At 40.5% G+C, this 55979-nt stretch carries 67 protein-coding genes (2 of these 67 running past the window's edge); 38 read left to right on the top strand and 29 right to left on the bottom strand.

Features of this window, described 5'->3' with window-relative positions; all coding sequences use genetic code 11:
- From ACVW2L_RS07070 to ACVW2L_RS07045, 6 genes are all read left to right on the top strand, one after another.
- Positions 1-197: the 3' portion of a hypothetical protein gene (locus ACVW2L_RS07070; protein ID WP_457127263.1), read on the top strand. The gene continues 10 nt to the left of window position 1, outside the view; 197 of the gene's 207 nt are visible here — the last part of the coding sequence; its start codon lies off the left edge, out of view; it ends in the stop codon at positions 195-197.
- Between the two features lie 285 nt (positions 198-482).
- Entirely contained in the window at positions 483-1010 is a 528-nt protein-coding gene (locus tag ACVW2L_RS07065) for a DUF4142 domain-containing protein (RefSeq protein WP_457127262.1), read from the top strand.
- A gap of 26 nt (positions 1011-1036) precedes the next feature.
- Positions 1037-1273 (top strand): hypothetical protein, encoded by a 237-nt coding sequence (locus ACVW2L_RS07060; protein WP_457127261.1) that lies wholly within the window; start codon positions 1037-1039, stop codon positions 1271-1273.
- Between the two features lie 97 nt (positions 1274-1370).
- Positions 1371-1640 carry a hypothetical protein gene (locus ACVW2L_RS07055; RefSeq protein ID WP_457127260.1) on the top strand — a complete coding sequence of 90 codons (270 nt, stop codon included), beginning with the start codon at positions 1371-1373 and terminating at the stop codon, positions 1638-1640.
- Positions 1640-1873 carry a hypothetical protein gene (locus ACVW2L_RS07050; RefSeq protein WP_457127259.1) on the top strand — a complete coding sequence of 78 codons (234 nt, stop codon included), beginning with the start codon at positions 1640-1642 and terminating at the stop codon, positions 1871-1873. The genes ACVW2L_RS07055 and ACVW2L_RS07050 overlap by 1 nt, the downstream gene beginning before the upstream one ends.
- Positions 1874-1938: 65 nt before the next feature.
- Entirely contained in the window at positions 1939-2067 is a 129-nt protein-coding gene (locus tag ACVW2L_RS07045) for a hypothetical protein (RefSeq protein ID WP_457127258.1), read from the top strand.
- Between the two features lie 73 nt (positions 2068-2140).
- Here the strand turns inward: ACVW2L_RS07045 and ACVW2L_RS07040 are convergent, their stop codons facing one another.
- A complete protein-coding gene (locus tag ACVW2L_RS07040; protein ID WP_457127257.1) occupies positions 2141-2515 on the bottom strand; it encodes an SPW repeat domain-containing protein in 375 nt (124 codons plus the stop codon).
- Between the two features lie 296 nt (positions 2516-2811).
- Between ACVW2L_RS07040 and ACVW2L_RS07035 the strand changes: the two genes are divergently transcribed.
- Positions 2812-3138: a hypothetical protein gene (locus ACVW2L_RS07035; RefSeq protein WP_457127256.1), complete on the top strand. Its 327-nt coding sequence runs from the start codon at positions 2812-2814 to the stop codon at positions 3136-3138.
- Between the two features lie 238 nt (positions 3139-3376).
- Here ACVW2L_RS07035 and ACVW2L_RS07030 read toward each other — a convergent pair whose 3' ends face one another.
- Complete coding sequence (locus ACVW2L_RS07030; protein WP_457127255.1) at positions 3377-3688, bottom strand: hypothetical protein; 312 nt, start codon at positions 3686-3688, stop codon at positions 3377-3379.
- A 729-nt stretch (positions 3689-4417) separates the two neighbouring features.
- On the opposite strand from ACVW2L_RS07030, the gene ACVW2L_RS07025 reads away from it, so the two are divergent.
- Positions 4418-5716 (top strand): glycoside hydrolase family 28 protein, encoded by a 1299-nt coding sequence (locus ACVW2L_RS07025; RefSeq protein WP_457127254.1) that lies wholly within the window; start codon positions 4418-4420, stop codon positions 5714-5716.
- Between the two features lie 330 nt (positions 5717-6046).
- On the opposite strand, the gene ACVW2L_RS07020 is transcribed toward ACVW2L_RS07025, so the two are convergent.
- Positions 6047-6295 (bottom strand): hypothetical protein, encoded by a 249-nt coding sequence (locus ACVW2L_RS07020; RefSeq protein ID WP_457127253.1) that lies wholly within the window; start codon positions 6293-6295, stop codon positions 6047-6049.
- Positions 6296-6383: 88 nt separating this feature from the next.
- Here ACVW2L_RS07020 and ACVW2L_RS07015 point away from each other — a divergent pair, with 88 nt between their 5' ends.
- The 4 genes from ACVW2L_RS07015 (at position 6384) to ACVW2L_RS07000 (ending at position 9108) form a co-directional block, all read left to right on the top strand.
- Positions 6384-6866, top strand: a complete 483-nt coding sequence (locus tag ACVW2L_RS07015; protein ID WP_457127252.1) for a GAF domain-containing protein — start codon at positions 6384-6386, stop codon at positions 6864-6866.
- Positions 6859-7512 (top strand): alpha/beta fold hydrolase, encoded by a 654-nt coding sequence (locus ACVW2L_RS07010; protein WP_457127251.1) that lies wholly within the window; start codon positions 6859-6861, stop codon positions 7510-7512. Before ACVW2L_RS07015 ends, ACVW2L_RS07010 begins: the two co-directional genes overlap by 8 nt.
- A complete protein-coding gene (locus ACVW2L_RS07005) occupies positions 7509-8111 on the top strand; it encodes a DNA-3-methyladenine glycosylase (RefSeq protein ID WP_457127250.1) in 603 nt (200 codons plus the stop codon). Before ACVW2L_RS07010 ends, ACVW2L_RS07005 begins: the two co-directional genes overlap by 4 nt.
- Before the next feature lie 94 nt (positions 8112-8205).
- Positions 8206-9108, top strand: coding sequence for a histone deacetylase family protein (locus tag ACVW2L_RS07000; RefSeq protein WP_457130183.1), 903 nt, complete (start codon positions 8206-8208; stop codon positions 9106-9108).
- Here the strand turns inward: ACVW2L_RS07000 and ACVW2L_RS06995 are convergent.
- From ACVW2L_RS06995 to ACVW2L_RS06980, 4 genes are read right to left on the bottom strand one after another with little or no spacing between them, the layout of a single operon-like run.
- A complete protein-coding gene (locus ACVW2L_RS06995) occupies positions 9105-10490 on the bottom strand; it encodes an MATE family efflux transporter (RefSeq protein WP_457127249.1) in 1386 nt (461 codons plus the stop codon). The genes ACVW2L_RS07000 and ACVW2L_RS06995 overlap by 4 nt on opposite strands.
- Before the next feature lie 33 nt (positions 10491-10523).
- The gene (locus ACVW2L_RS06990; protein ID WP_457127248.1) at positions 10524-11147 is read right to left on the bottom strand and encodes an AlbA family DNA-binding domain-containing protein; all 624 of its coding nucleotides are present in this window, start codon (positions 11145-11147) and stop codon (positions 10524-10526) included.
- Positions 11148-11151: 4 nt separating this feature from the next.
- Complete coding sequence (locus ACVW2L_RS06985) at positions 11152-11616, bottom strand: GNAT family N-acetyltransferase (RefSeq protein ID WP_457127247.1); 465 nt, start codon at positions 11614-11616, stop codon at positions 11152-11154.
- Entirely contained in the window at positions 11594-12088 is a 495-nt protein-coding gene (locus tag ACVW2L_RS06980; RefSeq protein ID WP_457127246.1) for a DUF4442 domain-containing protein, read from the bottom strand. Before ACVW2L_RS06980 ends, ACVW2L_RS06985 begins: the two co-directional genes overlap by 23 nt.
- Positions 12089-12209: 121 nt before the next feature.
- Here ACVW2L_RS06980 and ACVW2L_RS06975 point away from each other — a divergent pair, with 121 nt between their 5' ends.
- On the top strand, positions 12210-12452 hold the full coding sequence (locus ACVW2L_RS06975; protein ID WP_457127245.1) for a hypothetical protein: 243 nt from the start codon (positions 12210-12212) through the stop codon (positions 12450-12452).
- A 96-nt stretch (positions 12453-12548) separates the two neighbouring features.
- Here ACVW2L_RS06975 and ACVW2L_RS06970 read toward each other — a convergent pair whose 3' ends face one another.
- The 8 genes from ACVW2L_RS06970 to ACVW2L_RS06935 all read right to left on the bottom strand — a co-directional run bounded on the left by ACVW2L_RS06970 (position 12549) and on the right by ACVW2L_RS06935 (position 21390).
- Positions 12549-13814: a tetratricopeptide repeat protein gene (locus tag ACVW2L_RS06970; protein ID WP_457127244.1), complete on the bottom strand. Its 1266-nt coding sequence runs from the start codon at positions 13812-13814 to the stop codon at positions 12549-12551.
- Between the two features lie 8 nt (positions 13815-13822).
- Positions 13823-14929, bottom strand: a complete 1107-nt coding sequence (locus tag ACVW2L_RS06965; protein ID WP_457127243.1) for a tetratricopeptide repeat protein — start codon at positions 14927-14929, stop codon at positions 13823-13825.
- Positions 14930-14933: 4 nt separating this feature from the next.
- Positions 14934-17504 (bottom strand): DNA gyrase subunit A, encoded by a 2571-nt coding sequence (gene gyrA, locus ACVW2L_RS06960; RefSeq protein ID WP_457127242.1) that lies wholly within the window; start codon positions 17502-17504, stop codon positions 14934-14936.
- Positions 17505-17645: 141 nt separating this feature from the next.
- A complete protein-coding gene (locus tag ACVW2L_RS06955; protein ID WP_457127241.1) occupies positions 17646-18041 on the bottom strand; it encodes a hypothetical protein in 396 nt (131 codons plus the stop codon).
- A 1-nt stretch (position 18042) separates the two neighbouring features.
- Positions 18043-18954 carry an oxygen-dependent coproporphyrinogen oxidase gene (gene hemF / locus ACVW2L_RS06950; protein ID WP_457127240.1) on the bottom strand — a complete coding sequence of 304 codons (912 nt, stop codon included), beginning with the start codon at positions 18952-18954 and terminating at the stop codon, positions 18043-18045.
- Between the two features lie 110 nt (positions 18955-19064).
- Positions 19065-20306, bottom strand: coding sequence for an MFS transporter (locus tag ACVW2L_RS06945; RefSeq protein WP_457127239.1), 1242 nt, complete (start codon positions 20304-20306; stop codon positions 19065-19067).
- Between the two features lie 111 nt (positions 20307-20417).
- On the bottom strand, positions 20418-20615 hold the full coding sequence (locus ACVW2L_RS06940) for a cold-shock protein (protein WP_457127238.1): 198 nt from the start codon (positions 20613-20615) through the stop codon (positions 20418-20420).
- Positions 20616-20754: 139 nt separating this feature from the next.
- Positions 20755-21390 (bottom strand): peroxiredoxin, encoded by a 636-nt coding sequence (locus tag ACVW2L_RS06935; RefSeq protein WP_457127237.1) that lies wholly within the window; start codon positions 21388-21390, stop codon positions 20755-20757.
- Positions 21391-21605: 215 nt separating this feature from the next.
- Here ACVW2L_RS06935 and ACVW2L_RS06930 point away from each other — a divergent pair, with 215 nt between their 5' ends.
- The 13 genes from ACVW2L_RS06930 (at position 21606) to ACVW2L_RS06870 (ending at position 32951) form a co-directional block, all read left to right on the top strand.
- Entirely contained in the window at positions 21606-21953 is a 348-nt protein-coding gene (locus ACVW2L_RS06930) for a hypothetical protein (protein ID WP_457127236.1), read from the top strand.
- A gap of 29 nt (positions 21954-21982) precedes the next feature.
- Positions 21983-22351: a hypothetical protein gene (locus tag ACVW2L_RS06925; RefSeq protein ID WP_457127235.1), complete on the top strand. Its 369-nt coding sequence runs from the start codon at positions 21983-21985 to the stop codon at positions 22349-22351.
- A 30-nt stretch (positions 22352-22381) separates the two neighbouring features.
- Positions 22382-22759, top strand: coding sequence for a hypothetical protein (locus tag ACVW2L_RS06920; protein WP_457127234.1), 378 nt, complete (start codon positions 22382-22384; stop codon positions 22757-22759).
- Between the two features lie 31 nt (positions 22760-22790).
- On the top strand, positions 22791-23144 hold the full coding sequence (locus ACVW2L_RS06915; RefSeq protein WP_457127233.1) for a hypothetical protein: 354 nt from the start codon (positions 22791-22793) through the stop codon (positions 23142-23144).
- Positions 23145-23215: 71 nt separating this feature from the next.
- The gene (locus tag ACVW2L_RS06910) at positions 23216-24328 is read left to right on the top strand and encodes an aminotransferase class I/II-fold pyridoxal phosphate-dependent enzyme (protein WP_457127232.1); all 1113 of its coding nucleotides are present in this window, start codon (positions 23216-23218) and stop codon (positions 24326-24328) included.
- Positions 24328-24936: a dethiobiotin synthase gene (gene bioD, locus ACVW2L_RS06905; RefSeq protein WP_457127231.1), complete on the top strand. Its 609-nt coding sequence runs from the start codon at positions 24328-24330 to the stop codon at positions 24934-24936. The genes ACVW2L_RS06910 and bioD overlap by 1 nt, the downstream gene beginning before the upstream one ends.
- A 14-nt stretch (positions 24937-24950) precedes the next feature.
- A complete protein-coding gene (locus tag ACVW2L_RS06900; protein WP_457127230.1) occupies positions 24951-25841 on the top strand; it encodes a 3-hydroxyacyl-CoA dehydrogenase family protein in 891 nt (296 codons plus the stop codon).
- 155 nt (positions 25842-25996) lie between these two features.
- Positions 25997-26704: a TolC family protein gene (locus ACVW2L_RS06895; protein ID WP_457127229.1), complete on the top strand. Its 708-nt coding sequence runs from the start codon at positions 25997-25999 to the stop codon at positions 26702-26704.
- Positions 26705-28861: a GumC family protein gene (locus tag ACVW2L_RS06890; RefSeq protein WP_457127228.1), complete on the top strand. Its 2157-nt coding sequence runs from the start codon at positions 26705-26707 to the stop codon at positions 28859-28861.
- A gap of 16 nt (positions 28862-28877) precedes the next feature.
- Positions 28878-30068, top strand: a complete 1191-nt coding sequence (locus ACVW2L_RS06885; protein ID WP_457127227.1) for a glycosyltransferase — start codon at positions 28878-28880, stop codon at positions 30066-30068.
- Entirely contained in the window at positions 30058-30207 is a 150-nt protein-coding gene (locus ACVW2L_RS06880) for a hypothetical protein (RefSeq protein ID WP_457127226.1), read from the top strand. The genes ACVW2L_RS06885 and ACVW2L_RS06880 overlap by 11 nt, the downstream gene beginning before the upstream one ends.
- Positions 30207-31739 carry an O-antigen ligase family protein gene (locus ACVW2L_RS06875; RefSeq protein ID WP_457127225.1) on the top strand — a complete coding sequence of 511 codons (1533 nt, stop codon included), beginning with the start codon at positions 30207-30209 and terminating at the stop codon, positions 31737-31739. The genes ACVW2L_RS06880 and ACVW2L_RS06875 overlap by 1 nt, the downstream gene beginning before the upstream one ends.
- A gap of 6 nt (positions 31740-31745) precedes the next feature.
- Positions 31746-32951 carry a glycosyltransferase gene (locus ACVW2L_RS06870; RefSeq protein WP_457127224.1) on the top strand — a complete coding sequence of 402 codons (1206 nt, stop codon included), beginning with the start codon at positions 31746-31748 and terminating at the stop codon, positions 32949-32951.
- A gap of 24 nt (positions 32952-32975) precedes the next feature.
- Here ACVW2L_RS06870 and ACVW2L_RS06865 read toward each other — a convergent pair whose 3' ends face one another.
- From ACVW2L_RS06865 to ACVW2L_RS06850, 4 genes are read right to left on the bottom strand one after another with little or no spacing between them, the layout of a single operon-like run.
- Positions 32976-34658, bottom strand: coding sequence for a GMC oxidoreductase (locus ACVW2L_RS06865; RefSeq protein ID WP_457127223.1), 1683 nt, complete (start codon positions 34656-34658; stop codon positions 32976-32978).
- 7 nt (positions 34659-34665) lie between these two features.
- Positions 34666-35241, bottom strand: coding sequence for a gluconate 2-dehydrogenase subunit 3 family protein (locus ACVW2L_RS06860; RefSeq protein ID WP_457127222.1), 576 nt, complete (start codon positions 35239-35241; stop codon positions 34666-34668).
- Entirely contained in the window at positions 35238-36017 is a 780-nt protein-coding gene (locus ACVW2L_RS06855) for a glycosyltransferase (protein ID WP_457127221.1), read from the bottom strand. The genes ACVW2L_RS06860 and ACVW2L_RS06855 overlap by 4 nt, the downstream gene beginning before the upstream one ends.
- A gap of 2 nt (positions 36018-36019) precedes the next feature.
- A complete protein-coding gene (locus ACVW2L_RS06850; RefSeq protein WP_457127220.1) occupies positions 36020-36823 on the bottom strand; it encodes a glycosyltransferase in 804 nt (267 codons plus the stop codon).
- Positions 36824-36901: 78 nt separating this feature from the next.
- On the opposite strand from ACVW2L_RS06850, the gene ACVW2L_RS06845 reads away from it, so the two are divergent.
- The 5 genes from ACVW2L_RS06845 (at position 36902) to ACVW2L_RS06825 (ending at position 42276) form a co-directional block, all read left to right on the top strand.
- Positions 36902-38245, top strand: coding sequence for a lipopolysaccharide biosynthesis protein (locus ACVW2L_RS06845; RefSeq protein ID WP_457127219.1), 1344 nt, complete (start codon positions 36902-36904; stop codon positions 38243-38245).
- Between the two features lie 59 nt (positions 38246-38304).
- Positions 38305-39372, top strand: coding sequence for a WG repeat-containing protein (locus tag ACVW2L_RS06840; protein WP_457127218.1), 1068 nt, complete (start codon positions 38305-38307; stop codon positions 39370-39372).
- 100 nt (positions 39373-39472) lie between these two features.
- Positions 39473-40639: an esterase gene (locus tag ACVW2L_RS06835; protein ID WP_457127217.1), complete on the top strand. Its 1167-nt coding sequence runs from the start codon at positions 39473-39475 to the stop codon at positions 40637-40639.
- 98 nt (positions 40640-40737) lie between these two features.
- The gene (locus ACVW2L_RS06830) at positions 40738-41301 is read left to right on the top strand and encodes a hypothetical protein (RefSeq protein WP_457127216.1); all 564 of its coding nucleotides are present in this window, start codon (positions 40738-40740) and stop codon (positions 41299-41301) included.
- Between the two features lie 129 nt (positions 41302-41430).
- A complete protein-coding gene (locus ACVW2L_RS06825) occupies positions 41431-42276 on the top strand; it encodes a beta-1,6-N-acetylglucosaminyltransferase (RefSeq protein ID WP_457127215.1) in 846 nt (281 codons plus the stop codon).
- Between the two features lie 19 nt (positions 42277-42295).
- Here ACVW2L_RS06825 and ACVW2L_RS06820 read toward each other — a convergent pair whose 3' ends face one another.
- Genes ACVW2L_RS06820 through ACVW2L_RS06805 form a run of 4 tightly spaced genes read right to left on the bottom strand, consistent with a single transcriptional unit; the run spans position 42296 to position 44856 of the window.
- Complete coding sequence (locus ACVW2L_RS06820; RefSeq protein ID WP_457127214.1) at positions 42296-42835, bottom strand: ATP-binding protein; 540 nt, start codon at positions 42833-42835, stop codon at positions 42296-42298.
- Between the two features lie 5 nt (positions 42836-42840).
- Entirely contained in the window at positions 42841-43173 is a 333-nt protein-coding gene (locus ACVW2L_RS06815) for an STAS domain-containing protein (RefSeq protein ID WP_457127213.1), read from the bottom strand.
- Positions 43174-43175: 2 nt separating this feature from the next.
- Positions 43176-44312, bottom strand: coding sequence for a response regulator (locus ACVW2L_RS06810; RefSeq protein ID WP_457127212.1), 1137 nt, complete (start codon positions 44310-44312; stop codon positions 43176-43178).
- Complete coding sequence (locus ACVW2L_RS06805) at positions 44305-44856, bottom strand: hypothetical protein (RefSeq protein WP_457127211.1); 552 nt, start codon at positions 44854-44856, stop codon at positions 44305-44307. Before ACVW2L_RS06805 ends, ACVW2L_RS06810 begins: the two co-directional genes overlap by 8 nt.
- A gap of 66 nt (positions 44857-44922) precedes the next feature.
- Between ACVW2L_RS06805 and ACVW2L_RS06800 the strand changes: the two genes are divergently transcribed.
- The 4 genes from ACVW2L_RS06800 to ACVW2L_RS06785 all read left to right on the top strand — a co-directional run bounded on the left by ACVW2L_RS06800 (position 44923) and on the right by ACVW2L_RS06785 (position 47955).
- On the top strand, positions 44923-45840 hold the full coding sequence (locus ACVW2L_RS06800) for a glycosyltransferase family 2 protein (protein ID WP_457127210.1): 918 nt from the start codon (positions 44923-44925) through the stop codon (positions 45838-45840).
- A complete protein-coding gene (locus tag ACVW2L_RS06795) occupies positions 45837-47000 on the top strand; it encodes a glycosyltransferase family 2 protein (protein WP_457127209.1) in 1164 nt (387 codons plus the stop codon). Before ACVW2L_RS06800 ends, ACVW2L_RS06795 begins: the two co-directional genes overlap by 4 nt.
- Before the next feature lies 1 nt (position 47001).
- Positions 47002-47622, top strand: coding sequence for an acyltransferase (locus tag ACVW2L_RS06790; protein WP_457127208.1), 621 nt, complete (start codon positions 47002-47004; stop codon positions 47620-47622).
- A 69-nt stretch (positions 47623-47691) separates the two neighbouring features.
- On the top strand, positions 47692-47955 hold the full coding sequence (locus ACVW2L_RS06785) for a hypothetical protein (RefSeq protein WP_457127207.1): 264 nt from the start codon (positions 47692-47694) through the stop codon (positions 47953-47955).
- 17 nt (positions 47956-47972) lie between these two features.
- Here ACVW2L_RS06785 and ACVW2L_RS06780 read toward each other — a convergent pair whose 3' ends face one another.
- The 6 genes from ACVW2L_RS06780 to proS are packed head-to-tail and all read right to left on the bottom strand — an operon-like array spanning position 47973 to position 52707.
- Positions 47973-48326, bottom strand: coding sequence for a DUF5655 domain-containing protein (locus ACVW2L_RS06780; protein ID WP_457127206.1), 354 nt, complete (start codon positions 48324-48326; stop codon positions 47973-47975).
- A gap of 5 nt (positions 48327-48331) precedes the next feature.
- Positions 48332-49129 carry a TIGR02757 family protein gene (locus tag ACVW2L_RS06775; RefSeq protein ID WP_457127205.1) on the bottom strand — a complete coding sequence of 266 codons (798 nt, stop codon included), beginning with the start codon at positions 49127-49129 and terminating at the stop codon, positions 48332-48334.
- Positions 49126-49524 carry a hypothetical protein gene (locus ACVW2L_RS06770; RefSeq protein ID WP_457127204.1) on the bottom strand — a complete coding sequence of 133 codons (399 nt, stop codon included), beginning with the start codon at positions 49522-49524 and terminating at the stop codon, positions 49126-49128. The genes ACVW2L_RS06775 and ACVW2L_RS06770 overlap by 4 nt, the downstream gene beginning before the upstream one ends.
- Positions 49525-49553: 29 nt before the next feature.
- A complete protein-coding gene (locus ACVW2L_RS06765; protein WP_457127203.1) occupies positions 49554-50705 on the bottom strand; it encodes a cystathionine gamma-synthase in 1152 nt (383 codons plus the stop codon).
- A gap of 28 nt (positions 50706-50733) precedes the next feature.
- A complete protein-coding gene (locus ACVW2L_RS06760; RefSeq protein ID WP_457127202.1) occupies positions 50734-51192 on the bottom strand; it encodes a hypothetical protein in 459 nt (152 codons plus the stop codon).
- Positions 51193-51234: 42 nt separating this feature from the next.
- Positions 51235-52707, bottom strand: coding sequence for a proline--tRNA ligase (proS, locus tag ACVW2L_RS06755; protein WP_457127201.1), 1473 nt, complete (start codon positions 52705-52707; stop codon positions 51235-51237).
- Positions 52708-52846: 139 nt separating this feature from the next.
- Here proS and ACVW2L_RS06750 point away from each other — a divergent pair, with 139 nt between their 5' ends.
- The 3 genes from ACVW2L_RS06750 to ACVW2L_RS06740 all read left to right on the top strand — a co-directional run.
- Positions 52847-53707 carry a hypothetical protein gene (locus ACVW2L_RS06750; protein WP_457127200.1) on the top strand — a complete coding sequence of 287 codons (861 nt, stop codon included), beginning with the start codon at positions 52847-52849 and terminating at the stop codon, positions 53705-53707.
- 20 nt (positions 53708-53727) lie between these two features.
- Entirely contained in the window at positions 53728-55236 is a 1509-nt protein-coding gene (locus ACVW2L_RS06745) for an OmpP1/FadL family transporter (RefSeq protein WP_457127199.1), read from the top strand.
- 200 nt (positions 55237-55436) lie between these two features.
- Positions 55437-55979, top strand: the 5' portion of a protein-coding gene (locus ACVW2L_RS06740) for a VIT1/CCC1 transporter family protein (protein WP_457127198.1). The gene runs 159 nt beyond the window's last position; only the first 543 of its 702 coding nucleotides appear in the window; its start codon is at positions 55437-55439; its stop codon lies beyond the right edge, outside the window.

The raw sequence follows: 55979 nt of genomic DNA, 5'->3' as shown, positions 1-55979 counted from the left end.
AAAGCGTAGAACAATTGCCGGACGATGATGCTGTTGAATCAACCCAAGATGATAGTAACCAAGCGGCACCAAGCCATAATGAAGTAGAAAAAGGGAGTGGCTATGGCCCGCCTAATGAAGGCTCGGGCGAAACTGTAAACCAAAAAGACGTATCACCAGATGGAAAGCCCATACAGGAAAACGAGGAGAATACTTAACGGTTAATAACCTTATCCATACACATAAATTATCATCCTGTCACATATAATGGACCGGTTTTTTTTTGCTGCATCAAAGCCAAGCACACTAAAAATACCTGAAATACCAGTATATAATACCTGATTAAAACTGTGTATAATACGGATGTAATTTTATAAACATTTAACAATCAAAAGGTTATGTCACAGTCAGTTTGATAATATAAAAATCCTGGTAGATGCTTCATCAAACCCTATCTAACCTATTCTGTTTTAATTACAAGTTAATAAAATTAATCTATTTTTATGAAAACGGAAACAAAAATTCTAATCGGTCTGGCATTTTTAGTATTTGTCAGCTTAGTCACGTCTTGTAAAAAAGACAACAATTATCAAATGGCTAATCAAACATTTGTAACACAGGCGTCAAGCAGCAACATGTTTGAAATTGAAGCCGGTAACCTGGCGGTGCAGAAAGGCGTAAATGCCGATGTTAAAGCATACGGCAACCACATGGTAACAGACCACGGTACCGCTGCGACAGAGATGGCTTCAATGGCCAACCAAAAAGGTTTAACCATTCCGGGAGCAATGATGGAAAAACACCAAACCAAGCTTAACATGCTGGCAGGATTAAGCGGAGAGGCGTTTGACAAACAGTATGCTGCTATGATGCTTGCTTCGCACATGGAAACAATTACCTTGTTTCAGGAAGCATCAAGCAACATTGGTGTGCCGGACGGCGACTTACGCGGCTTTGCATCAGCCAAATTACCCACTTTAAACGAGCACTTAGAACACGCACAACAACTGCAAAACAAAGTAGGTAAATAAATCAGCAACCTTCAATAGAAACAACTATGGAAACAACAAATCAACAACACGGCGAAGGCGAAATGACCAAAGCCATAGAAAATCAAACTGCAAAATTACCATCAGATTTTTATCTGGGAGCAGCCGTAGCTGCAATGGGCGTTTCCCTGCTTTTTAAAATCACCCAAAAAGACGACAAAGCGCTCTTTTTTGGCCAATGGGTAGCCCCGTTCCTCCTATTTGGTATTTATAACAAAATTGTTAAAACCATGGGTAGCGAATAGTGATGTAGGCATTTACCGGTGCTGTATGCTGCCAATGTTTTTTACAGCTACAGCCCGGTATTGCCATTATTATCTGCTATAATAAACTAAACAAGTAATGGCATCTCCGGCAAAAAAATGGTGGTGGTTTGCAGTAGGTGTGGCGTTGGTAGCTGCCCTGCTTACCAGCGGATGGTACTTTTTCAAGAAGGATCTGGCCAACCCACGTAGCAAAATAGTTAAGCCGCTTCTTACAGACCGGTTAAAGAAATTTATCAGCAAAAGCAGCAATGGCTTATATCAATTAAAGTACGACCAATTTAACCTGAATATATGCGGGCCGTCAATGCGAAGGCACTTAATCCCTTGTCTGCTCCGCTCGGATTGATGCAAGTCAAACCGGGTACCGTCAATCAAATGGATATGTACATTTATGCTACCACAACCGGCGCTAAGGGCAACATTGATCTGTATTTTAAGGACCTAAAAATCAATCTACTTAAGCGGGACGAGGATACTGATACCCTTAAAAAGCGCGGTTTCTTGTCGTTTATTACCAATGCTGTTATGCCTAATGATAATCCTAAAGGTAATGGCAAGTTTAAAAAAAAGGCCCATTAACGTTAGTTACACGCGACCCGCGAACGTCTTTCTTCGGCCTGATATGGAAATGTACACTGGACGGCATGTCATCTGCGGTAATGGGTATTGACCAGAAAAAGGAAAAACCCGACGGGAACCCGGTAATACAGGTTATAGAAAAGGTTTTCAAACCGATGCAGCAGAAAAAGAAACTGGAAAAGGATAAAGATTAAATTGCAAGATTCCACAACCCAATTGATTGGTTGTGGAATCTTAAAAAAATTTTTTGTTGCCATTATCTTCGGCTTAAAAACTATGGCGCACTGACCCTGAATGTTGTGATGTTCTTTGAGAAAAAAGTACCACTAAAATTTCCATAATGCCCACAATTAGATGCGGTAAAAACACTCTTGCGCTGTAACCAAGCAGCCATGGCGAAACCGCCAAAAAGATGCCGGTAATTACATCCATAGTTAAATGCGCGCTCATGGGGAGTATCTTAATCAGCCCTCCCTCATAATCGGTTATTGCCGACATCAGCAGGGTAACGATACCAACACCGGCCGCACACCAGGTTGCCGCGTTGTTATCAGAAAAGCCAAGCAGCCAGGGTGCTGCTATTAATAAAATACCCACAAGGTAGTCTAATACTGCGTGGGTTCGTCTACTAATAAATTTCATAACGTTTAGTTTTTAAGTGTAACCATACTGATGTGGCGTCAAACGGTATGCCTCATTTTGCTTGTGCGAAGTTTAGGTTATTTTCCGGCTAAGAATTGTTAGAAATACGTTGTAGATGCGTTTTTTATCAAAAAAAAATCAACGTTTGCGATGTTTAAACTGCAGCACCGCATTGCTACTTATAATTAAAAAGTCTGAGCGCCCTATAAGACGATTTACCTTAACATTCTATATGGTGAAGATTGCATATTCATAATAACAAGATTGTACACCACATGTACAAAATTTTAGTCGAAATGCAATACTACTTGCGCGTTAATCGCTATGTATCAAGAGGGGCACAGCATTTGCATCAGTTTGTTTATCAACGTAAAACAAGTGATGATATGACTTCTGATATTTTCAATGCTTGCAGCTTTCAACAAAAAACCGAACTGGTGCTTGAAGGTACATTTTTGGCTGATAGGCTAACGGAGAGGTATTACATCAGATTGTATAACCTGCACCAGTTTTATGTTGAGGTTTTTTTTGACGATCATACCCACCTGATCGTCCATTTCAGGGCATTTGAAAACACGATGTTTGTGTTGCCTTATGTTAACGATTTAAAAATCGCCGTTTAAGTTAAGGAGTTCCTTATCTGCAATTCAGGTTATTTTAACGACTTAAGGCAGCGTCTGACCGTGCTTTTCCTGTCGTTAAGTCATTAATATAAAGTCGATAGAAAAGTAATGCTTATGCGATTCCTGGGCACGGAACGAGAAAACCATTGATATAAATCAAAATCCGGATTACGAAAATAAGCCCTGTCGAATTTGGCGCAACAGGGCTTGAGTATGTATAAAGAGAAGTCAAAATCATTTAGGAAGCTTTTGCCAAAAGCGTTAAGTGTGGTACCGAGTTAACGGCCGGTTTCTTCGCGGCATCTATAATGGCATATTTATCGCGTAGTTTCTTTAACATTTCAAAACTGAACGCGTCGTTTAGTGGCATATGATAATCACCGACTGTTTTTGGATGAATTTGTAATTCATTAGCAAAAACCTTTAAGTTTTCATGATTAATATGGGTAAGCCCGGTATTATTATCGGTATCAAAAATTACGAAAGTATCTATCTTGTGGCCTTTAGCATCAGTATAGATAACAGAGGCGTTAGCTTTGTATGTTTTCATTAGGCAGCTTTTTTTGAACGTAGGGTTTGTAACTCGGCTAACAATAGTTCTTTTAGTTCCAGATCGTTGGCTTTCAATAAGATTACGGTGGTTAAGTCTAATTTTTCCATTGCGATATAATTTATATATAAAATGGATTGCGAAAAGTATGCCATTAGCTTAATAGCACTCATTAGCTATACATACAGCTATATAACGGCTACTTTAGGCTACACGCATGTTTTTTATTTTAGCCAGCATTGCTTCCCCAAGCGTTGATAATACCTGTTGAATGGAATGAAGGTAGGGGAGTGTAGTGTACTAAAGAATTCTATTTAACACAAAAGACCAGCATTCGCACGTGACTTGTCCCGAAATAAGTTTACCCGGCGTGTTTGAATAATTTTTTAAATTAGCGTAACGCCATCAATTTATACAGCATAGGCCACCGCTGAAATTAATTATCAAATTCTCTACGACCAATATTTTCGACGAGATAATAATTACTTTAGTTGAAACCAATTACAGCTTTATGAGACTACCTTTCCTTTTAGCCTTGTTATTTTTAACAGCACCGGTATTTGCACAATCACCAAAAAAAATATTGATTGCGCCTGGTACCATCGGTGCTACATCTGCTACCGTGGTATGGGACAAGCCCGCTAACAGCTCAAATATTGTTCGTTATCATCTTATTGTTAATAAAAAAGATGTAGCTACATCCACTCGGTGTAATTACCGTTTGAGCAATTGTCTTCCTTAACCAGTTACAACTGCGATGTACGCGCGGAAAGCAAGGATGGGAAACTTACTACCCTGGGTCTGTCTGTTAAGTTCAAAACAACCGAGCAAGGCAAAATACTTAATGTGCTTACATTCGGCGCTAAGGGCGATGGCACTACCTTAAACACCAAAGCTATACAGGCCGCAATTGATGCCTGCCCGGCAAACGGGACAGTCTTAATACCCGCCGGTACATTTATAAGCGGCGCCCTGTACTTAAAAAGTAAAATGACCTTTGACATAGCCAAAGGTGCTACGCTTAAAGGAAGTACCAACGATGCGGATTATCTGCCGTTTTTTAAAAACCGTTTTGAAGGCTGGGAGTTAGACACGTATGCCAGCTTGCTCAACGCAGGCAAAATGGACAGCAAGGGTGGTTACGTTGTAGAGCAGCTGACCATTAAAGGCGAAGGTACGCTAAGCGGTGGGGGCGATCCCTTGGGCAAAGCGATGATAGCGAAGTCGGGTTTACGTGGCCGTGGGCGGTTGATCTGTTTGATGAATTGCCAGAACGTGGATATCCAGGGCCTTACTATTAAAGATTCGCCTTGTTGGACAATCCACTATATTTACAGCAAAGGTGTAACCTGCCATGATCTTGCCATCACCAGCACTTTGCTAAATGGTGATGGCATTGATCCCGACTCGTCTGACGACAGCTACATCTTTAACTGCTCGTTTCTTACCGGCGACGATTGTATCGCCATAAAATCGGGCAAAAATCCAGAAGGAGATAAGATAGCCCGCCCAACTACCAATGTGCGCATAACTGACTGCAACTTTATTGCGGGTCACGGTATTTCAATAGGAAGCGAAATGTCTGGCGGAGTAGATGGCGTACTGGTGCAGGATTGCAAAACAGGCAGTTTGCTATATGGTATGCAGATAAAGGGCACAAAGGAGCGGGGAGGTTATGTACGCAATGTTACCGTTGCCGATTGCCAACTGCTCAGGATAACCATTTATTCCAAGCTCGGCTACAATAACGACGGACAGGCCGCGGCTAACGAGCCTATTTTTGAACATTTCGCCTTCCGTAATATAGATCTGTCAAAGGCGAATCTACGGCAATCTGTTATGGATCTGAACGGATTTAAACAAGCCGGTCACCATCTTAATGATGTAACTTTTGAAAATATACTTATGCCCAAAGATGCAAGAATTGTTATAAAGGACGCAGCTAATTTTAAATTTATAAATGTTGTTACAACTGATGGATCTAAACCGAAGTACGAAATAACTGACGGTAGTAATATTGTTAATTAAAGATGCCACTCATTAGCATAGCGAGATAGTTTCGCTCCAAGCGAGATAATTCATAGTGAACGCAGTGAGAGAACTAAGCCAACGGCTAATCCTTTCGCTTACAAAACGTATAAATTTCTCGCTATCGCTCCAAATAACACATGAGTAACTTAACTAAATAAATTATACCGATAAGTTTATTTAACTACTTGTATAATACATATTTATCGTTTAAAACAGAATTATATTTTGTTGCAAGTATTTGGCTTAAATACAAGCAAGCCTTGCCAAATATAATTTTGTTTGACAGATACATAAAACATAAGAACTTAAATTTCAATTACTTATACATTAGTAATTATATCTATTATACGCTGCTTTAAAATCGCTACCCATTTCTTTAAAACGAGCAGTCACCGTCGCTAAAAATTCTTCATCCAATAACTCAAATACACTATTAACGCCGTCGGTAATATCCATTTCGGATATTTTGTAACTCTGTTCCAGTATCCCCCGCTCTATCTTCACAATAAATTTTTGATTCATGCTGAAGATGGAGATCTTAAAATCTGGGTGCGGCAGCTCTGCTATTACTCTCATTTTTCCTTTATTAATACCGCTAAAATAAATTTTTAAAAATGATATTGGTCTTATTTAGTTTGCTCAAGGTCTAACTACCTTTGTTATTATGGCAGAAGACTTACAAATAAGTATATCACTAAGCAAAGAGGAGCAATATCAGTCGCTCATTCCTCAAATTGAAGCGCTGATAAACGGCGAAACAGATCTTATAGCCAACCTTAGCAATATCTGCGCAGCTTTAAAGGAGCAGTTTAAGTGGCTTTGGGTGGGTTTTTACATGATTAAAGGCGATGAGCTTGTGTTGGGTCCGTTTCAAGGTCCGGTGGCTTGTACGCGCATTAAAATAGGTCGTGGGGTTTGCGGAACTGCTTGGCAGCAGCAGCAAACTATTATTGTGCCTGATGTAAACGAATTTCCGGGGCACATCGCCTGTAGTTCAGTATCAGTTTCAGAAATCGTAATTCCGTTATTTAAAAACAATGCAGTAATGGGAGTGTTGGATGTTGACAGCGAGCACCTGGCGTATTTTGATAACGTAGACGAAAGATATCTTAGTCAAATATTACAACTGATCAGCTTTAATGAGTAAGATTTTTTTAATAGCTGGAATGGGCGCAGATACCCGTATCTATAACAACATAGAACTGCCCGATGATGACGAGGTAATACCTGTAGATTGGATAGAACCAGATGCAAGTGACACTTTAGCTACTTATTCACAAAGGCTTATTAAGCAACACAATATAACATATAATTCAATAGTAATTGGAAATTCCTTAGGCGGAATGATGGCGATTGAGATTGGTAAGCTGATACCTTTGAATAAAGTTATTCTGATATCGAGCATTAAAACAATTGATGAAGCGCCGCCCTATTTCTCATTTTTTAAAATGATACCGCTTTACAGGATTGTCCCCGGTAAAGTGTTTACGCATTTAGGTGGTCTTATCCGGCCGGTATTCGGCGGAATGTCGGCGCAACAGCTATGGCTATTTAAGGATATGCTGAGTAAAACGTCGCCTGGGTTTCTGAAATGGGCCATGGGTGCAGTGTTGAAATGGAAAAATAAAACTATTCCGCCAAACGTTTACCATATAACCGGCGACAATGACCGTGTTTTTAATTACAGGCTGATTAAAGGTGCTACAATTGTAAAAGGCGGAACGCACATTATGATATTTGATAAGGCAAAAGAGATCAACAAAATATTAAAAGGAATTCTGCGTAAAAAATGAAACTGCCCCTGTCTTTTTATCAGCGCGAAGATGTAGTAACAATAGCTAGAGAACTGTTAGGCAAGTATTTGTTTACTTATATTGATGGTGTAATTAGTGGAGGATATATTGTTGAAACAGAAGCCTATAATGGCGTTTTAGATAAAGCAGCACATAGCTACGGTGGTAAGTTAACCCCCAGAACAAAAACGATGTTTGAGGCTGGCGGCGTTGCCTACGTTTATTTATGCTACGGCATACATGAGATGTTTAATGTTGTTGCGTCCGTAGAAGGCGATCCGCGTGCGGTGCTTATCCGGGCTGTTCATCCAACAGAAGGTTTGGAGCCCATGTTATACCGGCGAAACATGTTGGCTATTAAGCCAAACATAACTGCCGGGCCTGGTTCTGTTGCTCAGGCATTTGGTATCAACAGAAAACTCAATGGTATAAGTTTGCTGAGCGATACGCTTTGGTTAGAAGACAGAGGTTTGAGCTTTGCTGACGAATATGTAGCTGCTGTACCCCGTGTTGGCGTTGCCTATGCTAAGGAAGATGCGCTTTTGCCGTACCGTTTTTATCTAAAGGGCGATGTTTACGTTAGCAAGCCCAACAAATAGGAATACATGCTAAAGGTGCTTTTAAAACGCTTATCTATTTTAATCCTTGTCTACGCCCGTTGCAAGACAGAAAGCTGCTCACATCTCGTTATTCATGCTTAAAATAGCTTTTGATCCTATATACACCCATCCGCTGCCGGAAAGCCACCGTTTTCCGATGATGAAGTATGAATTGATCCCGGCGCAATTGCTGTATGAGGGTGTGATAACGGAAGACATGCTGTTCAGACCTGAAATGGTGGCGGAGAGCGTCATTTTGGATACTCATGAGTCATCATATTGGATGCAACTAAGAGATTTGACCTTGCCCGCAAAGGAGCAAAGACGAATTGGTTTCCCGTTAACGGATCTGTTGGTGGAGCGTGAACGACGCATAACACAAGGAACTATCGATGGCGCTGTGCACGCTTTAAAGCATGGTATAGCCTTTAATGTGGCTGGAGGAACGCACCATGCGGGCACTAATTGGGGCGAAGGTTTTTGCATGTTAAACGATCAAAGTATTGCAGCTAACTATCTATTGAATAATAATTTAGCCTCCATTATTTTAATAATAGATTTAGATGTGCACCAAGGCAATGGTACAGCCCAAATCTTTGAAAATGATCCCCGGGTGTTTACGTTCTCAATGCACGGAGCCAATAATTTCCCCTACAGAAAAGAGCGGTCTGATCTGGATATTGCATTACCGGATGATACGGGGGATGATGAGTATCTCGGCCTGTTGAAAGAAACCCTGCCCGAATTGATCAGCCGACATCAGCCTGACTCTATATTTTATTTATCAGGTGTAGATGTATTGCAAACTGACAAACTTGGCAAACTGGCTTTGAGTGCCGCTGCTTGCAAACAGCGGGATGAATTTGTTTTTAAAACGGCGCTGGCTAACAATATCCCGGTGCAGGTAAGTATGGGAGGTGGGTACTCGCCTAATATTAAAGATATTGTGGATGCTCACTGTACAACTTTTAAAGTAGCCAACGACTTATACTTTTAATCTTTTGCGGCTATAAATGCGGCGCGGTCGGCCTGGCGATGTTTATTGCTGATGATCTTAAACCTAATGTATAATAAAATTGCCGACGCCAACAATCCTAATGTGAGGCCATACCACACGCCCGAAACTCCCCAATCTAAATAGATCCCAAGCAACCAACCCAAAGGTAATCCTAATACCCAGTAAGCAAAAAATGTAATAAAAGTGGGTATGTTCACATCGCTCATGCCGCGTAGTATACCAAGGCCTATTACTTGTGTTCCGTCAAATAACTGGAACATGGCGGCAATAATAAGCAACTGTGACGCAACCGATATAACTGTCTTATCTGAAGTATATATCCATGGCAAAACTGTATTGCCAAACGTAAAAAACAAAGCCGTTAATATCATAAAGCCTATTACAACGTGGTAACTGGCATTTGCAGATTTTCGTAGCCCGGAATGATCTCTGACACCAAAGTAATTACCCGTCTTGATGGTAGCTGCGGCCGAAAGTCCGCTTGACATCATATAAGTGATTGAAGCCAGGTTAATGGCAATTTGATGCGCCGCTAATTGCACCAGCCCTATACTGCCGATAATTACAGCCGCGCCGCTGAAAGCGCTCACTTCAAAAGCATATTGCAAGGCAACCGGTCCGCCAATGCCCAATATTTCGCGACATCTGCGCCAGTCAATATTTTTAACAGAAAAATGGGTTAGGTACTTTTTGAAGTATTTTGAGCGAAATACATAGATGCCCATCACAATAGCCATTGTGCAACGATCAATAAGCGTGCTGTAACCTACGCCAACAATGCCCATTGGCTTTATACCGAACATGCCCTTAACAAATATTATCCCCAGGCAAATGTTAAGCACGTTGCCCCATATGGATATCAGCATGGCCTGTTTAGTAAAGCCCAAACCCTCTGCGAACTGCTTAAATGTGTTAAAAACAAGCATTGGGATGATAGACACACCCAACAATATTAAGAAAGGTTTGGCCTGCATTATAACTTCAGGATCCTGCTTCAAATGATCAAGCGCATAGGCTGAGCCCACGCTAATAATAGAGAAAAGTATTATGCCGGCAAAAATATTAATAAACAAACTGTTAGATAACAGCAACCCGCACTCCCTAAACTTACCGCGCGCATTGTGCTGCGCTATCAGCGGTGTTGAGCCGTAGGAGATGCCTATGCCGATCACCATGAAAACAACAAAAATGCTGCTGGCCAGTGATACCGCTGCCAGACTTACCGTGCCTGCAAAATGCCCCACTATTATACTGTCAGACGCATGAACCAAGGTATGGCCCAACTGCGAAATAACTACGGGGATAGCTAAAGTTAGATTATCCCGGTAATGGCTTCGATATTTTTTAAAGGTGATCTTCATTTTGCAAACAGCAAACGTTCGCAAAAGTAAACATTATGCGGCGGTATAATATTCTTCCTTTTCGGAAGTATGGATCTTTATTATTCCTGATAGGGCCAGGTTTACCAGCAAGCGCTGGGCGGCGCGTTGGCCAACTTTTATCAGGTCGCAAAGCTGTTTTACATCTATCCTTTGGTTGGTCTCCAGGTATTGCAGCAGTGTTTTTTCTTTTTCTGAGTAGGAAATAAAAACGCCGGTTGTATCAGCAGAGCGTTTCAATACGTCAACCACCACTTTACTTGCCAAAACGCTTTTATCTTTTATTCTTACATATACCCACCATTTACCGTCTTCTGCTAATGCAGCATGTGGTTTTAAAGTGCTTTGCTCAATATCGACTATCAAAACCAGTTTATCGTCAACATACACTTCTTCAAAGCGTGGTTCAAGGGCCGGCCGAGAGAATATATGTGCCGCTTTTGTAATCATATAACGCTCCTCATCCTCAGATTTTACACCTTTAATAGTACCATCGTCAGCAACGCCAATAAGCAGCCGCCCGCCTTTATTATTGGCAAACGACACCATCGTGCGGGCAATTTTCTCGCAGCTGGTAATGGTTTTCTTAAAGTCGAGTGTTACACCTTCGCCTTCAAAGATCTGTTTTTTAACATTCATCTGTTCAACTTTCAGCAACCTTGTAAGGCGTAAATATCTGCATCCATCTTTCAGGATTCGTGATTTCTGTAAAACCAAACTGGGCGTAAAGACCATGTGCATCAACGGTAGCCAGGCTCCAGCGGCGTAAACCCTGTAAGTCTTGATGGGCCATTATGGTCTGAACAAGCCATTTTGAAAGTCCCTGCTTTCTGAACTCAGGGAGTATAAAAACGTCGGCCAGATACCCAAACGTGGCTTTATCTGTTATTACACGGGCAAAGCCTATTTGTATTTCGTTAAGGTATACTCCAAAGCAAAGGGAATTTTTAATAGAACGCTCTACCTTATCAAACGATATGCCAGTGGCCCAATAGGAATCTTCATCCAGATAATTGTAAATAAGATTGATATCAAGCAGGCTGTTATCCGTAGAAATATAAAAACCCTTCCCGATGAACACCTCATCATTCATGTACACTTTCCTCATTTTGGCTTTTTTTAAAGTTTAAATTACGTATATAAACCTCGCACATCATATTAACACAAACATCACCATTCTTATTATAAACAATAATAGGGTAGGCCTTATTATATTTCCCCTGTTCATTCAAAATCTGTTCTGCCTGTTTAATGTCGCCATCAGATAAATTAACGGTGAAATTAATTTTATCATCACTTTTTTTAAGAAAACGTATCTGTGCTGACCGCGACCAGACAGCAATTTTATAACCTTTATGGCTTAACAACTGATGGAATAACACGGGATAACAAACATCGGCCGCAGAAAATATCGTTCCGCCAAATATAGAGCGGTTATAATTGCTGTTGAGAATGCTCTTACTGATCTTTATGTTCAAACCAGTAAAATTTTCTGCAATACTTGCCACCCAAATTCGCTGAAAAAAAAGAGGCGGATAAAACCGCAATGCCCATTTTAACAGGCCGGCCGAAATTAACATTACAGCTAAATATGCAAAAAATATGTTTAAACTATAAAAATTATAAAATGCTTAGAAATATATTTTAGGAACGGTTATTGTATTTGGTTGATTAATTGATAATTATAAAAACTAAAATCCTATGAAAAAGCAAATTTTAAGTTTCGCATTAGTCGCGACAATGATCGGATCAATTGCAGCGGGCTGCAGTTCCGTAAATGAAACCACAGGTTCAGATACCACTGCAGTTGATAGTCCATCAATGACAGCTCCAAGGGATACGAGTTCAACTACACCGAGGGATACAAGTTCAACAACACCAAGTTCAACTCCCGGTTCAACAACACCAAGTTCGACACCAGGTTCAACAACAACCCCTCAATAATAAAGAATTTATTTCTCATAATTAACATTATGTTAAGTAAAGAAATGTTTTTAAAGCCTGCTGAATAAGCAGGCTTTAAATTTTTATGCTTCTCTTCTACTTTTTTGTTTCCAGTTCGTCAATCTTTTTTTGTATTTCATTAGCCTTCGCAGTATTCTGAACACCAATATAATAGGTTTTTAAATTCTTCCAGGCATCAACAGTGCTGGGCTGTAACTCAGTTGCCTTTTCCAGATAAGGCTTTGCGGCGTCAAACTGTGCTTTTGATCTTGCCAGCGCAGCTTCGTATTCTTTTTGCTTGGTGCCGGGCAATTGTTGCGCAGCGTTGTAAATATCAATAGCCGGATTTAAAGTAACATAACCTATATTTAAAACAGCGTCGAAAAAATTTGGATCTATCTCGATTGCTTTTTTATACATGTCAGCAGCTTTAGCATAGTTGTCTGCTTTTTCTTTTTGAAGCGATGCAATCAATGCAGCGTCTTTTGTCTTAGAAATCTTTGCAGCGTTTACATCAGCAGCCTGGCTATAAGTTAAGCCTGCGTACAGATATAGCGTTTTATTCTTAGGGTCATTACTTATAGCTGCCATAACTTTGTCCAGAACTTGTTGCACTTTTCCTGTCTGTAAAGATATTTCTATCTCTCTTTTTCGCAGTTCCGTATTTGTAGGATATTTTTGAACAGCTTCTGCAGCGATATTCATGGCACTGATAGTGTCTTTTTCTGACAAGTAAAGCGAAGATAGGTCTAGATATATTTTGTCTTTTTCAGAAAAATTTAGGGGAAGCAATTTTTTATACTGATCAATAGCTGCTTTGTAATTTTTTGCGGAAGCAGCCGAAATACCTGCATAGTAAATTGATGATGTATCCCCTTTCGAATATTTCTGAGCTGTATCAAAAGCCTTGTAAGCATCGTCAAATTTTTTGTCTCTGAAAAAAGAAACACCGGCATTTAATCTGCTTTGCGCAAGAGCAGCTTCGGCAGATGTAAAATATTTTTCGTTTTCCTTTTTTGTGTCCAGCTCCTTCGCCTTAATTAAAGCTTCTTCCGCCGCAGCAAAGATTGGGGCGGACGTAGATTCTATCGAGTCGGCCATGGCTGTATGGGCATAAATAACTGCTCTTAAAGCCTGTGTTTCCGGCAATGTTGATGTCTTGTCATTTTGACTGGCTTTATCAATAGCGACTTTAGCTTTGCTAAGAGAGCTTTTTACCAAGGGGCCGTCGTTTGCTGTCCTTAAGGCATCATAAGTTTCAAATGCGCTTTTTGCATTTGAAAGTTCGCCTTTTTGGGCAAATACCGGTGCCGCTAACAAAGTTGCAAGGCCGGCGCTAACAAATAAAATTCTTATTTTCATTTTAGTTACTAATTGGTTAACTGTTTTAATTTATTATTTATTTTATCTAATTGGGTTTTACTTCCGGTTTGCGTGTATAACAAGCGCAATACTTCTAAACAACTTATATTATTAGGTGCAATTTCAGTAGCTTTTTCAAGCCATGTTGTAGCGTACGCTAAATATCTGTCTGCACTCCCACCTTTTTGTACGCTCTTTTTTAAATACAATACACCTAAACTAAACGCGGGATCATAGGCAGCACCGTTCAAATCAACTGCCTTAAGGTATAATTGTTCTGCCTTGTCGTATTTTCCTAGTCTATCGTAGCAATTAGCGGCAACAAACACAATATCCGGGTTATTTTGATTAATATCAAGCAAACCAGGCAATAATGGTTCTAACGAGGTGTAATCCTGTTTATTGTTGTAAATATTGGCCGCATCAAGCAGAATAAAACTCTTTTCGGGGGATGTTTTTCTAAAACGTTCTAATAGTTTTAGTGCCTTTGTTGTATCACCCACGGCTTTGTAAACCGCCGAAGCCGCTTCTACGTGATCCGCAGAAATATCTTCAGCCAGGGTGTCATAAAAGCTTGCAGCGGCAGGTAAATTACCTAAACTTGCGTTTACATACGCCAGGTACGCATCAAGTTGCTTAAAGGTTGGAGCGTATTTTTTTGCCATTAAAAACTGCTGTTGGGCGTTAATAATGTCCGATTTTACCAAATAGTTAAAAGCATAGCGTATATGCACATTGGCAAGGCAGGTAGTTGCAAACAACAGATCTTTATTAAATACGGTCTTTTTGCGAGTAAAGGTCAATCTATCCACCAGCCTTGTAGTTCTGGCTAACAGATTTGGTGGCTGGTTAAGCGTATTAAGAGAATCAACAAATAAAACTGAACTATTTACAACGGCCAGATACACGTTTTTTTCAAAATTTGTTGAATCGTTGTTGACTGTGAACAGACTGTCTATTGACTTTTTTGCAGCAGCAAGATATTTTAACTCCTTGTGCTCTTTGTAACGGGCAAGGCTGTTTACCACACCTTTCAGCACTTCCGACTGGCAAAAGGCATTTGGTGTGATAAACACTATCAGTAAAACCGAAAAAATGATTTTACGAACCCTCATTATATTATTCCGTTACTTCGCCGGGATTATCATTGTTTTCAACATTATCGTCGCTGGTATTGTTTTCGCTTGTTTCGTTTGCTTCAATATTTTCAATCGCATCTTCTTCATCGCGCTCAATTTTAGCTACCGAAGCAATTTCATCATTACCTTTAAGCGTAATTAATCTCACACCCTGTGTTGCACGTCCCATTACCCTTAACTCGCTCACCGCAATACGTATTATAATGCCCGATTTGTTGATGATCATTAGATCTTCGCTATCAGTAACACCTTTAATAGCAACTAACTCCCCGGTTTTATCAGTAACGTTAAGTGTTTTAACACCCTTGCCACCGCGGTTGGTAACACGGTAATCGTCAATATCCGTACGTTTACCATAACCTTTTTCTGATACCACCAATACGGTTGTTTCCGGATTATCAATACTGATCATGCCTACAACCTCGTCATTTTCACCATCTAAGGTAATACCACGAACGCCTGTAGCTGTACGTCCCATCGGTCTTACTGTTGATTCATTAAAGCGAATAGCACGACCTGATTTTAGCGCCATTACTATCTCGCTGGTGCCGCTGGTTAAGTTAGCCTCTAATAATGAGTCTCCGTCATTTACATTGATGGCGTTAATGCCGTTGGCACGTGGACGTGAGTAAGCTTCTAAAGATGTTTTTTTGATAACACCTTTACGGGTACACATAATAATAAAGTTGTTTTCCAGATAATCCTTATCCTTCAAATTCACCACTTTTATGTATGCCTTTATTTTTTGTTCCTTAGGGATATTAATAATATTCTGAATGGCACGGCCTTTTGATGTACGTGATCCTTCAGGTATTTCAAACACACGTAACCAGAAACATTGACCCTGCTCTGTAAAGAACAGCATGTAGTTGTGGTTTGATGCTATAAGCAGGTGCTCAATAAAGTCTTCATCGCGGCTATTGCTGCCCAATGATCCTTTGCCACCTCTGCCCTGCCTGCGGTATTCAGTTAACGGTGTACGTTTTATATAACCTTCGTGCGATATGGTGATAACCACGTCCTCATCCTCAATAAAGTCTTCAGACTGCATTTCGGCTGATGAGTGTACTATTTCGGTTTTACGCTCGTCGCCGTATTTTTCCTTTATCTCCAATAACTCATCTTTGATGATCTGCATACGCAAACCTTCATCGTTAAGTATTGTATTAAGATGATCTATCAGCTTCATTAAGCCTTCATACTCATCTTTTATTTTGTCTCGCTCAAGTCCGGTTAACCTGCGCAACGTCATATCCAGTATGGCGCGCGCCTGCAGGTCAGACAGGCCAAACTGGGCTATCAAGCCTTCGCGTGCCTCGTCTGGTGTTTGCGATGCACGGATAAGTTTAATAACCTCATCCAGATGATCAAGCGCAATTAATAAACCTTCTAAAATGTGCGCGCGTTTTTCAGCTTCGGCCAACTCAAATTTGGTGCGCCTCACTACTACCTCGTGTCTGTGCTCAACAAAATGATGGATCAGATCCCTCAGGTTAAGCATCATAGGGCGCCCATGCACAAGTGCTATGTTATTTACACTGAAAGACGTTTGCAGCGACGTATATTTAAACAAATTGTTTAATACAATAGCTGCATTAGCATCGCGGCGGATCTCATAAACTATGCGGATACCTTCACGATTAGATTCATCTCGGATTGCAGAAATACCTTCCAGTTTCTTTTCGTTTACAAGATCGGCAGTACGCTCAATCATGTTGGCTTTATTTACCTGGTAAGGTATTTCGCTAACAATAATGCGCTCACGGTCACCACCGCCATAAGTTTCAATTTCTGCACGCGCACGTATAACAATTCTGCCACGGCCTGTTTCAAGCGCTTCGCGCGGGCCCTCTGTACCGTAAATTATGGCACCGGTAGGGAAATCCGGACCTTTTACATATTGTAGCAACTCGCCTACTTCAATGTTGCGGTTGTCTATTAAAGCAATAGTTGCATCAATAATTTCGCGCAGGTTATGCGGTGCCATATTGGTGGCCATGCCTACTGCAATACCAGATGCGCCGTTAACCAGCAGATTGGGGAATTTTGCGGGTAAAACGGTCGGCTCCTCTAACGAGTCGTCAAAATTGAGCTGAAAGTCAATAGTATCTTTATTGATATCGGCTAGCATCTCTTCGGCAATCTTTTCCAACCTTGCCTCAGTATAACGCATTGCCGCAGGGTTATCGCCGTCAATAGTGCCATAGTTACCTTGTCCTTCCACCAGGGGATAGCGAAGGCTAAAATCCTGCGCCATACGCACCATGGTATCATATACAGACGAGTCGCCGTGCGGGTGATATTTACCCATCACCTCACCTACTATACGGGCCGATTTTTTGTAGGGTTTATTGGCGTTGAGGCCAAGATCAAGCATGCCAAAAAGCACGCGCCTGTGTACCGGCTTCAAACCGTCGCGTACATCAGGTAAGGCTCTTGATACGATAACCGACATTGAATAATCAATGTAGGCCGATCGCATTTCTTCATCAATATTTATCGAAATTATTTTATCTTCTTGATTATTATCGTTCTCTGTTCCTTCAGCCATTTTGTTTTGTTAGAAAGTTTCTTCTATAAATTTAGGGTGCGCAGCACGGTTTTTCATACGACCTGCGAAGTTAAGAAAATAGTTGGTTTATCTTATCTAAATTGGTAACAAATTAGGTATATAAACGGGTGTTTATCTAATCTATTTTACTTTTTTCCAATAGTCCTCAACTTCAATTCCATTAGGTAATTTACCCTTTAAAAAAAGAGTATCATTTTTAATAATGTAATGATAGCGGGTAGTTTTTCCGGTTAAAACCGAAGGCTCTAAACTGTAAGTTTGCGTTTCAAAACACGAATCTTTTTTGAGCGAATAGTTGCCCGCTTCATATCTTAATGGCTTCTCTCCTTTTTCCAGTAAAAAAGCCTCGAATTTATCCTTGGTGTATTTTCTTTGCTGTGAAAATCCATCGGGCGCAGCATATTTTTTTCCACTGCTTATTCCGCCTGCATATCGCCAGGTACCCCTTAATGATGATACCGGAGCAAACGAAGAAAAAACGAGCAATGCTGCCATTGCAAAGATCATTTTTTTCATACTATACCCAGTTAATGCCTTTTTTTAATAACGAAAGTGTTTTTTCTTCTTCGCTGCCGGCTTCGGCCTGATAATTATACACCCATTTTGCGGTGGGCGGTAGGCTCATTAAAATTGACTCGATACGGCCGTTAGTTTCCAATCCAAATTTAGTACCCGCATCATACACCAAATTAAACTCAGCATAACGGCTGCGGCGAAGGTACTGCCATAACTGCTGTTGCCAGGTAAATGTTTCGTTTTTGTGGCGATTAACTAATTCAATATAAGTTGGTGCAAATGATCTACCCAAAGCTTTGGAGAACTCAAATATCGTCTCCAATCTTATATGTTCGTTATCTACAAGTTTATCATAAAATATACCTCCTATACCCCTTGTTTCTTCACGATGTTTTATATAGAAATAATCATCCGCCCAAGTTTTAAAACGTGTATAAAAGTCTGCATTGAATTTATCGCAAACGGTTTTTAACGATTGATGAAAATAACGCGCATCATCCTCAAAAACATAATGCGGTGTAAGATCAATTCCGCCACCAAACCAGCGTACAGGCTCGGCGCCGGCCATTGAAGATGGCATTTCAAAGTACCGTATATTCATATGGATGATGGGTACCAGCGGATGATTAGGATGAATAACAATAGACACGCCAGTTGCGAAGAAATCATCGCTATCTACCTTGAGGGCTTTTTTCATCACATCGGGCAGCGTACCGTAAACCGCAGAGAAATTAACGCCTCCCTTTTCAAGGATGTTCCCGTTTTGAATAACCCGTGTTCTTCCGCCACCGCCGCCATCGCGTTCCCAAATTTCTTCTTCAAATTTGCTTTTGCCATCTAAATCTTCCAGCGCCAGGCATATTTCGTCCTGAATAGATTGGTAATCGGCCGTTATCTGTTCCTTAGTTATCATCGGCGCAAAAATGCAGTTATTTTGGTAGAGACGCAAAAATGTTCTTTTGCCCTTTGTTGGAGTAATGTTAAAGATGGATTTATTCGGTATTTTAGCCTAAAGAAAAAGCATTATATATGCTCTTCTACATAATTCAGATCCTTACCAAAAGTTTCTTTTAGCCGACTTAATGATAATAAAGATATAGCCGTAAGAATACCCATCATAATGTAACCTGCTCCTATCATTCCATATTGTCCCTTGAAAAAAATAAAGGCCCAATTAATTGGAATAAGTGCGCCGCGAACAAAGTTGGGTACGGTAGTGGTAACGGTTGCCCTTAGGTTAGTTCCAAATTGCTCTGAAGCGATGGTAACAAAAGTGGCCCAGTAACCAACCGTGCATCCCATAAAAAAGCAGATCCAAACAAATTTAGAACTATCCAGCCCGTTTGATGTAAGATACACCGTTACGCTAACTATTGATAGCAATAAAAATACCAGCATAGTAAGCCGCCTTGAACGGGCGGCCTGTGCCAATAACCCGGCGGCTAAATCGCCTACGGAGATGCCTATATAGGTATATAAAATGCCGTCTCCTGCTTTAAGTATGTTTTTAGCGTTTAGTGCTACACCAAACTCCTGCGATTGGGTTACCAAAACACCTACAACAAACCAAAGCGGTGCGCCTAAAAATATGCAACATAAATATTTGATAAAACGCTTACGATCTGTAAACAGACTAAGGAAATTTCCGCGTGATACCTCACTTTTCTCTGCTTCTTTAAACATGCCCGATTCAAACGTGCCTGCGCGCAGCAATAGTAATAATATGCCTAAACCGCCCCCAACAAAATAGGCTTTTTGCCATCCAAAATTTTTAGCCACAATATTAGCTAACACGGCGCCGAAAAGACCCACTACGGCTACTATCATGGTGCCGTAACCGCGTTTTTCTTTACTCATGGTCTCGCTAACTAATGTTATACCGGCACCCAGTTCGCCTGCGAGGCCAATGCCTCCAAAAAAACGTATCGCTGCATATGTATTAACATCCTGGACAAAACCATTGGCAAAGTTGGCCATAGAATAAAGCAATATAGACCCAAAAAGAACTTTTATGCGCCCCAGTTTATCTCCAACTACTCCCCATATAATTCCGCCCAACAACAGGCCAAACATTTGCACATTAATAATAAACGTTCCGCTTGATGTAATTTCCTCCGGCTTGGTAATTCCAATACCTTTAAGGCTTTCAACCCTAACGATTGAAAAAATTAGTAGATCATAGATATCAACAAAATAACCAAGTGCGGCTACTATTACTAAAAAAATAACATTACGGTTTGATTGTGCCGCTGTGGTGGTGGTCATAAATTGCGATAATAAGACGTGCTAAAGTAACAGAATTTGTAAACGATTTAAACTTGAAGGACAAAAAAAAACCTCTGCGTTAACAGAGGTTTTTTAATAAGCAACAGTAAATTATACCTTTTTTACGTTTATCGCCTGCAATCCTTTTCTTCCTTCTTCCACATCGTATTCTACGCTGTCGTTATCTTTGATAGCATTTACGCCGCCTTGTACATCTTTAAAGTGCACAAAAAGGTCTTTACCGTCATCGGTTATGATAAAGCCATAGCCTTTTTGTGTGTTAAACCATTTTACTTTTCCAGTTTTCATAATTAAGTTATCGTATTAAAAAATTAACTTGTAAGATGTATAACTAAACCTAACTGAATTACAAATGGCATTAATAATCAGTGGAATACCTATACGCTGTTTTTTCAAATATAATAAAATAATTATTTAAGCAAATATTTTATTTATTAGGTTGTGGCGTCATTCGCAGGTATGGTTTAACCTCACGAAAACCTTTAGGAAACTTAGCCGGTATGTCCTCGGTTTTAATAGCAGGTACCACCACCACATCCTCGCCGTCTTTCCAGTTAGCAGGTGTAGCAACGCTGTGATAAGCAGTTAATTGCAATGAATCTATCACACGCAAAATCTCCTGGAAATTACGTCCTGTTGATGCCGGATAAGTGATGATTAACTTTACTGCCTTATCTGGCCCGATAATGAATAACGAACGCACCGTAGCATTTACAGAAGCATTTGGATGGATCATGTCATACGCTTCGGCAATTTTGCGGTCCTCGTCTGCAACAATCGGGAAATCTACCTCTACCCCCTGTGTTTCGTTAATATCCTTTATCCAGCCTTTGTGAGATTCAACCGAGTCTACACTTAAAGCTAACACCTTCACGTTGCGTTTGGCAAACTCTTCTTTTAATGCTGCTGTGGCACCTAATTCGGTGGTACAAACCGGTGTATAATCTGCCGGGTGCGAAAATAAAACACCCCAGCCATCACCAAGGTATTCGTATAAGTCTATCTCTCCTACTGAGGTCTGTGCTTGAAAATTCGGGGCTTTGTCGCCTAATCTTAAACTCATGATATAATTAATTTAGATGTGTTGATAAATATCAAAATAAAGTTACGGTGATTGTTTAAATAAACAAGAAAAAAAACTACTATTTACATAGACATTACATGTATTAAGTTTAATTGTATTTATAACACTTGTGCGGCAACTTTTTAGTTACACTTTGGTTGTAACATAAATACAACCTATCTTTATTTTACAATTACATTAATAAACCGAAAAAAATGAAAAAAGTATTATTAGTATGCGCCTTAGCGTTAGGCGTTAGCGCGGCAAGTTTTGCCCAGGGTTTTCAACAGAGAACACCTGATGAGCAAGTTGCTCAATTAAAAACTCAAATTGCAGGTATTACCGATGCACAGGCTGCTAAACTTAAAGTGGCTATTGAAGCACAAGGTAAAAAACGTGATAGCTTAATGGCAAAAGCCAATGGAGATTTTCAATCTGTAATGCCGGAATTTACAAAAATGAGAGAAGCTACTACTGCTCAGTATAAAGCTATCTTAACCCCTGAGCAGTTTACTGCTTATGAAAAACAGCAAGCAGAAATGCGTGCGCGCAGAGGCCAATAAGGCTTACTAATTGATTTTATAGATAGAAAATGAAAAAAATATTTTTAATAGCGGCGTTTGTATTGGGTATAAGCGCAATGGGCTTCGCACAGGGCCCTCCTTCTCCGGAAGAAAGATTGGCACAATTAAAAACATCATTATCATTAACTGATGCACAAGCGGCAAAAGCTAAAGTGATATATGAAGTACAAGGAAAAAGCATTGATAGCTTAATGGCGGCCGCACAAGGCGGTGGTGGTGACATGCAGGCCATGTTTGCCAAGTTTTCAAAAACTATGGAAACTGCAAATACAAAAATCAAAGCTATCTTAACACCTGAGCAAGCACCCATTTTCCAAAAACAAATGGACGCACAAGCCGAGCGCTTTAAACAAATGCAACAAGGCGGTGGTAACTAGTTACAAACAAACCTATTAACAACAACAAAAATGAAAAAACTATTATTAGTATGTGCGTTAGTATTAGGTATTAGCGCAGCAGGTTTAGCACAAGGTCCTCCACAAAGAACCCCTGCCGAACAAATTGAAACTTTGAAAACACAGGTTGCCGGTATAACCGATGCTCAGGCTGCAAAACTTAAGCTTGTATATGAGGCGGCTACTAAAAGCCGCGATAGTTTATTTGCTGCTATGCAAAACGGCGGCGGTGATATGCAGGCCGGTATGGCAAATTTTACCAAAATGAGAGACAAAACAAATGCACAGATCAAAGCTGTTTTGACTCCGGAACAACAACCCGCTTTTCAAAAAGTTGCTGATGCTCAGGCTGAACGCATGAAACAAATGATGAACGGCGGCGGAAATTAATTATTAAACAAACCAATTAAACTGAATAAAAATGAAAAAAGTAATGTTAGTATGCGCCTTTGTTTTAGGCGTTAGCGCAGCAGGTTTTGCCCAAGGCGGCATGCGTCAAACTCCTGATCAACAAGTTGAAAGATTAAAAACCCAAATTACCGGTATAACTGATGCGCAGGCTGCTAAGTTAAAACTGGTTTATGAGGCTCAAGGCAAAAAACGTGATAGCTTAATGGCTAAAGCTAATGGCGATTTTCAGTCAGTAATGCCTGAAATGCAAAAAATGAGAGAAGCAAATTCAGCTCAAGTAAAAGCTGTTTTAACTGCTGATCAACAAGCAGCTTTTGATAAGCTACCTCAAAGAGGTCCAGGTGGTGGTGCCCCTCGGCAATAATTATTAACAGAATTTTAAAAGCCTTCCCATAAACCGGAAGGCTTTTTTATTTTAGCTGAAATTTACCGGGTTTGAAGACAGCAGAAGATTTTATAACAAACAGGTTAGCCGAACGCCGGGATACCGGAAACTTTAGATTGCTAAAGCCTGAAAGTAACCTTATTGACTTTTGCTCAAATGATTATTTAGGCTTCGCGCGGTCAGGCGAGTTTAAGAATGCTATTAAGGCAGAGTTGGAAAAGCACGCTGCCTTGAACGGTTCAACAGGTTCAAGGCTTATCTCAGGGAATTTGACCTACACAGAAGATCTTGAACAGCAAATAGCAACACTTTTTGATACGGAGGGCGCTTTGTTGTTTAATTCAGGCTATGATGCTAATGTAGGCCTACTCTCCTCTTTGCCGCAACGGAACGATACCATTATATGCGATGAACTGATCCATGCCTCTGCTATTGATGGTGGAAGATTAAGTAATGCCAACCGCTTCAACTTTAAGCATAACGATGTAGACAGTTTGGAGGGGAAGCTTAAGAATGGAAAAGAGATATGCTATGTAATGGTTGAAAGCGTCTATTCAATGGATGGCGATGCTGCCCCCCTTTTAGACATTGTTGACATAGTTGAAAAATATAATGCGCAGCTGATAGTTGACGAAGCTCACGCGTTTGGTTTATACAAAAACGGCCTGGTTAGTGAACTTAAATTGCAAAACAGGGTGTTTGCACGGGTAGTAACATTTGGCAAAGCGCTGGGCTGTCATGGTGCGGCGGTAATTGGAAGCATGTCATTAAGGGACTACCTTATCAACTTTGCGCGCTCATTTATATATACCACTGCCGCGCCGTTCCATCAGTTAGCGGCTATAAAATCCGGACTGGATATATTAGGAGGAGCTGATGATCTCATCGCGCGGTTAAAAAACAACATTAAAATTTTTAAAAGTGCACTTTCGCTTTCGGCAGACAGCATGCCGATAAGCGACAGCGCAATTCAGTGTGTAATATTAAAAAGTAACGAAAAAGCAAAAGCTGTTGCTGCGGCTTTACAACAAATAGGTTTTGACGTTAGGCCCATATTGAGCCCTACAGTTGCAGCCGGTACCGAGCGGATAAGGATATGCCTGCATGTTTTTAATAGTGAAGCAGATATCATTGCGTTAGCTAAAACTTTAAATGAGTTGTAATGAGTAACAAACCAATATTTATAACCGGCATCGGCACCGGCATAGGCAAAACTGTGGTGGCTGCTATACTAACAGAATCATTAAAGGCAGACTATTGGAAACCCATACAATCAGGCGATTTGGATAATAGCGACACCATGAAGGTAAAAAGCTTGATCTCTAACGATAAAACCGTATTTCATTCTGAAACATACCGTTTAACACAGCCTTTTTCGCCGCATAAATCAGCAGCTTTGGATGGTGTTGAGATAAGCTTGAATTATTTCAAATTACCAGAAACCAAAAATACCTTGATAATTGAAGGCGCCGGCGGCCTGATGGTACCTTTAAACGATAAAGACTTGATGATAGACCTGATAACAAACCTGAATGCCGAAGTAGTTTTGGTTACCCAGCATTACTTGGGCAGCATAAACCATTCGCTGCTGTCGTTACAGGTTTTGTATGGCAGAAATATCCCGGTACGCGCCATTATATTTAATGGGAAAAGCGATGCTTATTCAGAAAATATTATAAAAGCGCATTCAAGGGGTGAGCTTACTGCTGCTATACCGCAACTTTCAATGTTAGACAAGCAAAGCATAGCATTGCAAAATATTGTAATTTAGGTTAACTGTTTTTTATGAAGAATGTAGCTGTTATCGGGTCGGGAACAATGGGCAATGGCATAGCGCATACATTTGCTCTGCATGGTTTTTATGTTACGCTTATTGATATTGATGCTACAGCATTAGAAAAAGCCCTGCAAACCATATCGCGCAATATGGATAAACAGATAAGTAAGGATATTATAACAGAACATGATAAGCAGAAGGCTTTGGATCGCATAAAAACGAATTTGTCCTTAAACAGTATTTCATCAGATACAGAACTAATTGTTGAAGCAGCTACTGAAAATAAAACTATAAAACTTAATATCTTTAAGCAGTTAAGCAGCATCTGCAGCCCGGGGACGATACTTGCTTCTAATACATCTTCCATATCAATCACCGAAATTGCTGCTGCAACTACGGTCCCTCAAAATGTTGTGGGTATGCATTTTATGAATCCAGTGCCTTTAATGAAACTTGTAGAAGTGATACGCGGAAAGGAAACATCTGATGAAGTGACAGCTAAAATTATGGAAATATCGCGGCAGCTGAATAAAACACCGGTGGAAGTGAATGACGCACCAGGTTTTATAGCCAACCGTATATTGATGCCTATGATAAATGAAGCTATTTATGCATTGGCTGAAGGCGTATCTGGCGTGGCTGAGATTGATACGGTTATGAAATTGGGCATGTCGCACCCTATGGGGCCTTTGCAGTTAGCAGATTTTATTGGGCTAGACATTTGTTTGGCGATAATGAATGTGCTGTACGAAGGATTTAATAACCCCAAATATGCCCCCTGTTCCCTTTTGATTGATATGGTTAGTGCAGGATATTTAGGGGTGAAATCAGGCAGTGGGTTTTATGAGCATTCATCAAAAACCAAAGAGTTGATTGTTGCAGCAAGGTTTAGACTTTAATGTCAAAAACGCTGTTGTAGCGGTTTGCTTAACGATAAAGCTAAATAAATTGAATAAAAAAAGTAGCTTTACCTACAGAAATTGAAACCCATTTGCTTTAAAAAACGTTTATAAGGGTTATAAACCATGCCTGCGCAAATGAAAATATATTATTAATGACTATTCGGATAAAATTTATACTGCTGCTTTCTTGTACCTTATTAATTTTCAAAACCGGGCGAGGTCAGACTACTCCCGCGCTGGCCACTATAATTCCGGAGCTTTCAAACATTAATATTCAACGTTTAGTTGATAGCGCTATCGCCAATTACCCGCGTGTGCGATATTTTCAAAACCGGGTTAATGTTGCCTCAGCCAATGTATCAAAAATAAAAGCTACCTGGTTAGATGCTATCACCCTCTCCTATGTTTATCAACCTGCTGATCCTACTATAAACCCGGTCAATCCTACCAGCACTTACTTTAAAGGGGCGCAAGCTGGGGTGTTTTTAAACCTTGGTAACTTATTATCCAAGCCGTCGGCCATTAAGCAGGCCCAGCGCGAGGTTATGGTACAACAGACCGAGCAGGAAGAGTACATTATAACACTTACCTACGAGGTGAAAAGGCGGTTTTACACGTACGTACAACGTGTTGGAGAACTAAAGTTACAAATAAGGGCCGCTGAAGATGCAGAGGCCCAGTTGAAAGATGTAAAATATAAATTTGAAAAGGGAGAAGAAACGTTTGATAGCTACAGTAAAGTGTTAATTCAATATACTGAACATCAGCAAACAAAAGTACAAACAGAGGCCAGCGTTTTTATTGCCAAAGCTGATGTGGAAGAATTGATAGGTACAAAACTGGAAAACATCATAAAATAAATGGATCTGAAAGGCTTTTTGCGGGTATTAAAAAGGCACAAGTTTACCATTGTGATCATCCCGGTTATTGCGGTTATTATTACTTATTTTTTGGTTCGTAACCAGGCAGATTCTTATGTGTCACAAGCTAAAATAGCTACCGGTATAGTTGATCAAACACAAAAAGGACTGGGCGATGTTGCAGGTTTTCAGGAATCAGAAATAAATCAGGAGTTTGCCAATCTGGTAGAGATGATCCGTTCAAAACGCATACTTGATCAGGTTTCTTATAAGCTAATGATCCATGATCTTACCAGTGATAAGCCTTTCCGCCAGCCAAGTAAATTGGTACAAACTTTAAATGCTGACGCCAAAAAGCATGCAGTAGAAGTTTATACAGATCTGTATAAAAAGAGACAGGCACTTACATTATTCAACTCTGATCAGGAAGGTTTGAATAAAGTGCTTACCTCTATGAAATATGATGATAAATCTTTACTTGATAAGTTACAGGCCTACCGCCTGCAAAGCAGCGATTATATAAGCGTATTATTTGATTCAGAAAACCCGGAATTGTCCGCTGTAGTTGTTAATACGCTTTGTGATGAGTTTATAAATTACTATGGCGAGTTAGTAAAGAATAATCAACAAAAATCAGTTAACTTTTTATTCAATTTATTGCAGGTTAAGCGCGATACACTTGAAGCGAAAATGCTGGCATTGAAGAATTATAAAACACATAATCACGTTTTAAATCTTAACGAGAAAGCAAAGAGCCTATACGGCCAGATGGCTGATTTTGAAACCAGACGCGAAGAAGCCGAAAAGGTTACCAGATCAACAAACGCAGCAATGGATAGTATTGACAGGCAATTTGATCCGCGGGTACGTAGATATAGTGAAAGCAATAAATTGGCAGTTACACAGGATGTGTTGTCGGCGCAGACCCAATTACACGCCGCTAACGATGCTTATGTACAAAGTGGTTTTGATCAGCGTTATCAACGGCGGGTAGACTCACTTAAAAGGATTGTATCCAGTAGCCTAAGTGTATTATCTGATAAATACGTTATTAATCCAATGTCCACAAAGCAGGATCTGGTTGATCAGCGCCTGAGCTTGCAAATCCAAAACGACCTGGCAAAAAATAGTACAGGTAGCATTAGTAAAGAAATTAACAGGCTCAATAGCAAATTTGATGAGCTGGTGCCCCATGAGGCTGCTACGCAGTCGTTAGAAAGAGCTGTTGACATAGCAAGCCAGGAATACATGGAGATTTTGCAGAAGTATAATCAGGCAAGCTTAGAATCAAGCTTTAGCACCAAACTGCGTTTACTTGAAGTTGCAGAGCCCGGACAAGCACAGCCGTCTAAAAAAATGCTCTTGGTAATATTGGCCGGGATAGCCAGTTTTATTGCCTGTATAGTGGTGTTGTTTATTCTTTTCTTTATAGATAATAGTATAAAAAATGCAGGCGAACTTGCGAATAGTACCAAAGCGCCTGTTCTTGGAAATTTGAATAAATTATCTGACGCGGCAATAGATCTGCGTAATATTTGGGAAACCAATCAAAGCAGCAACGACCTAAAGCAGTTTAAAAATTTGATGAGGGCTACCCGTTTTGAGATAAGTGATGAATTAAAAGACTCTAATATATTGCTCATTAATAGTTTAACAGCTGGCGAAGGCAAAACTTTCTTCGCACTTAATTTAGCTTATGCTTATGGGCAGATCAATCAAAAGGTGTTAGTGATAGATGCTAATTTTGACAATCCTGTTATTACACAATCTGTTAAGCCTAAACAATATCTGGAAGACATACTGAAAAATGAAAGCGAAATTGATGCGGTAAAAGCTAATCAAAAAATAACATTTATAGGTAATAAGGGCGGCGATACTTCCATACTTGAGTTAAGTAGCGAAGAGCGCATTAACGAGGTGTTAAAAACTTTAAAGGCAATTTTTGATGTTATTATAATTGAGGCGCCGGCACTTGATGCCTTGAACCGGTCAAAAGAAATGAGTTTGTTTGGCGAGAAAATATTAACCGTTTTTGAGGCGAATAAAAATATTGGCGAAGCCGGCAAACATCACGTTGCATATCTAAAAAATCAGAATGACAAGTTTATTGGCTGGGTGATAAATCTGGTGGATAAAGAACAGTTAATAAGCGAATAGCAAAATAACATCTGGAATGACAATTGTTGGCTTTATTTGGATATTTATTCAGGTTTTAATAGGGTACAACCTGGTATTGCCGGCTTGCATTTACATCCTGTCTTTTTTTCGTAAGAACAATACACCGGTACTGGCATCAGTAGAAGGCGATTACGCAATTATTGTTACGGCTTATGAGCAGGTAACCAATATACCCGCAGTTGTTGAGTCGCTGCTTAAATTGAAGCATAGTAATTACTTAATTTATATAGTTGCTGATAAGTGCGATATAAGTACACTGCATTTTACTGACGACAGGGTTATTGTACTTAGGCCACCCACTACCCTTGCAAGTAATACCCGATCGCATTTTTATGCCATTAATAACTTTAAGCGGGCGCATGGGCGTCTTACTATTATTGATAGCGATAACTTGGTGCATCCGGATTATTTAATTGAACTGGACAGATATTTTTACAAAGGTTACGTAGCAGTGCAGGGCGTTCGCGAAGCTAAAAACCTTAATACTACCTATGCCTGTTTAGATGCTGCCCGCGACATTTACTATCATTTTTATGATGGTAAACTGCTTTTTAAAGTAGGTTCATCTGCTACGCTTGCAGGCTCGGGCATGGCGTTTACTACATCTTTGTATCGCGAGTGTCTGGAACGTCTGGATGTTCAGGGTGCCGGCTTTGATAAGGTGCTGCAATCGCAAATTGTCGGGCGGAACATCAGAATAGCTTTTACAGATAGAGCGATAGTTTACGACGAAAAAACTACTCATTCAGACCAATTGGTTAACCAACGTTCGCGTTGGATAAACACGTGGTTTAAGTATTTTAAATTTGGCTTTGTATTGCTTTTTAAAGGAGTAACAACACCAAGCTGGAATCAGTTTTTATTTGGTTTGATCTTGCTCAGACCTCCCCTTTTTATTTTTCTGTTGCTTTCATTGTTATTTTTATTTGCCAATATATTTATAAGCATAACAGGCGCCTTTATTTGGACAATAGCATTTGTAGTGTTTATTGCAGGTTTTTATATTGCACTGGCCCGTTCGGAAACCGACGCCAGGATCTATCGTTCGCTTATCAATATCCCTAAGTTTATGTTCTTCCAGGTACTGTCTTTGCTAAAGGCACGTACCGCCAATAAACGCTCTGTTGCCACAAAACACACTTATACCGGTAGTATTGATCAAATAATAAAAAGTGATGAGAGTTAACCCGGATGAAAAAGTACTGCGGGGCAATGAAGTAAAAGCGGAATATCAGAAAAAAGTAGATAAGATAACCCGCATTGTAGCATTGGCAGTGGCTTTTTTGAGTACCTATTTTTTCATTATTAAAATATTGTTTTTATAATGAGAGTGGAACCTGCATCGTCACATCCGGTACTGCAGTTAAAAAAATTGCGGCCTGGCTTTACGCAACGTCTAAAAAACCTCGCGATAGTCGAAAAACTAAAAAACCCTTTCGGAATAGGAGCCTTGGTATTACTGGCTGCAATAGTAGCTATAGGTGTCGCAAAATTCGGTATTGTTTTTGGCGCATTGTTTTTGGTGACTATAGTGGGGCTGCCGGCTGCATACGGCGTTGTGGCGTACCCCCGTTTTGGCATAATAGTGTTGCTTGTACTGGCTTATACGCTTTTTTTATTAGGCAGACTGGGTGTGCCAGGGCCGTTGGGTGTTGTTGCTGATTTATTGGAGGGCGCACTAATGTTGGGTACCCTAATAAAATTGCGCCGCCATAACGATTGGGAGTTGTTAAAAGGCCCTGTATCTACCATGATACTGATCTGGATAGGCTATAACCTATTCCAGATAGCTAATCCAAGCGCCGTCTCGCGCCTTGCTTGGGTATACACTGTTAGATCAGTAGCTATAGTATTGCTAAGTTATTTTGTTTTTTTATATAATATTCGTTCTGTAAAGTTGGTTAGAGTGATTTTTAAGCTATGGCTTGTGATGAGTTTTTTAGCAGCCCTATATGGAATGAAACAGGAATATATTGGTTTTTCCGCAGCGGAAGATGCTTACCTGCACTCTGATCCGGAAATAGCAGGCTTGCTTTTTATTGCCGGGCATTGGCGTAAGTTTTCCATATTTTCTGACCCGGTGGCGTTTGCTTATAATATGAACATGGCGGCTATTTTTTGCATCGCCTTAATTGCCGGAAAACTACCTGCATGGAAAAAGATAGTGCTGGCGGTTATTGCCGGTACTTGTTTATTATCTATGCTCTATTCGGGCACACGGGCGGCTAACGTATTGGTACCGGCAGCGCTGTTTCTGTTCGCCATAATAAATTATAACAAAAGGGTATTACTTTTTAGCTGCCTGGCTGCTGTGTTTTTAGTTATCCTGATAAATGTACCTACCGGCGACCCTAATCTTCAGCGCTTTCAAACAGCATTTCGCCCTAATGAAGACGCTTCTTATAAGCTACGTAAATTTAACCAGGAGCGTATAAAACCATACATTTATAGTCATCCCATCGGGTTTGGCCTGGGCGCAACAGGCGGTTGGGGCAAACGTTTCGGCGATGGATCAGTCGTGTCACAGTTTCAACCAGACAGCGGCTATATACGCGTTGCGGTAGAGCTGGGCCCTGTTGGTTTGATAGTATTTTGTACGCTTATGTTTACTATTATGCGAACGGGTATTAATAACTATTACCGCATAAAAGATCCTGAGTTAAAAATGTATTCTTTGGCTATCCTTTTAATCGTTTTTGCGTATAACATAGCTAACTTTCCGCAGGAGGCGCTGGTGCAGTTCCCATCAAACGTGTTCTTTTCGTTAGATGTGGCTCTGCTTACTATTTTGTATCGATTGGATAAACAAAAACAGGCGCAACAAACGCAATTAAACAATTCACTAACCCAATCGTAATTAAATATGGCAAACGATATACTTAAAGGGAGAGATATTATTGTAGTTGGCCAGCAACCCTGGGATGTTGAAATTGGCAGCAATTGTAAAAATATAGCATTAGAGTTTAGCAAGCATAACAGCGTATTATATGTAAACTCGGCTCTTGATCGCCGGAACAAAATAAAAAATGCTTCTGATCCCAAAATAATAAAACGCATAGATGTGGTTAATGGCCGTATGGATGGCCTTGTGCAGCTACAGGAAAACCTTTGGAACCTTTATCCAGATGAGATAATTGAATCTATTAACTGGATGCCGCATAACTTCATTTATAATTTTCTAAATAAAATAAACAACAACCGGTTTGCACGTTCCATTGATAAAGCCGCAAAAAGGTTAGGTTTTAACAACTATATCCTGTTTAACGATAGCGACATTTTTAAGAGCTTTTATTTAAAGGAACTGCTGAAACCAGCTATAAGCATCTATTACTCGCGCGATTATCTGCTTTTTGTTGATTATTGGAAAGTACACGGCAAAACAATGGAGCCGGCGCTGATTGCAAAAAGTGATCTGTGCGTTGCCAACTCTACTTACCTGGCCTCTTACTGCAAAAAATATAATTCAAACTCGCATTACGTAGGGCAAGGTTGCGATCTTGAAATGTTTACTAATCAACAGGAACTTACGGTGCCTGACGACGTGGCGCCAATTAAAAAACCTGTTATTGGCTATGTAGGCGCCTTGCAAAGTATTCGCCTGGATATAGAATTATTAGCATATATTGCCATTACAAAACCTGAGTGGAGCGTTGTATTAGTAGGCCCTGAGGACGAACAGTTTAAAACAAGCAACCTCCATCAGATTACGAACATCCAATTTTTGGGAGGTAAGGATCCCGCTACTCTCCCATCGTATATCAATTCGTTTGATGTTTGCCTTAACCCGCAGTTGATCAATCAGGTAACCATAGGAAACTACCCCCGTAAAATTGACGAATACCTTGCTATGGGGAAACCTACAGTTGCTACCCGCACTGAAGCAATGAGTGTATTTGAAGATCACACTTATTTAGGCACTACAAAAGAGGATTACGTAATGCTGATTGAAAAAGCACTTGCAGAAGACAGCGAAGAAAAACGGCAGCAACGCATTCAATTTGCCACAACCCACACCTGGGAAAACAATGTTAAAGAGATTTATAAAGCTATTAATCAGACAGAGAAATAATTTCTGTCGGCCAGTTGCTTAAAGCTAAATATTACCCTTTTTCAATTCATTCACTGCAAAATCACAAGCGCGGGCGGTAAGCGCCATATAAGTTAATGATGGGTTTTGGCTGGCTGATGACGTCATGCAGCTACCGTCCGTAACAAAAAGATTCTTAACAGCGTGTACCTGGTTATTGCCGTTCAATATTGAAGTTTTAGGATCATGCCCCATGCGGGCCGTACCCATTTCGTGAACTGTACTGCCGCCCGGCTTTTTGTAGTTAAAGGTTTCAATGTCTGTAAATCCGGCAGCTTCCAGCATTTCGCCGCATGTGCTGCGGATGTCATCCATCATTTTATCTTCATTATCTTTAAAAGAAAAGTTCACATTAATAACCGGCAAGCCCCATTTATCCTTTTCGGTTGTATTTAGCGATATTTTGTTTTCGTGGTAGGGCAAACATTCGCCCCATCCCGCCATCCAAACCGTCCAGGGGCCTGGTGTGGTAAGCTGTTTCTTAAAATCAACACCAAAACTTCCAAAGTTCTTTGTGTCCTGCCATTCAGAGCGTTCACCATGCCCTTGTATATTAAAGCCACGTGTATAGCCCAATCCCTCATCCCCTTTAAGATTGCGGTAACGCGGTATCAAAAAGCCGCATGGTCTGCGCCCTTTATAGTATAGATCTTTGTATCCGGGATGTTTGCCTGATGCTCCTGCAGATGAGTGATGATCCATCAGGTTATGGCCCAATTCGCCACTGTCATTACCCATTCCGTTAGGGAACCTGTTTGATTTTGAGTTGAGTAAAATACCAGCAGTGGCAATGGTTGAAGCATTCAGAAAGATAACCTTTGCATAATACTCAAAGCTTTCCTTGGTTTCGGTATCTATAACGCGTACGCCTTTGGCTCTTTGCTTGCTCTCGTCATATAAAACCTCTGCAACTATAGAAAAAGGCCGTAGCGTAAGATTCCCCGTTTGCATAGCCGCCGGAATTGTGGAGCTATTGCTGCTAAAATATCCTCCGAACGGGCATCCGCGCGAACATAGATTGCGGTTCATACAAGGGCCCCTACTGTCCCAGCCTTTGGTTAAATTGGCCACACGCGCTATTGTCAATAAACGGTCGGGCGTTTTTTTGCGGATGGAATCATTAAGATGATGTTCTATGCAATTTAGTTCCATCGGTGGTAAAAAATCACCATCGGGTAGTTGATGCAGGTTCTCTTTACTGCCGCTCACGCCAATATATTTTTCAACGTAACTGTACCACGGCGCTATATCTTTATATCGAATGGGCCAGTCAACCCCATTACCATCCTTTAAGTTTGCTTCAAAATCCAGGTCGCTGAAACGGTAACATTGCCTGCCCCAAGTTAAAGACCGCCCGCCTACCTGATAACCCCGATACCATAAAAACGGCTTTTCCTGTATATAGGGATGGTCTTTATCATTTACATAGAAAAGAGCATTACCCGCATTGCTTCCGGTAGATTGTATGGGGCTGTCTGCCTTAAATTGTGGTGTATTATTTAACCTATACTCAAAATCCCACGGATTTAAGTTTGCGGTTGGATAATCTTTAAGATGTTCAACATTATGGCCGCGTTCAAGCAGTAACGTTTTTAAACCTTTTTTACACAGCTCCATAGCCGCCCAACCACCGCTTATACCCGAACCCACCACAATCGCATCAAAAGTTTGATTATTTGCCGAAGCCATTTTTAGTTTATTTAGTTGCCCAGGCCAGCTGGTTTTTTTGTAACGGGATGCAGGCTTCAAAAGTAACAGGTACATAATCATAAGCCATACCCTGCGTGGCTCCTGCCAAAGATGTGCAGTACCCTTCTACCGTAAGATCGCGCAGATGCAAAAAGAACGGAGCACCAAAAAGTTTCCTATTCACTTTGTTTAATATACCCACTGAGTAGGTCGCCTTATTTTCAAAATGCTTTAGAACCTCATTCTTTTGAGCAATAGTACAATCAATAAACGGTTTTTTATATTCATCCACAGCATAATGGTCAACTGCGGTGATCCCCGCTAAAAAAGAGCGCTGCATTTTAGCATCCGTATTCTCGGTTATCATTTTTATGATATAGTTCTCCACCTGTGCATCTTTTGCGCCGGGCGTATTGGTGCGCGGAATAATTGTTTCGGCAAGTTCAGCAATGAGTGCTCTTTTTTGAGGGAGTTCGCTTAATGGAATAGCTTCTCCCGGTGTTAAAAACTTATATAAAGCCCCCGATGCCCCACCCAATGTAACTATGGCTACAATACTTTTTATGGCCGTCTTCCTGTTCATTTGCCCGTCTTAAAAGTAAGGTAATCAAACGTGTGTTTTACATTTCTGTATATTGCCCTGGCAAAACTTATTACAAAGTTGTCACTCTGGCGCAGATCGCTCCGCGTCATGGTACTGGGCTCATCTTCAGAGTTCAGCTGATCAAACAGACCCTTTGGATCGTCATAGATCATTGCCTTACCTTTATTCTTATTAAAGGACATAGCCATGGTGAACTCCGTTTTATCACCTTTTATACCTTCAGGATAACGGCCGAATTTTTCTAAAAAATTACTTCTACGCAAATGTGGATGATCACTATATACGTGGAACTTGCGGTAGCCTGGATACCATATTTTAAAGATCATTTCAGAAAAGCCATTTTTGTAAGGCCTTAGATAGGGGTATTTAAAATAGGCATAAAACCTAACTAAATCTACGTCTTTGCGCTCTTCCATAATGGCTAAAGCATCTGCTAAATGCTTTTTATAACCGGGAAAAGGGTCAAAATCTTCCTGAACGTATAGCGTGTAAGGGGTGTTTACCGCATCCTGCCCTTTATTTATGTTATTGCCTAATCCGGCATTTTTAGGGGTTGTAATTAAACGGAATTTGTATTTGTCAGTGATAGATTTAAGATAATCAAGATATTCTGGTTTGCTCCCGTCATCAGACACCACAATATCGCCAAAGCCTATGTCTTGAGTCTCAAAGGCTTTTAATAAGCGCTCCAACGACTGGCTGCGGTTATAGTGTGTAACCAATAAGGTAATTGAACTGAACTTAGAAGCCGACATAATTATTTTTTAACCGGTTTAGTAAACAATACCTGGTAAGTGTTTTTTAATAATCTGTATTGTAAATATCCAGTGCGTAAAGCTAAGGCGAGGGGATTTCTGCTCTCCCGCCAATTGGCCCGACTCATGGTGCTTGGTTCGTCCGATGAGTTTTTTTGCCAGAACATATCGTTAAAATCATCGCGTATTATGCCTCTGCCTTTGTTTTGAATAAAAGATACTGCCATGCCGAATTCAGTGAGGTCGCCTTTTATACCTTCGGGATAACGGCCGAACTTTTCAAAGAAGGTACTTCTGCGCAAATGCGGATGGTCGCTGTACACATAAAATTTAAGGTGATTATTTGCCAGCGGAGAAATGCTGAACTTCATCTCGGAAAATCCTTTACCATAAGGTTTTGTGTATGGATACTTGAAGTAAGCATAAAAACGTGAAACGTCTAAGCCTGGGTCGGCTTTCATAAAATTAAGTGCATCCGCAAAATGTTCAGAAAATGCCGGTTTGGGTTCAAAATCCTCCTGAACATAAAGGGTGTAAGGCGTTTTTACTGCATCCTGCCCCTTATTTATGTTGTTACCTAAACCCGCATTTTTAGGCGTAGTGATCAGCCTGAAACCCAGCTCTTTTTCAAGAACTTTTAGCCTGTCCAAATTTTCGGACTTGCTTCCGTCATCAGATACCACAATATCCTCAAACGCAATACTAAGCGCTGTAAAAGCATTTAACAGGCGCTCCAGTGATTTACTGCGGTTGTAATGGGTGACCAATAAAGTAACGCCTTCAAAATAGGTTTTATCCTGGCTCATGCGCGAACAAAATGTTTTTAATTGCCGTTTAACAGGATAAATTTCATTATCCTTGTTTTAGCGTAAGTTTACGAAAAGATGTTCAAAAAAGTTTTCAATCTTATCCGTAATAAACATTTTTTATCCTTAGCCGGAAATATCATTATGTCTGGCCTGGGTTTGGTCACCATGATGCTTATATACCGCGCGCTCTCTTTAACGCAAGCCGGTACCTGGGTGTTTTTTCTCTCCAACCTTTTGTTTGTTGATACCTTCCGTTCCGGATTTTTAACAACGGCATTTATTAAGTTTTTTGCCGGCTCAAGCGAAGAGCGCAGCGCAGAAGTTGCCGGTTCAGCCTGGTTTGTGGGAGCTGTTATTTCGGGTATATTGGCAATTGTAAGTATATGCTCATACCCTTTTTTACACCTGATAAAAGACGAGGGCTTTAGGCTTTTCCTACAGTTTTCGGGCTTGTATTACATAATATCATTACCCTGGTTTATGGCAACATGCGTGGTACAGGGCGAGCAAAAATTTGACCGGCTATTATACATTCGCCTGTGTAACCAGGGTAGCTACATAATTTTTATTACTGCATTATTTTTAACAGGTAAGGCAAGCGTTGCCAATGTTTTAACTTCATATTTGGTATCAAGCGGCTTAACCACAATTTTTGTACTGATAAAGGGTTGGTCGCGCATAGGCAGCATAAAGCAACGCACACGTAAGGGCATATTAGAGATGTATCATTTCGGAAAGTTTTCGGTAGGGTCATCATTAAGCTCAAACATGTTCAGCTTTTCTGATAACCAGATCATCAATTACATGCTCGGGGCCTCGGCATTGGCTATTTACAACCTCGGTCAAACACTTATGCAACTGGTAGAGATACCTTTACGCAGTTTTGCCGCTACGGGCATGCCAGAGCTATCGGCTGCTTACAACCAGGGCAACCGCGAGTTGGTGATACACACCATGAAACGATATGCCGGTATGCTGGCAGTGGTTTTAATACCTATAGTAGCTATTGGTATTGCACTGGCAGATTTACCTATTTACATAATTGGCGGCGGCAAGTATTTAGGTACAGAAGCGGCTAATGTATTTCGGCTGTTTTTAAGTTTTGCTATCATTTTCCCGCCCGACAGGTTTTTCGCCTTAACACTTGACGTTATACACCAGCCCAAAATCAATTTTTATAAAGTGTTAGTAATGGTAGCGGTAAATATCGCTACAGATTTTTTGGGCATATATATAACCGGCAACGTTTACGGTATTGCCTTTGCCACGGTTTTCCCTATTTTAACCGGTACAATAATAGGTTACTGGGCGCTAAATAAATATAGCAAATTTGGCTACTGGAGCATATTTAAAACCGGGTTTGATGAGGTGATGGTGTTTGTGCGCGGGCATTTAAACAAGAAAGCTGCAAATGTTTAAATTGCTTACCTAACCTTTACAAGGTAGAGCATATCACAAGCATGCTTCAATTTTTTGCAATGAGAGAAGCCAATCTTATCCTGCTTATCGTTATATGCATTTGCCTAAGCGCTTGCACGCAAAAGAAAGACACATGGGTTGCATTTTATAATAAAGACACCACTTTGGTTGGCTTTAAAGATAAGCAAGGCCAAATAAAAATTCCCCCTAAATTTACTACTTACGGCGCAGCCGAAAAATTTGATAATATAATTGCGGTTTCTGAATTTAAAAAACCGAAAGATGCAAACTATTACTTAACCAAAAACGGCCGTATAGTTGGGCGTGATAGTCTTTATTATTTTGATAGTTTTCCTGATTGTGAGTGCGAGGGATTTATACGTTTTATAGATTACAAAAGTCTTAAGATGGGAATGTTCAACGCAAATGGTGATATAGCCATTCCAGCTATTTATAATTACCTATCACCAGTTAGGAACGGCTTGATAATGGCTTTAACAGGTGCGAAGCGCGTATATCCTAAAGACCCTAATGAGGAGCATTTTGACCCCTGGGAGGGCGGTAAAGAAATATTAATAAATACCACTAACAAAGTGATTATAAGAAATTTCCCTTATGATGCTGACATTGATTTTTATTCTGTGATCGTTTCGGAGGAACCCAACCCCAGTACTGTAAGAAAGAACTTCAAGGCTGACAAAACTAAGTATTACTCATTTATAAGCTTTGAAAAGGAATTTAAAGCATGGCTTAAAAACACACTGTTAAACAATATTACATTAAAGAATTTGCTCGCAAATAGCCACTCTACAATTCAAGTAGAGCGCGATGCTGACCGGCAGGCATTGCCCAAGGAAAAATTTTTGAAAAGTAGTTTTAATTTGCTGAAATCGAAACTTTCAAGGCTTAAAGTTACCACAAACTTTGATGTTTATAATGAAGGATTAAACCCATACATCTATGGCGGAAATGAATTCGAAGAATATTTTGATAACTGTGGCATGTCTAAAGACTGGCTCTATCCAGTGATGGAGGTAATTGTTACAGGGAAAGATAATGCTGTACAAGAGAGTTTTGAGTTTTTACGTAGTAAAACCGGTTATAAATTAATCGGTGTTTCGTTTTAATAATTATAAGCTACCGTTTACATTTACTCAATTTACATCGTTTGCGTAAAGAGAATATTATGCTGATATTTAAAGCTTAATCCTAACCAATTAAAACGTAATGAAACACACCATTAAAACTGATGCTGGCGCATACGCAGTGCGTTTCGCCAAATCGGCTATTATTACAGTGCTCTGTTTAGGCGCTTCTTTTAGTGCTTTGGCACAGGCTATGGGCGGAGCGCAAACCTTGTTCATATCAAACGAGATAAGCAAAGACAATATGGTTACGCTTAGATTCAATGCCCCAAAGGCCAATGATGTTAAGGTTGCCACGCAAATGACCAAGACCCCACAGCAAATGAAGAAGAACGAAAAGGGGGTTTGGGAAGTTACCTTTGGGCCGGTAAAGCCTGATATGTACCCCTACGCGTTTGTTGTTGACGGCATACAGGTTGCAGACCCGGTAAATTCTGTCATTTTTCCAAACGAGGGTTTTCAGAACAGCGTACTGGAAGTGCCGGGCAGTACTGCTTTGGTTCATTCCATACGTAATGTGCCACATGGCGTTGTAGCTTATCGCTATTATAACTCGCCAGAATTGGGTACCCGCCAGGTTTTGGTTTATACGCCACCGGGTTACGAGCGTAATTCTTCAAAAAAATACCCGGTTCTTTATTTGCTGCACGGTTCATCAGATACAGAAGAAACATGGACAAAAGTTGGAAGAGCTAATTTTATATTGGATAACCTGATAAGCGAAGGTAAAGCCTTGGAAATGATAATTGTTATGCCTTATGGTCGCGCCTATCCTACTATAACCAAAACCGGTAGCCTGCGCGACTGGCCTAACCTGCAGGAGTTTAAAAAAGACTTTTTTGGTAACCTGATGCCGTTTATTGAAAAGAATTACAGAACCAAGAATGATAAGGATAGCCGCGCTATAGCAGGCTTCTCTGGCGGGGGTGGCACCTCACTTTATTTTGGTTTAAACAATCAGGATAAATTTAGCTATGTAGTAGGTTTTGCACCGGGCATGCTAAAAAACGAAATTGATCGTAACAACGCGGTTGCGTTTGAAAACCCAGAAAAAACTAACAAGCAAATTAAGCTATTTTGGATTGGCGTTGGAACCGAGGATCCAACTTACGGCACCATTAAAAATGACTATTTACCGGTGTTGGATCAAAAGAAGATTAAATATGAAACTTTTATTTCTGATGGTGGGCATACATGGATGAACTGTAAACTATACCTAAGTACTGTAGCTCAAAGGCTTTTTAAATAAGCTGATAAAAAGGTTGCCAATTTTTTGGCAACCTTTTTTGTTACCCTTCCCTATTATAACCGTGCATTTTTTGGAGGGATTATTGCAACGAATAATTCATGAAAAAGCTTCTCCTTCCCTTACTGGCTTTGTTTGTGGCTTGCAACAACGGCGATAAGCAAGGAAAAAATTATAATAAGCCTAACACCGCTGTTGTGGTTAAAGACACTGTTGTAGCGCCGCCCATACACAAAACTTCAACACCTTTGGTGTTTGTTAAACAGCGGGTTAATCACATCAACACCTCTGCCCTATCCACAAAGCATATTGAGTTTATATGCGATGAAAAAACAAAAGTTACCTATTACTACGAAAAAAATGTCCCTGTTAAAATAGCTGTTGATTTTGGCTGGGTTGGCGATGCGCATGCCGTTGAAGAATATTATTTTGATGAGGGTAAACTGATATTTCTTTATGAGTTTGTTGAAGGCGGTCCGGCCTGCGAGGGTTGCATTAAAACTAATGAGTACCGATCTTATATAACTGACGATAAAGTTTTTAAGTATTTGAAAAACAAAGATGAGGTTCAATGCAAACGATGCGAATTTGGTCAGTTATCAAAACCGTATCGACTTTTAATGACGTCGAAGCCTGAAGAGGCTAAGAAGGTTTTGTGTAATTGATTTTATCTGCTTAAAAAATTTCAAAACCTCAAATCTTTACTTCATTAAAATGTTATAATTATATTGCGTTACGGAAAATAGAAGCTATGTTAGCATATTTAATAGCCCGTAATAAATTATCTGTGATATATGAAACTGGCACATTTGATACTGGCTCATAGCCAACCGCTGCAATTGGAACGCCTTGTGCGCAGGCTGCAGCATGATGATGCCGACGTTTATATCCATCTGGATAAAAAAACTGATGTCGCTCCTTTTCAGCATTTGGCAAGCGTTAAAAATGTCTATTTTATACAAAACCGTATTAAAGTTTATTGGGGCACTTACAATATTGTAAAGGCAACATTTAACAGTTTTAAAGAGATTTTAAATTCAGGTAAAAACTATCAATACCTCAATTTATTAAGCGGACAAGATTATCCATTAAGGCCACAACAGGAACTACATGATTTTTTGAACGCTAACCCCGGGAAAGCCTTCATGAATTACCTGTTGTTTGAAACAGAATGGCCGGACGGATTACCCAGGGTTCGTTTTTACCATTTTAATAATTTCAGGCTGCCGGGGCACTTTATTTTGCAGGAACTTGTTAATAAGTTATTCGGGCAGCGCACTATGCCAAATAATATGATCCCGGTCGGCAGATCGCAATGGTTCACCATTCCAATGGAGTGTGTAAAGTACATATTTGAGTATTGGAACAACACCCCCAAACTGCGCCATTTTATAAAACTTACCTGGGGGCCTGACGAGTTTATTTTCCAAACCATCTTATACAACTCGCCTTATAGAGAGGCGATGGTAAAAAATGATCTGCGGTATATTGATTGGTCCGCCGGCGGGGTTAGCCCCAAAACGTTAACCATTGAAGATGTAGCAGCGTTAAGGAAATCAGGACAATTTTTTGCCCGTAAGTTTGATATAACGAAAGATGAATCTGTTTTAGATGTTATAGACCAGCAAATGGATAAGTAGTATAAATATTAGCCTGCCACTAACTTAAACACATGCGCACATTAAATCTGTTGAGTCCTGATGCGGTATCATAATGATAAGTAAATGCTTCGGCAGCTCTGGATATAATGATCATGCCAAAGTGTTCGCCAATGGTGTTGATATCAATCCCGGTTTTGCTTTTCTTTTGCTCGCAAATAAAACGCACGGTGTCATTCATCTCCAAAACAGCATAAACGCTGTTAAGATCGTCATGTGTTAATAATATTTTGTAGCCTGGCTCCTGCTTAAAAATATCAGCAAAATTCTGTGGGTTAAATTGAGAACCGAAATCTGTTTTTTCAATGGTCAGATAATTGTCGTCCAGATAAATGCGAATGCAGGTTTCTGCGTCTGTGACATGTTTAAGGGCGTTGGTAAGCAACTCGGTCATTACCATTTCCATCTTAAAGCTTAAATCTGCGTTAACGGCATGAGCAGGTAAAAACTCATTGATAAACCCACGTATTTCCATTAACGACCCGATCATCGTTTCGCGCGTATTAGGTAATACAAACTGACGAAACATTTTACCTGACATAGCTATTAAGCAAGAGCATCGTTAAAGTTATCATATATCTTAAAAACCTTGTCTAATCTTATCAGCGCAAACAAATTAACAATATCCTTGCGCATACCCACCAAAATTATATCCGATTTGAAAGATATAACATGCTTAAGGGCCGATACCAAAGCACCTAAAAAAGAGCTGTCAATATACTCTACATCTTCCATATTTATTATAAGGCGTTTGTTTTGATGCGTATCAAAAAGATTGATAAGGGCGGCTTTAAAGGCATCTGCATGTCCCATATTAGCATCCTGAATTTGTAGGTTAAGCAAAAGGCTGCCGGGGTCTTCTCTATATATATCTATCATAGCTAAAATTTGTAAATGCATATTATGCTTTGATCATCTACCTGCCCCTGCAAATTATGCTCAAATTCCATTTTCATGTCGGTAAATGAACTGCAGGTTTTTAACATATCTAACAAACGCGAGGAAAAAAGGTTATAGTCGCTTTTTTTTCCGGTACCGTCAGCAAAGTCTATCATTCCATCAGTAAATATAAACAATCCATCATTAGCTTGCAGCGTTAGTTGCTGCTCGCTATAACTTCCATCTGCAAACAGACCGAGTAATAAACCCGAAGAACTGACGTGTTTAAATTGGTGTTCTGCCCGTTTATAATGCAGCAGCGGCAGGTCACCTGCGCCCGAATAGGTTATAGTTGCGCTCTCGCTATCTATCAATATCAATGATAAGCTTGATAGGATGTCCTTTAGTACCTCGTCAAAACAAATAACATCATTAACCTGCCTCAATATTTTTGCTGTTGAATATTCCCCATTAAATGCCGCGAAACGCACAGCGGAGCGTATATAACTCAAAAAACCGAAAGTGAAGAACCATGCCATCCACTTTTTACCCATTACATCTCCCAGAACCACAAATGTGTAGCGGTCATTAACGTGTATAAAATCAACAAAATCCCCTCCCGGTATATCATCAAAGGCTTTGTGCCAAAAGTCTATGCTAAAGCCATTTACCAATGGAACGTTAGCGGGGATTGATTTGATGTTGAGCGATGTAGCTGCCTTTTTTATTTCGAGTTCTGAAAGTTCGCGTTGCTTATCAACAGCAAAAAGTATGTTGTTTACTTTTGATACAATTACGTTTACAGGTGTATTTTTTATAACGTAATCAATGGCCTGCAGGTCAAGCCCTTGTATCATCAGATCGCGATCTGAAAAATAAGTCAAAAATAAAAATGGAATATTTTTAAAAACCCCATCTTCCATCAGATATCTTCTGAACTCCAAACCGTTCATGCCTCCCATGTTATAATCAGACAAGATTATATCGGGTGGGTTTGCTTTGTCCAATATCGCTATAGCATTTTCGGCAGACAGGGCCGTATCGCACTCAAAGCCCGATTTTTTAAAAACCTGGACCATCAACTTTAAAAAAAGCGCGTCATCATCAACCAGCAATATTTTATGGGCCCTGTTACTCATTCTTTTTGGTTGATAAAGGTTCCTGGTATAAGGTGCGTATCAGTATATAAATGCCCGTAAGGATAATAATGCACGCAATTACATCCATCAATGTTATACCGTCATTTTCAGTAAAATAATAAATGGTGAACATTTCAAAATACGGCGGGGCCTCTATAATTATCATTGACAGACCTAATGTCACCATCGCCAACGAGATCATGATAAGTACAAAACTATTTATTCTTTTAGCTTTCAGGTATTTTCCGGCTACTTTGCTATCTACTTTGTTTGATAGTAACAGCAGGGCAAATTCATCAAGTAGTTCTTCGCGCGAAGCATTCTCTTTCTCATCTATTACATTGAAGGCGGCAATAGCATCCTCATCCTTTACGCAGCTTTGCAGGGCGCTGTCAAATTTTTGCTGAAAATGCTTCAGTGTTTCATTATCCAACTGATGGCCGGCCAGCAACGCCGCAACCTCATCGAGCTTTTGCTCAACTGCCGATTCAATTTCTGTATCAGCTACCTGTTCCGCTTTTATATTATTTGCTTTGATTCTCAATTTTAATTAATAATTTCAACAAAACATAGCAGAAGCGGTATTCGTATAAGCCACAATATCTATATAATGAAATTGGTTTCCATCATTACGGTTAATTTTAATCAAAGTTACGTCACCGAAGAACTGCTATCGTCTATCAGTCAAACCAATACTTATCCAGCCATTGAAATTATCGTTGTTGACAATGGCAGCAAAATAAATAGTGTGCCCGAATGGACCTTAAAATACCCTGACATTGTTTTTATACGCTCAGACAGGAATTTAGGTTTTGCAGGTGGCAATAACCTTGGCATAAAAGCCGCTAAAGGAGATTATTTTTTTTTGGTGAATAACGATACTGAATTTACGCCTGGCCTGGTGCAAACATTAGTTGAAACGCTCACGTCAAATTCACGTATAGGGATGGTGTCACCAAAGATAAGATACTTTGACCAGCCCGAGATGCTGCAATACATGGGCTTTACTGATATGAACTACTACACGGCCCGTAATGAAAGTATTGGTCAGTTTGAAACGGATAGTGGGCAATATGACCATTTAACCGGCAGAACGGGTTATGCGCACGGCGCCGCGATGATGGTAAAGAAAGAATGTATTGATAAGGCAGGTTTAATGGCCGATAACTTTTTTTTATACTATGAAGAACTGGATTGGTGCGATCGTATTAAACGTGCCGGGTATGAAGTTTGGCTGCAGCCTGCTGCGCTTATCTATCATAAAGAGTCGGTATCAGTAGGTAAAGTGAGTGCGCTTAAAGAGTATTTTATGAACCGTAACCGCATTTTATTTATACGCAGAAATGCTCCGTTACTGGCGCGCTGGTTTTTTTATATATACTTTGCTGCTTTAGTTGCACCTCGTAACATATTTAAATACAACAAGATAAACCATAATTATTTTACTGGTTGGTTATTGAAAGCCATTTGGTGGAACATTACCCAAAGTAAAGACAGTACAAAATTAGGTTACCCTATTGCTATATGATCGCACTCTTCTGGATAAGCTTTTTTATAATTTTTTATGCTTTTATAGGTTACGGCATATTGCTTTATTTTATAATTAAAATAAAGCGCGCCATTAAAGGTAAACCTACCCCACCCATTGCAAATAACCTGCCTACTTGTACTTTAATAGTAGCGGCATATAATGAGGAAATTTGTATTGCCGAGAAAATAAAGAACAGCCTTGAGCTAAATTATCCGGAAGGCAGGTTGAAACTTATATTTATAACAGATGGTTCAAGTGATGGCACAGCTGATATTGTAAGTAAATATCCAGGCGTCATCCACATGCATTCAGCAGAGCGTAAAGGCAAAATGGCGGCTGTTCATCGCGCTATTGATACTGTTACTACAGATGTAATGGTGTTTACCGATGCCAACACTTTTTTAAATAAAGATGCTATAGTCAATATCTGTCGCCACTATGCCGATGCAAAAGTGGGCGCTGTAGCCGGTGAAAAGCGGGTGCTGATAACAGAAAAATCCGACGCAACGGCAGGCGAAGGCTTTTACTGGAAATACGAATCAAAATTAAAGATCTGGGATTCTGAATTATACTCTGTTGTTGGCGCCGCAGGCGAGCTGTTCAGCGTGCGTACTGATCTATATGAACATGTACCGCCAACAGCAATTATTGATGATTTTATGATCTCTATGCTGATTGCAAAAAAGGGTTACCGCATTATATACGAGCCTGAGGCATACGCAATGGAAACAGCATCAGAAGATGTTAAGGAGGAGCTAAAACGTAAAATACGCATTGCGGCGGGTGGTTTGCAATCTATCATCTGGCTAAAAAGCTTGTTCAACCCATTCCCATTGCCGGTATTGTCGTTTCAGTACATCAGTCACCGGGTTTTGCGGTGGACGGTGGTGCCTTTCCTGATGATCTTGCTGGTGGCCCTTAACATTGCCATTGTGCACACTTATGGTGGTGCTATTTACCAGCTATTTTTGGCCGGACAGGTTGCTTTTTACGGCATGTCCTTATTCGGGTGGATGCTGGAGGCAAGGCAGGTAAAGGTTAAAATATTTTTTATTCCCTACTATTTCTGTATGATGAATTATGCGGTGATAATGGGTATATTCCGTTACCTGGCCGGAAAACAAAGCGCCGTTTGGGATAAGGCAAAAAGAAAATAACATGTCGCTTAAAGAGAAAATAAAAGGAAACCCGGCGTTAAAAAAATTCGTCCACTGGATGCTTATTGCGCCCGGCGAAGCGCGACCGCGTTTTTGGGTAAAGTTATTTGTTAATCCATTTATACACCATCGCGGTAAGGGATCAAAAATACGCCGCTATACCCGCATGGACGTATTACCTTTTAACCAATTCAGTTTGGGCGATAACGCTACCATTGAAGATTTTTGCACCATTAATAACGGCGTAGGCGACGTTTTTATAGGCAACGGCACATTAATAGGGATGAGCAACGTTATCATTGGCCCGGTAAATATAGGTAATAATGTAATTTTTGCGCAGAATATAGTAGCCAGCGGATTGAACCATGAATATCGAGATGTAAGCATCCCCATAAAAGACCAAAAAACAGTTGTATCTACCATCACTGTTGAAGATGATTGTTGGATAGCTGCCAATGCCGTACTTACCGCTGGCGTTACCATAGGTAAACACAGCGTAATAGCGGGTGGCGCAGTTGTTACCAAAAGCATACCTCCCTACTCGGTTGCAGCAGGCAATCCGGCTAAGGTTATTAAGCGCTTTGATGAGGATTTAAAGGAATGGGTATCGGTTAAAAGCTGATAAAAATTTTAATCCATGCTAAACCCGGAATGCGATTTTATGTCAAAATAGTACATAAACCACTTACAAATGAAAAAATTAGTCGTTAGTCTTTCGCTTATATTAGCGTTAGCAGCCTGCAAACTTCCTTCTTATACAATCGGCATGTCCGAAACTGAATTTAAGTCAAAACACAAATGGACCGCGCAAGTGAGCGAGCAAACAGCAGACCACACCGTTTATAAAGTACAGATAAGCCTTCAGGACGAGAAAAGGAAACGTTACCAATATTTTTATTTTGAGAACGGTAAACTCGTACGCCTGGACGAGGGACAAGCCATGTTGGGCATTTAATTGTTTTATGCGGATGGTTACAGTTGGTACGCTATCCGCATAAAACCCAAAACTTCCTCGTTAACATCATCCATGTTCAATATTCTTAAATGATGATTGAACTGGTTGCTGCCTGGTACCTGTGCAACCTTTTGGAAACAGAGGTTATCATGGTACGGTTCGCGCATTGGGAACACCACATGTATAAAATTCTTGCCTAATTGCGTTATCCAGGCTATGCGCTTATGTCCGTTAGATATGCCGATCATAGTTTTGGTCGCTTCTACGCTAATCTCCCCTATCTTTTCAAACTCATTTAAAAAGTGGTGATACAACCCTAGCGTGTAAGCAGATTTGCCTGTAAGAAATTGGAAGATTTGCGGGTGTTCCATATAGATCAAAATTCCAATTTAGGAATAATCACATTTAATCCCCAGCGCTCCTCTATCCCCAAACCAAATAAGGCAAAATCATATTTAACCGGATCAAGCGGATCAAACTCACGTAGTTTTTCTGTTAATTCAACCGCCGTTTGCCAATCTGTTTGTTTACGGACTATGAGTTTAAGATTTCGCGCGACGCGGTCAACATGAAGATCGCAAGGCATTATAAGGTCCGCCGGTTTAATTTTAGTCCATATCCCAAAATCAACACCATTATTGTCTTTCCGTACCATCCACCGTAAAAACATATTCAACCGTTTACAAGTAGATTTTTGCGACGGCGACGAAACATGTTTTTTAGTACGATGAGGAGCGTCTTCCAAAAAAAAGAAGTAGCTACGAAAGTGATTTAATGAGTTTTCGACGGTTGGATTGTCAGTGCCGCTCGGTAAGAACGCCTCTTCCAACGAGTCAAACCTTTCATAATGATGCCTGAAAAAAGCTATGAAGTAAAGCGTATCAATATCATTAAAGGTACGGTGCTTAAAATGCAGCAGCTTTTTAAGGTCGGGTTCTTCATGATTAATGATGAAATCATAGGGCGCGCCATCCATTAAGGCAATAAGTTCTTTGCATTTATTAATGATGGTTACACGCTGCCCCCAGGCCAGCGTTGCTGCCCAGAAGCCCATTATCTCAATATCCTGCTTTTTGTTGAAAAGATGCGGAATGCTTACAGGGTCATTCTTGATAAAATCTGGGCGGTTGTACTGGGCAACTTTTAAATCAAGAAATGATTTGAGATCAATCATTTCTCCGAGTCTTTACTTTTAGGCTGACTATAAAACAGCCAGCCAAATATCGCGGCATAAATGACATAGATTATTGTTACTGCCGAAAACGCGCCCGGCAGTTCAGGGTTGGTGGTTACATCTTTCATTAATGCCATCCCGCCTATAAAAAACTGAGCAAAATTTGCCACCGATACCGGCTTGTTATAAATACCCCCAATAAGCGACCATTGCGACATCCAGTTAAGCATAGCAAAGCCGAAATATAAACCGCCCAATAACTGTAAAATTAACAGCAGGGGTTTTGATGCACTTATGTTTAAATAAGTTAATATCTCTTGCGGAAAAAAGGTTAACCCAACACCAATTATGCCCAGCAATACCGCGCTGGAAACCATTATGATTCTTGTATTCATTTTATAATGCTAAATGTAAACCCTCTCCTTTAAAAGGTTGGGGAGCTTAAGGCTTGCTTCAAATCATCCAGTAAGTCATCCACATCCTCTACCCCTACGCTTAAACGCAGCAGGTTATCTACCACGCCCACTTTTTCGCGCGCATACTTAGGTATGGATGCATGTGTCATGGTAACAGGGTGATTGATCAAAGACTCAACACCACCCAAAGACTCAGCTAATGTGAACACTTTAAATGACGATGCAACTTTAAAAGTTTCCTGAAGGTCTGCGCCTTTTATGGTAATTGAGATCATGCCGCCAAAATCGCGCATTTGCTTTTTAGCCACTCCGTGATTAGGGTGATCTGTAAAGCCGGGCCAGTAAATTTTATCTACCCTTGGGTGTGTCTTTAAAAACTCGGCTATCTTCCTGCCATTCTCGCAGTGTGCTTTCATACGTAAGTGCAGCGTTTTAATGCCACGTAGCACTAAAAAGCTATCCATTGGTCCCGGTGTCGCGCCGCAGGCGTTGTAAATGAAGAACAGGCGCTTGTAAAGATCCTCATCGCTCATCATTAAAGCGCCCATTACCACATCGCTGTGGCCGCCGATATATTTGGTTACCGAGTGCATTACAATATCAGCACGCAGATCGATAGGATTTTGCAGATATGGCGAAGCGAAAGTGTTATCAACCACAGTCAGCAAGCCTTTTTCCTTGCCTATCTTGGTCACCGCCGCAATATCCACTATCTGCATAGTGGGATTGGTAGGTGTTTCTATCCAGATAAGCTTGGTTTTCTCATTAGCATATTGCCGGATGATGTCAGGATTGGACAGGTCCAGGAAATGAAATTTGATACCGTAGTTGGCGAACACCTTGGTAAAGATGCGATAAGAACCGCCATACAGGTCGTCGCCGGTAATAACTTCATCGCCGGGTTGCAACAACTTCATAACAGCATCTGTAGCACCCATACCGCTCGAAAAAGCCAAACCAAATTTAGCGTTTTCTAAAGCAGCCAAACAGTTTTCAAGTGCTTTACGCGTTGGATTAGTCCCACGTGAGTATTCATATCCCTGATGATCGCCTGGCGATTTTTGCCAATAAGTTGACGTCTGGTATATCGGCGTCATTACCGCGCCGGTTGTTGGATCGGGCTCTTGCCCGGCGTGTATGGCTTTTGTTGCGAATTTCATTTTTTGGTTGATTAAATCAATTGGTTGATTACTTAATAACCAAATTATCAAGTAAAAGCGCCAATCCGTTCCGCATTATATCTCTTAATTTTAATATCTCGGTTTCACTGAAGACAGGATTTGGATCTTCTGCAATAAAGGGTCCCGCTGCATCAAATAATTTATCGTATAATGTATTTGTTTCTTCAGTTTTTATATCGCCAATAAATGGCTTTTTCACTCCAACTGAAGTATCTGTACATAAGTTCCAAAAATTCAAAAACTGCTCCTTATCAAATTTATTGGTTGGCGTTAGTACCCATTGCTGCAATTTATCAATTTCGTAAGTCGTAACATCCTTATTTATAGCTATTGTATTGTTCATTAAATAATTATGCAATACTTCGTTATTGTCGAATGCTAATATTTTACCAAATTCATTAACAACCACACTGTCTTCCTCGTCTGATATCCATATTATATATAGTTTGTTAAAATTGAAATTCAAACAAATTATAAAATAATTAGATTGGACCAGATGCATCTCAAATCAGTATGCCCGAGCGAATAAGACACGTTGCGTACTCGGGTTCCCCGTTAAAATACACTTTCCCTCTTCCTGCTTATTATCTAAAGGTATACAACGTATGGTGGCTTTGGTTTCGTCTTTTATGCGTTGTTCAGTTTCTGGCGTGCCGTCCCAATGGGCAGAAAGGAAGCCTGGTTTTTCATCTAACAGGCGTTTAAACTCTTCGTAACTATCTACTTCGGTTGTACTCTCTGCACGGAAATTAGCTGCTTTTTGATAGATGTTTTGCTGAATCTCTTCTAACAGGGCTTCGATCTTGGCTCCCAAGCCATCCTGATTTACGGTCTCTTTCGTTTTTGTATCACGGCGCGCTAACTCAACGGTGCCGTTCTGCATATCCCTGCTGCCAATAGCAACGCGCAACGGAACGCCTTTTAACTCATATTCTGCAAACTTAGCACCCGGGCGATGCGTATCGCGCTTATCAAACTTAACGGATATGTCTTTAGTTTTCAACTCCTTAGTGAGTTCATTTACATAAGCAGTAATGTTGTCTAATTCTTCTTCATGCTTGTATATCGGCACAATTACAACTTGTATAGGCGCCAATTTTGGTGGTAATACTAAACCTGCATCATCAGAGTGCGCCATAATTAAGGCGCCTATCAAACGGGTTGATACACCCCAAGAAGTCGCCCAAACATAATCAAGTTTATTTTCCCTGTTGGTGAACTTCACATCAAAAGCTTTGGCAAAATTCTGCCCTAAAAAGTGCGATGTTCCGGCTTGCAAAGCTTTGCCATCCTGCATTAACGCCTCAATACAATAAGTATCTAAAGCGCCTGCAAAGCGCTCATTAGGTGTTTTACGTCCCTTAACAACGGGTAGTGCCAGCCAGTTTTCTACAAAATCAGCATAAACATTCAGCATCTGCTCGGTTTCGGCAATAGCTTCATCGGCGGTAGCGTGGGCGGTATGCCCCTCCTGCCATAAAAATTCGCTGGTACGTAAAAACAAACGGGTGCGCATTTCCCAGCGCATTACGTTGGCCCACTGGTTAACCAAAATAGGTAAATCGCGGTAAGATTGTATCCAGCCACGGTAGGTGTTCCAAATAATGGTTTCAGATGTTGGGCGGATGATGAGTTCTTCCTCCAGTTTTGCATCCTCATCAACAATAATATTGCCTTCGCCATCATTTTTTAAGCGATAGTGAGTAACAACTGCACATTCCTTTGCAAAACCTTCTACGTGGCTTGCTTCTTTTGAAAAAAAAGATTTTGGTATCAGTAACGGAAAATAAGCATTACTATGGCCGGTATCTTTAAACATTTTATCCAGTACTCCTTGCATCTTTTCCCATATAGAATAGCCATACGGTTTAATGATCATGCAGCCCCTTACGGGCGAATATTCGGCCATATCGGCCTTAATTACCAGGTCGTTATACCATTGCGAGTAATCTTCATCTTTACTTATAACCCCTTTGCTCATACTTTGTGATAGAAATGTGACTGTTTATTTTTATAGTTTCGCATCCAAATTTATAAATTTATACGTTATTAGCCTATGTTAATTAAACCTTAAGCCTTTTTATCTGTCTAATCTTACAAAACTATCAATACCAAAAACTATGCAGCGCAACATAAAATATCTAATAGCTTTCTGTGCTATTGCGTTGAGTGCCTGCTCAACAAGCCAGAAATTAGCTTCTACGCCAGGCGTTGACGACGATGATGTATACTTTACCCGGGCAAAAGCCGGTGACCAGATTGTTTACGCCGACGATAACTATCAGGCTAATAATGGTTACAACAACGGCTATGACAATGACGACTATTATTATTACGGAGATTATTCGTCGAGGATAAACCGTTTTAATTACTATTCTCCGTTTTCCTATAATAACTTTTACTACGGCTATTCACCCTACAACCGCTTTGGTTGGGGCGGTGGCTGGAACATGGGTTTAGGCTTTAATTACGGCATGGGATATGGTTATGATCCTTTCTTCTACAGCGGAATGTACTCACCCTATTTTTACGATCCATATTATGCGTCTTTCTATGGGTATGGGTATGGCTTGGGTTACGGATATGGCTTAGGCTACGGCTATGGTTATGGCGGTTTAGGTTATGGGTACGGCGGTGGCGGCTTTTTAGTTGGCGGTTATGGGCAAAGGCAAAACCCACGTCCGGTTTATGCCGGTGGCACGGCTGCTACTTCAACTACGCCGGGCAGAACAACCGTGTACCAAACAATGCCGGGCCGCAGACCAGGCGATTTAAGTACACAAAGTATTAGTACTGTTGGCGGACAAACGCGCGCTGTGCGTGACACAAGAACGCGCGACGGCATTACGTCCCGTCCTGAAGTGCAACAAGTTAGGCCATCATATAGCCCACCACCTGCTCCAAGTTCAAATTCTGGTGGCGGCGGTGGCGGAGGAAACTCTGGCGGCGGTGGTGGCGGCGGTCGTCCGGTTAGACCATAAACTTTTATCAGCTATAAACTATGAGAATAAAACATATAATATGTCTGGTAGCTTTAACAGCTATAGGCAAAAGCAGCTTTGCACAATATGCCAAAGATGCTGTGCGATTTTCAACGGCACAAACAGGGACAACCTCGCGTGTTAAAGCCTTAGGTGGTGCAAATGTTTCTGTAGGCGGAGACCTGACTTCGGTTGGTGGCAACCCCGCCGGCCTGGGCTTCTTCACACGGTCTGAAGCCAGTATTACACCTGAATTTAATGGCACGAAGAATAATGCAACTTATTTAGGGCAGTCGTCCACGCAATCAAAAAACTCCGGCAACCTTAATAATGTTGCGGCAGTTTTTTATAGCAGATTAAACTCGCCCCGTGGTACAGATAAAACCAAAGGCTGGTTAAGTATGAATTTTGGCCTTGGCTATAACAGAACTAATGATTTTGGCGAAAAAATAGCGTTTGGCGGCACAAACTCAGCCAATACTATAAATGACTACTACGGAAGTTTGGCAACATCATCAGGTATTCAGGGCGACTTTGTTCAGGGTTATGCGTATGACCACAACCTTATTGACAGGTATAGTACCAATCCTGATGTATACAAATCAAATAACCCGCATACTACCAGCAACAATCAGCTGACAACTCCGGTTACTCAGGCTAACAACATTATGCGAACAGGCGGACAATCTGAATTCAATTTATCGTTGGGCGCTAACTACAGTAATAAACTATACCTGGGATTTGGCTTAGGCATTACCAGTCTGAATTATAACTCAACAAATGTATTTAATGAGACCGGCGTAGTTAGTGTTGACGAGGGGACCGCTACTGTACCATTATACGTTAACAGAAACTATAACTCTACATATAGCCAATTCCAGAATACAAAAGGCGCCGGCGTAAATGCCAAAATTGGTTTGATCTATAAAATAGATGAAATGGTAAGACTAGGCGCTCAAATTACCAGCCCCACCTGGATGAGCATAGACGACGCTTTTAGCGAAGGTTTGAACACCCAGTTAAGCAGCAATACAAAATATTCGAGCATGTCGCCTGATTATACTTTAAGTTACACCATGCGTACGCCGTTTAAGGCGGCGGGCGGCCTTTCGGTATTTTTAGGTAAAGCAGGTTTTATAACCGGCGATATTGAATACGTGAACTATAGCTCAACCAGGATCAACAAAACCGATGGCTATGATCCCTCATACGATAACTCCGTTATTAGAAATACGTACAAGGGCGCTGTAAACATTCGCGGTGGTGCAGAAATAAAGGTAGTGTCTAACTTTATGCTTCGCGGGGGTTATGGCCTAATGGGCAGTCCGCTTAAAACTGATGGTAAAAACACCACTATGGCAACCGGCGGTTTAGGTTATCGTTTTGGCACCTATTATATTGATGCTGCTTATCAGCATGTATCAGGCACACAAATTATTAACCCATATTTATTGGGTTCTGCTTCGCCCGCAGCTAATGTTACGCGTACTAATGATAACTTATTTTTAACCTTAGGGATGAGATTTTAAGGTTATTGCGATTAGATACTTCGAGCCCTTCCGGTAACCGGGAGGGCTTTTTTTTGTTGCTACACAGAGTGCAAATGGTTGTCCAGCATCTATAATTTGTACTTGCATACTTGCTCTCGCCAAAAAAAATTATACGATATTTGATTTGAGACTTAATTGTTTTAAATATAAAAACACACGCCTAAAAATAATTTGATTATATGCTTACCATAGACAACTATCTGGACAGTCATTACATAAGCAGGAGCAATTGGCTGCGGGCCGCAGTTTTAGGGGCTAATGATGGTATTATATCTGTTTCGAGTTTGGCTATTGGTGTGGCAGCTGCAAGTAGCACCCGCGAACCTATACTTCTGGCCACTGTAGCCGGACTGGTAGCGGGAGCACTTTCTATGGCTGCGGGTGAATATGTATCGGTGAGTTCGCAAACCGACACGGAAAAAGCTGACATTGAGCGCGAGGCTTTAGAGTTACAGGAAATGCCGGAAGAAGAACTTAAGATGCTGGCACAGATATATGAACGACGAGGCTTAAAAAAGGAAACAGCTATACTGGTAGCTGTTGAGTTAACAGCGCACGATGCCCTGGGTGCGCATATGCGAGATGAATTGGGTATAAACGAGATCAGTCAGGCAAACCCAATACAGGCTGCTTTAGCATCGGGCGCATCATTTACTGCGGGTGGGCTGCTACCCCTGCTGGCAGTTTTGTTTTGCCCTGTAAAACAAATGGAATATTATTTA

The sequence above is a fragment of the Mucilaginibacter sp. HD30 genome (assembly GCF_054061755.1).
Note: the sequence above shows the minus strand (reverse complement) of the source record. Positions and strands in the feature narration are given on the sequence as shown.

Coding starts and splice junctions, on each gene's coding strand:
- ACVW2L_RS07065 (WP_457127262.1), top strand. CDS start 483: ATGAAAACGGAAACAAAAATTCTAATCGGTCTGGCATTTTTAGTATTT.
- ACVW2L_RS07060 (WP_457127261.1), top strand. CDS start 1,037: ATGGAAACAACAAATCAACAACACGGCGAAGGCGAAATGACCAAAGCC.
- ACVW2L_RS07055 (WP_457127260.1), top strand. CDS start 1,371: ATGGCATCTCCGGCAAAAAAATGGTGGTGGTTTGCAGTAGGTGTGGCG.
- ACVW2L_RS07050 (WP_457127259.1), top strand. CDS start 1,640: ATGCAAGTCAAACCGGGTACCGTCAATCAAATGGATATGTACATTTAT.
- ACVW2L_RS07045 (WP_457127258.1), top strand. CDS start 1,939: ATGTCATCTGCGGTAATGGGTATTGACCAGAAAAAGGAAAAACCCGAC.
- ACVW2L_RS07040 (WP_457127257.1), bottom strand. CDS start 2,515: ATGAAATTTATTAGTAGACGAACCCACGCAGTATTAGACTACCTTGTG.
- ACVW2L_RS07035 (WP_457127256.1), top strand. CDS start 2,812: ATGCAATACTACTTGCGCGTTAATCGCTATGTATCAAGAGGGGCACAG.
- ACVW2L_RS07030 (WP_457127255.1), bottom strand. CDS start 3,688: ATGAAAACATACAAAGCTAACGCCTCTGTTATCTATACTGATGCTAAA.
- ACVW2L_RS07020 (WP_457127253.1), bottom strand. CDS start 6,295: ATGAGAGTAATAGCAGAGCTGCCGCACCCAGATTTTAAGATCTCCATC.
- ACVW2L_RS07015 (WP_457127252.1), top strand. CDS start 6,384: ATGGCAGAAGACTTACAAATAAGTATATCACTAAGCAAAGAGGAGCAA.
- ACVW2L_RS07010 (WP_457127251.1), top strand. CDS start 6,859: ATGAGTAAGATTTTTTTAATAGCTGGAATGGGCGCAGATACCCGTATC.
- ACVW2L_RS07005 (WP_457127250.1), top strand. CDS start 7,509: ATGAAACTGCCCCTGTCTTTTTATCAGCGCGAAGATGTAGTAACAATA.
- ACVW2L_RS07000 (WP_457130183.1), top strand. CDS start 8,206: ATGCTTAAAATAGCTTTTGATCCTATATACACCCATCCGCTGCCGGAA.
- ACVW2L_RS06995 (WP_457127249.1), bottom strand. CDS start 10,490: ATGAAGATCACCTTTAAAAAATATCGAAGCCATTACCGGGATAATCTA.
- ACVW2L_RS06990 (WP_457127248.1), bottom strand. CDS start 11,147: ATGAATGTTAAAAAACAGATCTTTGAAGGCGAAGGTGTAACACTCGAC.
- ACVW2L_RS06985 (WP_457127247.1), bottom strand. CDS start 11,616: ATGAGGAAAGTGTACATGAATGATGAGGTGTTCATCGGGAAGGGTTTT.
- ACVW2L_RS06980 (WP_457127246.1), bottom strand. CDS start 12,088: ATGTTAATTTCGGCCGGCCTGTTAAAATGGGCATTGCGGTTTTATCCG.
- ACVW2L_RS06975 (WP_457127245.1), top strand. CDS start 12,210: ATGAAAAAGCAAATTTTAAGTTTCGCATTAGTCGCGACAATGATCGGA.
- ACVW2L_RS06970 (WP_457127244.1), bottom strand. CDS start 13,814: ATGAAAATAAGAATTTTATTTGTTAGCGCCGGCCTTGCAACTTTGTTA.
- ACVW2L_RS06965 (WP_457127243.1), bottom strand. CDS start 14,929: ATGAGGGTTCGTAAAATCATTTTTTCGGTTTTACTGATAGTGTTTATC.
- gyrA (WP_457127242.1), bottom strand. CDS start 17,504: ATGGCTGAAGGAACAGAGAACGATAATAATCAAGAAGATAAAATAATT.
- ACVW2L_RS06955 (WP_457127241.1), bottom strand. CDS start 18,041: ATGAAAAAAATGATCTTTGCAATGGCAGCATTGCTCGTTTTTTCTTCG.
- hemF (WP_457127240.1), bottom strand. CDS start 18,954: ATGATAACTAAGGAACAGATAACGGCCGATTACCAATCTATTCAGGAC.
- ACVW2L_RS06945 (WP_457127239.1), bottom strand. CDS start 20,306: ATGACCACCACCACAGCGGCACAATCAAACCGTAATGTTATTTTTTTA.
- ACVW2L_RS06940 (WP_457127238.1), bottom strand. CDS start 20,615: ATGAAAACTGGAAAAGTAAAATGGTTTAACACACAAAAAGGCTATGGC.
- ACVW2L_RS06935 (WP_457127237.1), bottom strand. CDS start 21,390: ATGAGTTTAAGATTAGGCGACAAAGCCCCGAATTTTCAAGCACAGACC.
- ACVW2L_RS06930 (WP_457127236.1), top strand. CDS start 21,606: ATGAAAAAAGTATTATTAGTATGCGCCTTAGCGTTAGGCGTTAGCGCG.
- ACVW2L_RS06925 (WP_457127235.1), top strand. CDS start 21,983: ATGAAAAAAATATTTTTAATAGCGGCGTTTGTATTGGGTATAAGCGCA.
- ACVW2L_RS06920 (WP_457127234.1), top strand. CDS start 22,382: ATGAAAAAACTATTATTAGTATGTGCGTTAGTATTAGGTATTAGCGCA.
- ACVW2L_RS06915 (WP_457127233.1), top strand. CDS start 22,791: ATGAAAAAAGTAATGTTAGTATGCGCCTTTGTTTTAGGCGTTAGCGCA.
- bioD (WP_457127231.1), top strand. CDS start 24,328: ATGAGTAACAAACCAATATTTATAACCGGCATCGGCACCGGCATAGGC.
- ACVW2L_RS06900 (WP_457127230.1), top strand. CDS start 24,951: ATGAAGAATGTAGCTGTTATCGGGTCGGGAACAATGGGCAATGGCATA.
- ACVW2L_RS06895 (WP_457127229.1), top strand. CDS start 25,997: ATGACTATTCGGATAAAATTTATACTGCTGCTTTCTTGTACCTTATTA.
- ACVW2L_RS06890 (WP_457127228.1), top strand. CDS start 26,705: ATGGATCTGAAAGGCTTTTTGCGGGTATTAAAAAGGCACAAGTTTACC.
- ACVW2L_RS06885 (WP_457127227.1), top strand. CDS start 28,878: ATGACAATTGTTGGCTTTATTTGGATATTTATTCAGGTTTTAATAGGG.
- ACVW2L_RS06880 (WP_457127226.1), top strand. CDS start 30,058: ATGAGAGTTAACCCGGATGAAAAAGTACTGCGGGGCAATGAAGTAAAA.
- ACVW2L_RS06875 (WP_457127225.1), top strand. CDS start 30,207: ATGAGAGTGGAACCTGCATCGTCACATCCGGTACTGCAGTTAAAAAAA.
- ACVW2L_RS06870 (WP_457127224.1), top strand. CDS start 31,746: ATGGCAAACGATATACTTAAAGGGAGAGATATTATTGTAGTTGGCCAG.
- ACVW2L_RS06865 (WP_457127223.1), bottom strand. CDS start 34,658: ATGGCTTCGGCAAATAATCAAACTTTTGATGCGATTGTGGTGGGTTCG.
- ACVW2L_RS06860 (WP_457127222.1), bottom strand. CDS start 35,241: ATGAACAGGAAGACGGCCATAAAAAGTATTGTAGCCATAGTTACATTG.
- ACVW2L_RS06855 (WP_457127221.1), bottom strand. CDS start 36,017: ATGTCGGCTTCTAAGTTCAGTTCAATTACCTTATTGGTTACACACTAT.
- ACVW2L_RS06850 (WP_457127220.1), bottom strand. CDS start 36,823: ATGAGCCAGGATAAAACCTATTTTGAAGGCGTTACTTTATTGGTCACC.
- ACVW2L_RS06845 (WP_457127219.1), top strand. CDS start 36,902: ATGTTCAAAAAAGTTTTCAATCTTATCCGTAATAAACATTTTTTATCC.
- ACVW2L_RS06840 (WP_457127218.1), top strand. CDS start 38,305: ATGAGAGAAGCCAATCTTATCCTGCTTATCGTTATATGCATTTGCCTA.
- ACVW2L_RS06835 (WP_457127217.1), top strand. CDS start 39,473: ATGAAACACACCATTAAAACTGATGCTGGCGCATACGCAGTGCGTTTC.
- ACVW2L_RS06830 (WP_457127216.1), top strand. CDS start 40,738: ATGAAAAAGCTTCTCCTTCCCTTACTGGCTTTGTTTGTGGCTTGCAAC.
- ACVW2L_RS06825 (WP_457127215.1), top strand. CDS start 41,431: ATGAAACTGGCACATTTGATACTGGCTCATAGCCAACCGCTGCAATTG.
- ACVW2L_RS06820 (WP_457127214.1), bottom strand. CDS start 42,835: ATGTCAGGTAAAATGTTTCGTCAGTTTGTATTACCTAATACGCGCGAA.
- ACVW2L_RS06815 (WP_457127213.1), bottom strand. CDS start 43,173: ATGATAGATATATATAGAGAAGACCCCGGCAGCCTTTTGCTTAACCTA.
- ACVW2L_RS06810 (WP_457127212.1), bottom strand. CDS start 44,312: ATGAGTAACAGGGCCCATAAAATATTGCTGGTTGATGATGACGCGCTT.
- ACVW2L_RS06800 (WP_457127210.1), top strand. CDS start 44,923: ATGAAATTGGTTTCCATCATTACGGTTAATTTTAATCAAAGTTACGTC.
- ACVW2L_RS06795 (WP_457127209.1), top strand. CDS start 45,837: ATGATCGCACTCTTCTGGATAAGCTTTTTTATAATTTTTTATGCTTTT.
- ACVW2L_RS06790 (WP_457127208.1), top strand. CDS start 47,002: ATGTCGCTTAAAGAGAAAATAAAAGGAAACCCGGCGTTAAAAAAATTC.
- ACVW2L_RS06785 (WP_457127207.1), top strand. CDS start 47,692: ATGAAAAAATTAGTCGTTAGTCTTTCGCTTATATTAGCGTTAGCAGCC.
- ACVW2L_RS06780 (WP_457127206.1), bottom strand. CDS start 48,326: ATGGAACACCCGCAAATCTTCCAATTTCTTACAGGCAAATCTGCTTAC.
- ACVW2L_RS06775 (WP_457127205.1), bottom strand. CDS start 49,129: ATGATTGATCTCAAATCATTTCTTGATTTAAAAGTTGCCCAGTACAAC.
- ACVW2L_RS06770 (WP_457127204.1), bottom strand. CDS start 49,524: ATGAATACAAGAATCATAATGGTTTCCAGCGCGGTATTGCTGGGCATA.
- ACVW2L_RS06765 (WP_457127203.1), bottom strand. CDS start 50,705: ATGAAATTCGCAACAAAAGCCATACACGCCGGGCAAGAGCCCGATCCA.
- proS (WP_457127201.1), bottom strand. CDS start 52,707: ATGAGCAAAGGGGTTATAAGTAAAGATGAAGATTACTCGCAATGGTAT.
- ACVW2L_RS06750 (WP_457127200.1), top strand. CDS start 52,847: ATGCAGCGCAACATAAAATATCTAATAGCTTTCTGTGCTATTGCGTTG.
- ACVW2L_RS06745 (WP_457127199.1), top strand. CDS start 53,728: ATGAGAATAAAACATATAATATGTCTGGTAGCTTTAACAGCTATAGGC.